General features: G+C 65.3%; 32 protein-coding genes, 20 tRNA genes and 5 pseudogenes (1 of these 57 running past the window's edge). 22 read left to right on the forward strand and 35 right to left on the reverse strand.

The window, feature by feature from the left end; all coding sequences use genetic code 11:
- Positions 1–1,852 precede the first annotated feature (1,852 nt).
- Together KF892_24690 and KF892_24695 are read left to right on the forward strand one after the other, a co-directional pair.
- Positions 1,853–3,130 (forward strand): annotated as a pseudogene (locus KF892_24690) (IS5 family transposase).
- Between the two features lie 118 nt (positions 3,131–3,248).
- Positions 3,249–3,857 (forward strand): annotated as a pseudogene (locus KF892_24695) (integrase).
- A 311-nt stretch (positions 3,858–4,168) separates the two neighbouring features.
- Here KF892_24695 and rtcA read toward each other — a convergent pair.
- The 4 genes from rtcA to KF892_24715 form a co-directional block, all read right to left on the reverse strand.
- Positions 4,169–5,221 (reverse strand): RNA 3'-terminal phosphate cyclase, encoded by a 1,053-nt coding sequence (gene rtcA / locus KF892_24700; GenBank protein ID MBX3628232.1) that lies wholly within the window; start codon positions 5,219–5,221, stop codon positions 4,169–4,171.
- Complete coding sequence (locus KF892_24705; protein ID MBX3628233.1) at positions 5,208–6,035, reverse strand: nucleotidyltransferase domain-containing protein; 828 nt, start codon at positions 6,033–6,035, stop codon at positions 5,208–5,210. The genes rtcA and KF892_24705 overlap by 14 nt, the downstream gene beginning before the upstream one ends.
- A 46-nt stretch (positions 6,036–6,081) precedes the next feature.
- Positions 6,082–7,305: an RtcB family protein gene (locus tag KF892_24710; protein MBX3628234.1), complete on the reverse strand. Its 1,224-nt coding sequence runs from the start codon at positions 7,303–7,305 to the stop codon at positions 6,082–6,084.
- 706 nt (positions 7,306–8,011) lie between these two features.
- Positions 8,012–9,586: an RNA-binding protein gene (locus KF892_24715; GenBank protein ID MBX3628235.1), complete on the reverse strand. Its 1,575-nt coding sequence runs from the start codon at positions 9,584–9,586 to the stop codon at positions 8,012–8,014.
- 202 nt (positions 9,587–9,788) lie between these two features.
- Here KF892_24715 and rtcR point away from each other — a divergent pair, with 202 nt between their 5' ends.
- Positions 9,789–11,399 (forward strand): RNA repair transcriptional activator RtcR, encoded by a 1,611-nt coding sequence (rtcR, locus tag KF892_24720; protein ID MBX3628236.1) that lies wholly within the window; start codon positions 9,789–9,791, stop codon positions 11,397–11,399.
- A gap of 84 nt (positions 11,400–11,483) precedes the next feature.
- Here rtcR and KF892_24725 read toward each other — a convergent pair whose 3' ends face one another.
- A complete protein-coding gene (locus KF892_24725) occupies positions 11,484–12,056 on the reverse strand; it encodes an HNH endonuclease (GenBank protein MBX3628237.1) in 573 nt (190 codons plus the stop codon).
- A gap of 183 nt (positions 12,057–12,239) precedes the next feature.
- On the opposite strand from KF892_24725, the gene KF892_24730 reads away from it, so the two are divergent.
- The 3 genes from KF892_24730 (at position 12,240) to KF892_24740 (ending at position 14,597) form a co-directional block, all read left to right on the forward strand.
- Positions 12,240–12,611 carry a transposase gene (locus KF892_24730; protein ID MBX3628238.1) on the forward strand — a complete coding sequence of 124 codons (372 nt, stop codon included), beginning with the start codon at positions 12,240–12,242 and terminating at the stop codon, positions 12,609–12,611.
- Positions 12,608–12,940, forward strand: a complete 333-nt coding sequence (tnpB, locus tag KF892_24735; GenBank protein ID MBX3628239.1) for an IS66 family insertion sequence element accessory protein TnpB — start codon at positions 12,608–12,610, stop codon at positions 12,938–12,940. Before KF892_24730 ends, tnpB begins: the two co-directional genes overlap by 4 nt.
- A gap of 67 nt (positions 12,941–13,007) precedes the next feature.
- The gene (locus KF892_24740) at positions 13,008–14,597 is read left to right on the forward strand and encodes an IS66 family transposase (GenBank protein MBX3628240.1); all 1,590 of its coding nucleotides are present in this window, start codon (positions 13,008–13,010) and stop codon (positions 14,595–14,597) included.
- An 85-nt stretch (positions 14,598–14,682) separates the two neighbouring features.
- On the opposite strand, the gene KF892_24745 is transcribed toward KF892_24740, so the two are convergent.
- The 22 genes and pseudogenes from KF892_24745 to KF892_24850 form a co-directional block, all read right to left on the reverse strand.
- A tRNA-Val gene (locus KF892_24745) sits at positions 14,683–14,757 on the reverse strand.
- 6 nt (positions 14,758–14,763) lie between these two features.
- Positions 14,764–14,839, reverse strand: a tRNA-Gln gene (locus KF892_24750).
- Between the two features lie 15 nt (positions 14,840–14,854).
- Positions 14,855–14,928: transfer RNA gene (locus tag KF892_24755), tRNA-Lys, on the reverse strand.
- A gap of 9 nt (positions 14,929–14,937) precedes the next feature.
- A tRNA-Ser gene (locus KF892_24760) sits at positions 14,938–15,028 on the reverse strand.
- Between the two features lie 47 nt (positions 15,029–15,075).
- Positions 15,076–15,156 (reverse strand): annotated as a pseudogene (locus KF892_24765) (SEC-C domain-containing protein).
- Positions 15,157–15,329: 173 nt separating this feature from the next.
- Positions 15,330–15,404 (reverse strand) — tRNA-Ile (locus tag KF892_24770).
- A 6-nt stretch (positions 15,405–15,410) separates the two neighbouring features.
- A tRNA-Leu gene (locus tag KF892_24775) sits at positions 15,411–15,496 on the reverse strand.
- A gap of 7 nt (positions 15,497–15,503) precedes the next feature.
- Positions 15,504–15,579: transfer RNA gene (locus tag KF892_24780), tRNA-Lys, on the reverse strand.
- Between the two features lie 22 nt (positions 15,580–15,601).
- Positions 15,602–15,672, reverse strand: a tRNA-His gene (locus KF892_24785).
- Positions 15,673–15,693: 21 nt separating this feature from the next.
- Positions 15,694–15,769 (reverse strand) — tRNA-Pro (locus KF892_24790).
- 93 nt (positions 15,770–15,862) lie between these two features.
- Positions 15,863–15,938, reverse strand: a tRNA-Asn gene (locus tag KF892_24795).
- 7 nt (positions 15,939–15,945) lie between these two features.
- Positions 15,946–16,022, reverse strand: a tRNA-Arg gene (locus tag KF892_24800).
- Between the two features lies 1 nt (position 16,023).
- Positions 16,024–16,109: transfer RNA gene (locus tag KF892_24805), tRNA-Cys, on the reverse strand.
- A 6-nt stretch (positions 16,110–16,115) separates the two neighbouring features.
- Positions 16,116–16,191: transfer RNA gene (locus KF892_24810), tRNA-Trp, on the reverse strand.
- A gap of 5 nt (positions 16,192–16,196) precedes the next feature.
- Positions 16,197–16,282, reverse strand: a tRNA-Tyr gene (locus KF892_24815).
- A gap of 5 nt (positions 16,283–16,287) precedes the next feature.
- Positions 16,288–16,366, reverse strand: a tRNA-Arg gene (locus KF892_24820).
- A gap of 10 nt (positions 16,367–16,376) precedes the next feature.
- Positions 16,377–16,452 (reverse strand) — tRNA-Phe (locus tag KF892_24825).
- Between the two features lie 9 nt (positions 16,453–16,461).
- Positions 16,462–16,537, reverse strand: a tRNA-Asp gene (locus KF892_24830).
- Between the two features lie 92 nt (positions 16,538–16,629).
- A tRNA-Glu gene (locus KF892_24835) sits at positions 16,630–16,706 on the reverse strand.
- Positions 16,707–16,714: 8 nt separating this feature from the next.
- Positions 16,715–16,791 (reverse strand) — tRNA-Thr (locus tag KF892_24840).
- 146 nt (positions 16,792–16,937) lie between these two features.
- Positions 16,938–17,013 (reverse strand) — tRNA-Gly (locus tag KF892_24845).
- Between the two features lie 199 nt (positions 17,014–17,212).
- Entirely contained in the window at positions 17,213–17,419 is a 207-nt protein-coding gene (locus KF892_24850; protein MBX3628241.1) for a hypothetical protein, read from the reverse strand.
- Between the two features lie 122 nt (positions 17,420–17,541).
- On the opposite strand from KF892_24850, the gene KF892_24855 reads away from it, so the two are divergent.
- The 7 genes and pseudogenes from KF892_24855 (at position 17,542) to KF892_24885 (ending at position 30,204) form a co-directional block, all read left to right on the forward strand.
- Positions 17,542–17,916 (forward strand): hypothetical protein, encoded by a 375-nt coding sequence (locus KF892_24855; GenBank protein ID MBX3628242.1) that lies wholly within the window; start codon positions 17,542–17,544, stop codon positions 17,914–17,916.
- A 153-nt stretch (positions 17,917–18,069) separates the two neighbouring features.
- Positions 18,070–21,780, forward strand: a complete 3,711-nt coding sequence (locus KF892_24860; GenBank protein ID MBX3628243.1) for a DUF4132 domain-containing protein — start codon at positions 18,070–18,072, stop codon at positions 21,778–21,780.
- 1 nt (position 21,781) lies between these two features.
- Positions 21,782–22,885: an AAA family ATPase gene (locus KF892_24865; protein ID MBX3628244.1), complete on the forward strand. Its 1,104-nt coding sequence runs from the start codon at positions 21,782–21,784 to the stop codon at positions 22,883–22,885.
- A 13-nt stretch (positions 22,886–22,898) separates the two neighbouring features.
- Positions 22,899–25,340: a hypothetical protein gene (locus KF892_24870; protein ID MBX3628245.1), complete on the forward strand. Its 2,442-nt coding sequence runs from the start codon at positions 22,899–22,901 to the stop codon at positions 25,338–25,340.
- Entirely contained in the window at positions 25,325–26,458 is a 1,134-nt protein-coding gene (locus tag KF892_24875) for a VWA domain-containing protein (protein MBX3628246.1), read from the forward strand. The genes KF892_24870 and KF892_24875 overlap by 16 nt, the downstream gene beginning before the upstream one ends.
- Positions 26,455–28,575, forward strand: coding sequence for a hypothetical protein (locus KF892_24880; GenBank protein MBX3628247.1), 2,121 nt, complete (start codon positions 26,455–26,457; stop codon positions 28,573–28,575). The genes KF892_24875 and KF892_24880 overlap by 4 nt, the downstream gene beginning before the upstream one ends.
- Positions 28,576–28,926: 351 nt before the next feature.
- A pseudogene (locus KF892_24885) lies at positions 28,927–30,204 on the forward strand (IS5 family transposase).
- 122 nt (positions 30,205–30,326) lie between these two features.
- On the opposite strand, the gene KF892_24890 reads toward KF892_24885, so the two are convergent.
- Both KF892_24890 and KF892_24895 read right to left on the reverse strand, forming a co-directional pair.
- Positions 30,327–30,692, reverse strand: a complete 366-nt coding sequence (locus KF892_24890) for a hypothetical protein (protein ID MBX3628248.1) — start codon at positions 30,690–30,692, stop codon at positions 30,327–30,329.
- Positions 30,689–34,903 (reverse strand): RHS repeat protein, encoded by a 4,215-nt coding sequence (locus tag KF892_24895; protein MBX3628249.1) that lies wholly within the window; start codon positions 34,901–34,903, stop codon positions 30,689–30,691. Before KF892_24895 ends, KF892_24890 begins: the two co-directional genes overlap by 4 nt.
- 1,609 nt (positions 34,904–36,512) lie before the next feature.
- On the opposite strand from KF892_24895, the gene KF892_24900 reads away from it, so the two are divergent.
- Together KF892_24900 and KF892_24905 are read left to right on the forward strand one after the other, a co-directional pair.
- Entirely contained in the window at positions 36,513–36,767 is a 255-nt protein-coding gene (locus tag KF892_24900; GenBank protein MBX3628250.1) for a hypothetical protein, read from the forward strand.
- Positions 36,768–36,825: 58 nt separating this feature from the next.
- Positions 36,826–38,103 (forward strand): annotated as a pseudogene (locus KF892_24905) (IS5 family transposase).
- A 178-nt stretch (positions 38,104–38,281) separates the two neighbouring features.
- On the opposite strand, the gene KF892_24910 reads toward KF892_24905, so the two are convergent.
- On the reverse strand, positions 38,282–39,562 hold the full coding sequence (locus KF892_24910) for a sel1 repeat family protein (GenBank protein ID MBX3628251.1): 1,281 nt from the start codon (positions 39,560–39,562) through the stop codon (positions 38,282–38,284).
- 194 nt (positions 39,563–39,756) lie between these two features.
- Here KF892_24910 and KF892_24915 point away from each other — a divergent pair, with 194 nt between their 5' ends.
- Positions 39,757–40,710, forward strand: a complete 954-nt coding sequence (locus KF892_24915; GenBank protein ID MBX3628252.1) for an IS1595 family transposase — start codon at positions 39,757–39,759, stop codon at positions 40,708–40,710.
- Positions 40,711–42,221: 1,511 nt separating this feature from the next.
- On the opposite strand, the gene KF892_24920 is transcribed toward KF892_24915, so the two are convergent.
- Complete coding sequence (locus KF892_24920) at positions 42,222–42,437, reverse strand: helix-turn-helix transcriptional regulator (protein ID MBX3628253.1); 216 nt, start codon at positions 42,435–42,437, stop codon at positions 42,222–42,224.
- Positions 42,438–42,593: 156 nt separating this feature from the next.
- Positions 42,594–42,836 carry a helix-turn-helix transcriptional regulator gene (locus tag KF892_24925; protein ID MBX3628254.1) on the reverse strand — a complete coding sequence of 81 codons (243 nt, stop codon included), beginning with the start codon at positions 42,834–42,836 and terminating at the stop codon, positions 42,594–42,596.
- 879 nt (positions 42,837–43,715) lie between these two features.
- Here KF892_24925 and KF892_24930 point away from each other — a divergent pair.
- The 5 genes from KF892_24930 to KF892_24950 all read left to right on the forward strand — a co-directional run bounded on the left by KF892_24930 (position 43,716) and on the right by KF892_24950 (position 51,650).
- Positions 43,716–44,192 (forward strand): sigma-70 family RNA polymerase sigma factor, encoded by a 477-nt coding sequence (locus KF892_24930; protein MBX3628255.1) that lies wholly within the window; start codon positions 43,716–43,718, stop codon positions 44,190–44,192.
- Between the two features lie 271 nt (positions 44,193–44,463).
- Positions 44,464–44,943 carry a sigma-70 family RNA polymerase sigma factor gene (locus tag KF892_24935; protein ID MBX3628256.1) on the forward strand — a complete coding sequence of 160 codons (480 nt, stop codon included), beginning with the start codon at positions 44,464–44,466 and terminating at the stop codon, positions 44,941–44,943.
- Between the two features lie 56 nt (positions 44,944–44,999).
- Positions 45,000–46,076, forward strand: a complete 1,077-nt coding sequence (locus KF892_24940) for a FecR domain-containing protein (GenBank protein MBX3628257.1) — start codon at positions 45,000–45,002, stop codon at positions 46,074–46,076.
- Positions 46,077–46,250: 174 nt separating this feature from the next.
- On the forward strand, positions 46,251–49,154 hold the full coding sequence (locus KF892_24945; GenBank protein MBX3628258.1) for a TonB-dependent receptor: 2,904 nt from the start codon (positions 46,251–46,253) through the stop codon (positions 49,152–49,154).
- A gap of 90 nt (positions 49,155–49,244) precedes the next feature.
- Complete coding sequence (locus tag KF892_24950; protein MBX3628259.1) at positions 49,245–51,650, forward strand: hypothetical protein; 2,406 nt, start codon at positions 49,245–49,247, stop codon at positions 51,648–51,650.
- Between the two features lie 609 nt (positions 51,651–52,259).
- Here the strand turns inward: KF892_24950 and KF892_24955 are convergent.
- Entirely contained in the window at positions 52,260–52,406 is a 147-nt protein-coding gene (locus KF892_24955) for a hypothetical protein (protein MBX3628260.1), read from the reverse strand.
- Between the two features lie 297 nt (positions 52,407–52,703).
- On the opposite strand from KF892_24955, the gene KF892_24960 reads away from it, so the two are divergent.
- Positions 52,704–53,021 (forward strand): hypothetical protein, encoded by a 318-nt coding sequence (locus KF892_24960; GenBank protein ID MBX3628261.1) that lies wholly within the window; start codon positions 52,704–52,706, stop codon positions 53,019–53,021.
- 1,768 nt (positions 53,022–54,789) lie between these two features.
- Here the strand turns inward: KF892_24960 and KF892_24965 are convergent.
- Both KF892_24965 and KF892_24970 read right to left on the reverse strand, forming a co-directional pair.
- Positions 54,790–56,382: an ABC transporter ATP-binding protein gene (locus tag KF892_24965; GenBank protein MBX3628262.1), complete on the reverse strand. Its 1,593-nt coding sequence runs from the start codon at positions 56,380–56,382 to the stop codon at positions 54,790–54,792.
- A protein-coding gene (locus KF892_24970) for an asparagine synthase (protein MBX3628263.1) crosses the window boundary here: on the reverse strand, positions 56,375–57,671 show its 3' portion. The gene runs 518 nt beyond the window's last position; 1,297 of the gene's 1,815 nt are visible here — the last part of the coding sequence; its start codon lies off the right edge, out of view; it ends in the stop codon at positions 56,375–56,377. The genes KF892_24965 and KF892_24970 overlap by 8 nt, the downstream gene beginning before the upstream one ends.

The raw sequence follows: 57,671 nt of genomic DNA on the forward strand, positions 1-57,671 counted from the left end.
TAAAGTTCATCAACCCCGCGGAGATGTTCCAAACCAGTGGTACGGAAAACAGGGGCAGGTCATCGTGAGTTCCCAGATCTGAAGTTTGTAGTTGACAGGCGTACGGACAACTACAATCAACAGCGCGGCCGCGAGCAAATTCTATATGATGAGAATCCAAGCGCAGCAGCGGAAAACGGTGGATTCAACATGATTCAACCCATAAGTCCAAAGAACAAGAAAAGAAAGAGGTATCTTCGTGCAGGACGAGCAATCACATGAGGAAGCCACGAGTCGACGGCGGGTCGGTCTTCTTGGTGCCATTGCAGCCAGCAGGGTTTGCCATGGGGGTCCTTGTTCATTGGCCGAGAAGTGGAATCGCAGTCGTAGCCTTCTTTGGCCCCAAACTCAAAGACGAATCGGACCTGATAATCTCGCAGCTAAGCTTGAGCTCAGCATTATGGGTTTGCCAGTGCGGGGACTCTAAACTGCGCAGTGGTCGCTGGCCGTTTGTGGGCGCGCTCCCGAACTGGCAGGCGGAGCCGTGGTCAATTACAAAATTTTCACGAATGCATGATGACCCCGGGTTGCGCTTTGTCACTGAGTTTGATGCGTCGTTCCGGACTCTCTCGGAAAGGCTTGTACCGGCCAGTCAAGCTTCAGACCTTCCCGAGGATGCGCTCTACGGCTCTGGCCTAGTTGAGGCCAAACTCTCAGCACTACTCTCATAGGAACGGCTTTTGAGTATCACGGGCCGCCGCTTTCAATCTGGAGTTCAGGTGATGAATCTGCCCTTGGCACATACCAGCCTGATCGCGTAGGTGTGTAAGGTCGTGGTCTTGGGTCAAGTCAAGTCAGTCGATGCAGACATTCCAAATGACGGATGTCCGCGCAGATCGAGCTTTGACCCAGGGCTGGAAGCCGGTTTCCGATGAAGCAGCCTGTGGCCAGTTGTAGCTGCTTGCTCCTTTCGATGGTTCACATGGCCGGTTCGCGCCGCACCTAGACCCCCCTTCGCAAAGCCAGCGTTGCTAGGATGGTCCACCACGCATGCAGCCCAATTACCGCGAACCACCCAATCATTGTCGGCCACTGCCAGTCTATGCTCAGCTCAAGTCCAATGAGGCCGCCTTCTAGGAGGGATAGCAAGATATAGCTGTGTGCGATGTAGAACACAGAATCGGATATGCGCTGAATCTCAAATTTTTGCTTGCTTCGCGGGTAGGTCTTTAAGGCAAAAAGCAGCAACCACGACAGCGGCCAGTAGAGAAAGCCAATTCCGTACGTGAATGCTATCGTCGCCAAGGACCGGGGGAGCCATTGAAGTTGAGAGATATCTGAGTACGCCCAGACCTCCAGAGCTAGCGCGGAGAACACTAGCAGTTCAATGAGGCGTCTCTGGATCCAGTTTATCCAACGAAACTCCTTCTTTGTGTGGATCATTTGCACGAGTTCCTTTTGATGGTAGACCTCACGCAGATAACTCGTCGATCGTTGCGTATTGCCCGAGTTAGTGCGTCGCCAATTGCGATGCGATCGCTCATGTTTGCGAAATCTATGTCGCGACCCAGGCTTCTCCTAACCTGATCGATTATCATTGCGTATGCGCGGTCCGTCAGATTCGCTGCCCCGGAGTTCAAGTTGAAGTTTGCGCTCCCTACAACGCTGCTGTAGAGGGCTTTGTTGTCCCCTCTTAGATTGTCTAGGGCATCCTGTACCAAGTTCTGCTCAAATCGAACCACCTGATTAGTCGGCCCTGAACAACCCCAGAGCCCTTGCCGTTGCTTGCTTTCCGGGCGATTGCCGATGGTGTGAGTTGCAGGATTGAGGCCCAATTGCTCTCGGTTCCGTGCAAACTGCACCGAGGTTGCCGATGGGTCCGAAGCCCCGACAAGACGCCGCCGAGCAGGACTTGTTCCGGATGGAACTGGTCAACCTGATCGATCAACGGCATGAACTGGTCAAGCTCGCCGCACTGATCGACTGGCCGGCCTTCGAGCAGGCCTGGGGCCCCAAGTTCGAATCCACCACCGGCCGGCCTGCGCTGCCCACGCGGCTGATGGCCTCGCTGCTGTACCTGAAGCACACGTTCGCGTTGTCGGATGAGGACGTGGTCGAGCGCTGGATCGAGAACCCGTATTGGCAGCACTTCAGCGGGCAGCGCTACTTCCAGCATGAACTGCCCTGCGACCCGTCGAGCCTGGTGCGCTGGAGGCAGCGCATTGGCGAAGAAGGCTGCGAGTGGCTGCTGGAGCACAGCATCAAGGCGGCGATGTCGGCCGGCGTGATGAAGCGGCAGAGCCTGAGCACCGTCATCGTGGACACCACGGTGCAGCCCAAGGCCATTGCGCACCCCACCGACAGCCGGCTGCTGAACCGGGCCAGAGAGCAGCTGGTGGCTGCGGCGCAGGACGCTGGCATCGAGCTGCGCCAGAGCTACGCGCGGGTGGGCAAGACCGCCGAAGCCCAGGCCGGCCGCTATGCTCACGCCCAGCAGTGGCGCCGCATGCGCCGCGAGGTGAAGAAGCTGCGCACCTGGCTGGGCCGCGTGATCCGCGACGTGCAGCGCAAGACGGGCGAGATCACCGGCGTACTGAAGACCCGCATGGAGACCGCGCAGCGGCTGCACGCCCAGCAGCGGGACTCCAAGAACAAGCTGTACGCGCTACATGCCCCTGAGGTCGAGTGCATCGCCAAGGGCAAGGCCAGGACGCCGTACGAGTTCGGTGTGAAGACCTCCGTGGCCGTGACGGCCAAAGAAGGCGTGGTGGTGGGCATGCGCTCGATGCCCGGCTCACCGTACGACGGCTACACGCTGCACAGTCAGCTGGAGCAGGTGGAGATCCTCACGGGGGTGAAGCCCGCCATGGCGCTGGCCGACCGCGGCTACCGGGGTGTGCAGCCGCCTGACGGAACCAGGCTGCTGCTGAGCCACACGCGGGGGCTGCCCAAGGCGCTGAAGAAGCTGCTCAAGCGCCGTCAGGCCATCGAGCCCACCATCGGCCACATGAAGACCGACGGGTTGCTGGCGCGCAACTGGCTCAAAGGCAGCGACGGCGACGCCTTCCACGCGGTGCTGTGCGGTGCCGGACACAACCTGCGGCTGATCCTGGCGCACCTGCGGGTGCTTGTCTTGGCATTGATCGTTCTGACGCGCTACGCGATGAACGCGCTCCTGGCGGTCTGGCCGGATGCGATCGCTGCTCGCACGCGCCTACTGCGCCCAGCCGCCGTTCTGGCCTCGGCTTGAACGGGTTGTTCAGGGCAGACTAGGTCGTGATACGGCTGGCCGCGACCGAATCGTCATCACCGCCTCGCAAGGGAACCCGTCGCCCATTCCGCCGGAGCGACTCGGTGCCTGGTGGCGCGCCGCAGGTGTCGCGCCGTCCAAGGTCGCCGCCGACTACTACCGCTTCCAGCTGCTGACCGGGTGCCGAGGCGGCGAGATCCACGGCAACAAGCGCCACGGGTACGAGCCCATCAAGGTCGGCGATGTTGACTGCAAAGGCGGCAAGCTCGTGCTTCGAGACACGAAGAATCGCAGCGACCACAAGTTGCTGTTGTCTCGCCAGGCACTCGAGATCGCGCAGCGGTACTGCGCCGGCAGAAAGCCGGAGGATCCCCTGTTCCCTATCGTTGACGCACGCAAGACGCTTTCATGGATCAACGCTCGGGCCGAGACCTCAGTTCAAGGGCATGGTCTGCGAGCTACTTTTGCGAGCATTGCCGAGGAGCTGGTTTCCGGCGGTGCACTCAAGCGCATGCTGAACCATTCTGCAGGTGGGGATGTCACGCTGGGTCACTACGTCGGCAAGAGCGAGGCGCAGCTGCGGGCTGCATGGCAGACCGTGGCTGATTTCATCGAGGCCACCGCCGCTGCTGAGGCGGATCCAAAGCCTTCGCCCTCGGCCCGAAAGGGAGAGCTGCAAGGCCGTCGCCGACGTACGAATGCGTCAACTCCAACTCGAGCTGTCGTCGTCGCGGCCGACTGAGGTAGCGCCAATGGGTCGGCAAACGAGAGGCTGTGTCGGCGCATCGACTGACAACGGTCGCTCGACATGCAAACGCAGCCGGCTGAACTCGACCCCGAGCGGTCCGTCGATGGTTCAGATGGGTCGCCGCTTAGCAGCCCTCCATGAAGCCTCGAATACTCGACCTTGTTGCCCAAAGCTCGTCAAGGCCTCATCGTTCACGCGGTCGCTGCGGAAGTCACACGCACGCGATGGCTCGAGCTCGTCGGCTCCACATCAAACCTTACCGGCAGGAACTGCTCGATCACCCCGATGTTGGTCGTGGCATGTTCAGTCAGCTCGGTGCAGGTGAAAGACGCCGCGCCGCCTCGTTCTACGACGGCGAGTGCCAACGGCAACATCCACTGATCCGCCAGATGCTGGCCCAGCGCGCCTTCGCTCGCTTGGTAGGCCTTGACCTCCTTGACCAAGGCGCCCGCCACCTGCTCTGCGCTCACGCCCTTCTCACCGAAAACGGTGACGACCTCACTCACATGCGCATAGGCAATCGTGGCCAACAGTGCATTGCCAGGGCCCTCGTTCTGCCGCACTGCCGGCGTGCGGAGCTGCTCACCCGACCAACCCAGCACGCGCGCCAGTGCCGCGAGTTCACGGACCGCCACGGAACTCGGCAAGGCCGGCGCGAAGCACTCTGCATACGCCTCCTGCACCGGACCGCGATCCGTCAGGTCGAAGGGCTGAAGACCTCCGGCAGCCGGCTGCACCAATGCTGAAACCTCGCCCCCGCCGGCCGGATAGAAGCCCAGCCGACGCAGTTCCAGATCGAGACCCACACCGAGGCGCCGCAGCAATGGCGCGAAGCTGCGCTCCAGGAAGTGGAACGGCGGTGCCATCGGGTTATGGGTGCCGCCACTGAGTGCCACCCGGCTGGACTCAGTGCACAGCATCAGCGCTGGCAACACCGTCTGTAGGACGAGGGTGCAGCTGCCAGCCGTGCCGACATTGAAGGCATAGTCGCCCGAGCGCACTGGGCCGGGCTCGAAGACCAAAGTCTGCGAGCCGAGTTCCGCACCTTCCACCTTCGCGCCGCAGACGGCCACAGCCGCCTGCACGCAGGTCAGGTGCTGGCGCATCAATCCAGGCTTCGGACGCTTTGCGCGAATGCGTTGGATCGCCATCGGCCGGCCCGTGCACATCGACAGCGCCAGGCTCGTGCGCAGGATCTGGCCGCCGCCTTCGCCGGTCGAGCCATCGAGTTCAATCAGTTCCATTCTTCTCTCGTTCATTCTTCTGGACCGTCTCGTACAGAAACGCGTCAAGCATCGAGGTCTCCGGTCGAGACGCATCTGCGACCATCTGTGCGCCAGCAGCCGCGAGCTCGCTCTCGATAAGGTCGTGGATGCCCACCCATCGCGGACTCGTCGCGGCTTCACCGGCACGCATCTTCACTTCGAGCAGTCGGTTGATCTCGTCGAGCAGCACACGATCGTCGAGCGTGGCCTCCGCCAATGCAGCAAAGCGCATCGGCGGCACACCTCGCCCGTCGCGAATCCACCGAGCCGCCAACAGCGGGCGCAGCACGTAGAGGTACTTCTTGTAGCGAACCTCTTCCCCGCGCAGGTGCTCGCGGAAGTTCTTCTTCGCCATCGACACGTAGTGGTGGTAGCCACGCACGGCCGAGAAGCCGTCTTCCGCCAGCGAACGCAGGCGCGCCACCGTGTCGGCCTCTTCGCGATAGACGATCGGCGAACGCAGCCACTCCAGCAGCGTCGGATTCGACTGACGCAGAAGCAGCAGCGTCTTGCGCAGGTCCCAGCCGTTTACGTCCAGGTCGCCGCTGATCGGCTGCTCGATCACGTCGCGGCCCGACTCCACTGTCAGGTACCACGACAGGCGGTTCACGTAGATGAAGCGCACGTCGTAGTCGCTGTCCGGGGAGGCAAATCCCCAACCGCGACTTCCGGATTCGCAGGCGAACAGAACCTTCACGTCGTGGTCGACCTCGAGTCGCTGCAGGCACTCGAGGATCTGCACCCGCATCACCGGGTCGATCGGGTGCGCGCTGATCAGTGCTTCGTTGTTCATGACTCCCTCCCATTCATCTTGAAACGGGGAGAGAGCCACCGAGCTCTCACCCCTTCACACACACCACCTGCTTCAAGGTGTGGACGACTTCCACCAAGTCCTTCTGCGCTTCCATCACCGCATCGATGTCCTTGTAGGCCATCGGGATCTCGTCGATGACGTCCTTGTCCTTGCGGCACTCGACGCCTTCGGTCGCCTTGATCTGGTCGTCGACCGTGAACAGCTTCTTCGCCTTCGTACGGCTCATCACGCGACCGGCACCGTGGCTGCAGCTCTCGAAGCTCTCGGCGTTGCCCAGGCCGCGCACGATGTAGCTGCGCGCGCCCATGCTGCCGGGAATGATGCCCAGCTGACCGCGCTTCGCACTCACCGCACCCTTGCGGGTCACGAACACATCCTCGCCGAAGTGGCGCTCCTGCTGCACGTAGTTGTGGTGGCAGTTGACCGCCTCGACATGCGACTCGAACGGCTTGCTGATGACCTTGCGAACCGTCGCGATCAGGTTGGTCATCATCACCTCGCGGTTGCGCGCCGCGAACTTCTGCGCCCAGCCCACGCCGCGCACGTAGTCGCCGAAGTACTGCGCGCCTTCCTCGAAGTACGCCAGGTCCTGGTCCGGCAGGTTGCGCTGGTGCAGTTCGGCATCCTTCTTCGCCAGTTCGATGAAGTGGGTGCCGATCGCGTTGCCCACGCCACGCGAACCCGAGTGCAGCATGAACCACACGAAGCCGTCCTCGTCGAGGCAGACCTCGATGAAGTGGTTGCCGGTGCCCAGCGTACCCAGGTGCTTGCGGTTGTTCGTGTTCTTGAGACGCGGGTGCAATTCGCACAGCGAATCGAACTCGTCCACCAGCGTCGCCCAGACCTGGTCCACCGCATCGGGCGGGTTCTCCCAGCTGCCTTGGTCGCGACCACGGTTGCGCGGCGACGAGCCGTGCGGCACGGCACGCTCGATCGCGGCACGCAGCGGCGCCAGGTTGTCGGGCAGGTCGTTCGCATGCAGCGTCGTCTTGCAGGCCATCATGCCGCAGCCGATGTCAACACCGACGGCGGCCGGGATGATCGCGCGCAAGGTCGGGATCACTGAACCGACAGTCGCACCGATGCCCAGGTGGACATCAGGCATCGCGGCGATGTGCTTGAACACGATGGGCAGGCGCGCCGCATTGGCGAGCTGCTGCTTCGCTTCGTCTTCCACAGGCACGCCGCGCGTCCACATCTTGATGGGCACGCCGCCATCGGGCTGCTCGGTGTTGTAGTTCTGTTCCATGTTCATCTCACTTCATCTCACACCAGAAAACGGTGACCAGGGTCGATGAAACCTTGCTCCGCCATCCATTGCTGGACCGGGATTCGGACCCGGGCGCCCCACGCATCTCTGCGAAGGGCACGCGCCGGCTCTTTAGGAGCCAGCGCGTGCGTCTACCTGTAGTTCCATCTGCATTCACCGAAAAATGGTGCCTCGTTGCGACAAGGGTTGGTGAAACGATCGTGCTCTACCGGACTGAGCTACGGTCCCCCTGATGCGGGACCGGCGGGATTCGAACCCGCGACCACGAGCTTAGTAGGCTGTAGTTCCACCTGCATTCGCAACGCGACATCAAAACAAACGCGACAAGGGACGGCAAGACGATTTGCCAGTGCCGGTTGCCCGGCATCGGGGGGTCGAACCCCATGGCTCCCGATGTAGTCCTACCTGCATTCGCGTCAAAACTCTCTTCCTTCGAATGTTCTCGGGTGGCGACTAGAAATCCGGTGAAACCTTGGCGATCAGAACGATGTAGTTCCACCAGGCATTCGCCACTCGACAACACTCACGGCTAGGTTGGTGCCGCACGCGACCAGATTCGCAGGAGGTGCCGGCCACCGTCTTGATCACAAGAGCGCTGGCTGCGGGCCTGCCGGCCCGCGTGGCAGTGTGGTGCTGTACTCCTGCGCGCATTCGAATGCGGCACCTTCCTTACTTCACTTCGTTTCTACTGCGCGGCCAGCGAGACCTTCTCGATCTCGCCCACCCAGTGCTCCGGCTCCGTCTTGCCCTCGGCGAACGAGGCCATCGCCGCGAACACCGCATCCGAGAAGCCGCCAACATTCATGATGTCGTGCCGCTCCGCCGCCTGCGTCGTGCCGTGCGGCTGGATGTCGATGCACACCAGGCGAGCCTGCGGGTTGAGCTTCTTCAGCACTTCCCACTCGCGCAGCGTCTGCGTCGCACCACGGCGGGTCGCATCGACCCACGACTCGTTGTCCGAGACGAGGATCACCAGATCCACCTTCGCGCGCTCCTTGTTCAGCAAGGCGAGCGGCGCGCTGCAGTTGGTACCACCACCGCCGATGGCGGCCAAGGCTTGCGCATTGGTCATCACCGAGTCGCGGGCATTCAATGACAGCTTCACCACCTCTTGCTCGAACGGCAGAACACGTGCCGCCGGGTTCTTGCGCAACACCGCTGCCGCGACCAGGGCCGCGACATCGATGCAACGCACGCTCGACGTGGCCGAACCGCGGTGACCCGTCACCGCCGAGCTCATCGAGCCCGACACGTCGGGGCACACCACTACCCGGCCATCAAACGCCGACACATTGGCCAGTGCCGCTTCCATCGCGTCCTGCAGCGCGTCCCGGACCACCGCCGGCACACCTTCTCCCGTCGCCTTGAAGGCCGACAGCAACTGGTATGGCAGCACACGCGCCTGGGCAACAGCCTTCGGGTCACGCAGCTTGGCTGCGATCGCTTCGGCCATGCCGTCAAGCTCGAACACGCCGTGACGCACGAAGGTGTTCAGGTTCTGACGCACCATCTGCCACGAACCCGCCCGCGCGACCTGTGCCCACTGCGCCGCGCTCAGCTCAAGCGCGGTCAGCATCTGGAACGGCACGTCGGGCACGTCGCACGTCACGCCCCCGGCCGCGCTCCGCTTGAAGCGCTCGAAGGCCTGCGTGATGGGCGGCAGCGCCGCCTCATCGACGGCCTTGCCGATCAGCCGCGCGAACCACGCGGCGCGCCAGGCCTCCGCCGGCCTCGGGTGAACCATTTTCACCACGTCGGCCAGCGACGGCGTGTTGCCCACCGAGGCGTTCAGCAGCTGCTTCTCGCTGGCGGTCAGCAGCCAGTGTTGAACCAGCTTCTTCGGCCGCGAACCCAGCGACTTGCGACCCATCGAGCCACTGCGCACGATCTGCACGAAGTTGCGCAGCATCTTGCCGTTGTCGACCACGCGGCCGAACACCTGGCTGAGCAGCGCCACATCGCGCACCGCGAGGGTGGCGGCCAACAGGGCCGGCATGTCCTTCATGTGGCCAGCCTGGCGTGCGTAGACCGCCGTCTTGGCCACGAACTCGGCGTCCACGGTTTGCGCCAGAGCACGCACCGTGTCCAGCTGCGACTCCGCGCTCGCGTAGAACGTCTGGTTCAGGCAACCGGTCGCAGCGAGCTGTGCCAGTTGGTAGCGAGCGCTCAGGGCATAGGCCGGTGCCTGCTCGTGGTTGCGGGCGGTGGCATCGGGCAGCAGCGCGCCCTTCAGCGACTGAAAGAGTTGGGTGTTGACCATGAGTGTTCTCCTCTGTGCATTCAACTTGTGTGGTTCTTCTATCGCAAGCGATGTGCCAGGTGCTGCCACGCCCAGGGGCACAGCCGCTAAGTGGCTGATATCAAAAGGCTTTCTGCGTTTTGTCCCTCAATCAAGGTGCTCATAAGGCGTGCCAAGATCGCAATTCATATAGACTGTTGGCTAGTAATGTATCTGCAGAGCTATGGCCAAGAAGACTGTCGTGATCGGCTTCCTCGGCACCCAGCTCGATTCCGGCCAGGGCGCGGGACGCTGGGAGAAGTGGCGCCCGACCGTTTCGCTGGTCCAACACGAAGACACGGTCGTTCACCGGCTCGAGTTGATCTACACGCCTCGGCACGAGGCGCTTGCGCAGGGCGTCAAGCACGACATCGCCTCGGTGTCGCCAGAGACCGAGGTCCGCCTTGTGGCGATGGACATCGCCGACCCTTGGGACTTTGGCGAGATGTATGGCGCGCTCTACGACTGGGTGCGCAGCTACACCTTCAAGCCCGACACGGAGCAGTACTGGACGCACATCACCACCGGTACGCACGTGGCTCAGATCTGCATGTTCCTGATGGTGGAGTCGCGCTTCATTCCGGGCGTGCTGCTGCAGACGGCCCCACCGAAGAAGCAGACCCGCGCGCAGCCAGGCACCTTCGCCCTCATCGACCTGGACCTGTCTCGCTACGACGTGCTGGCCCAGCGCTTCGAGCAGGAGCAGCGCGACGCGCTGGACTTCCTGAAGAGCGGGATCGCCACGCGCAACAAGGGCTTCAACGCCCTGATCGAAGAGATCGAGAGGGTGGCCGTGCGCTCGAAGGCGCCCATCCTGTTGACGGGGCCCACGGGCGCCGGCAAGTCGCACCTGGCGCGCCGGATGTTCGAGCTGAAGAAATCCCGGCACCAGGTGAAAGGCGAGTTCGTGGAGGTCAACTGCGCGACCCTCCACGGTGACGGGGCCGCGTCCACCCTGTTCGGCCACAAGAAGGGTGCGTTCACGGGCGCCGCTGCCGATCGCGCCGGGCTGTTGCGCACGGCGCATGAGGGCGTGCTGTTCCTCGACGAGATCGGGGAGCTCGGCGCCGACGAGCAGGCCATGCTGCTCAAGGCCGTCGAAGAGAAGCGGTTCTTTCCAATGGGCAGCGACCGAGAGGTGTCGAGCGACTTCCAGTTGATCGCAGGGACCAACCGGGACCTGCGGGTGGACGTAGCGCAGGGCCGTTTCCGCGAGGACCTCTACGCTCGCATCAACCTGTGGGCGTACACCCTGCCCGGACTGGCGCAACGGCCCGAGGATCTGGAGCCCAACATCGAGCATCTGCTGGCCCGTGCCGCGGCAGAGATCGGCCGCGCGGTGCGATTCAACGCCGAGGCCAAGGCCCAGTACCTAAGCTTCGCGCAGTCGGCCGAGGCGCTCTGGAGCGGCAACTTCCGCGACCTTTCGGCCAGCGTCACCCGACTGGCAACGCTCGCCGACGGTGGGCGGATTTCGGCCGCGCAGGTCGATGCCGAAGTGCAACGGCTGCGTTGGCTGTGGCAGCACACCGCCACCGGGGAGGCGGTCACCGATGGGGCCTCCCTCGACGGCCTGCTCCCTGCCGAATCGCTGGCGGAACTGGACCTCTTCGATCGCGTTCAGCTCGAAGCGGTCGTGAGTGTCTGCCGGCAAGCTCGAACCTTGTCCGAGGCCGGTCGCAAGCTGTTCGATCGGTCACGCATGCAACGCACGGTGGTCAACGATGCCGACCGCCTTAGAAAGTACCTGCAGAAGCACGGCTTGAGCTGGGAAGCCGTCAGCGCGCGACCGTAGCCAGCGTGGGTGGCACCCCTCGCGGTGTTGCCGTCCCAAAATGCAAATGGGCGACCCGAAGGTCGCCCATGCATGGCGCGCGGCTCAGTTCAGGCGCGAGCCCTTCGGCAGCCTCGCCGCGAGCCACTCGTGCACGTCTGCCCGGATGTGCCGGCCTTCGAGCAGGAAGTCCTCGAATCGGCTCGGCACGTACGGGAGGTACACCAGCGGCATGCCTGCTTCGTCCGGCGTCCGGTCGGCCTTGCGTCCATTGCATCCACCGCAGGCCGTGACCAGGTTCATCCAGGTCCAGCCGCCACCGCGCGACTCCGGCACGATGTGTTCGCACTGCAGGTCACGCTCGTTGAAGCGCTGGCCACAGTACGCGCAGGTCAGCCGGTCACGCCGGAACAGCTTGCCCTTGCTGAACGCCGGAACCACGTCGAACAGATTGACCTTGGACGCGCCGCGCAGCGCGATGATCGGGTGCACATCGATGATCGACTGCCGGCCACGCTGGACATTGAAGCCACCACGCAGGGTCGCCAGCGGGCCATCGCCATCGACCCACGCCACAGATCCCGTGGCCACGTGCAGAGCCGCGTGCTCGAGCGAGATCCACGCCTGCGGCGTGCCCTGGATGTCGAGTTGCAGCACATGGCTGTGGTGAGGGTGCATGGTTGGCCTCCTTTCTTGGCCGTTTCGTGGGTGACTTCGCTATGGCACGTCCGGGTGGGTTCGAACCACCGGCCTCGACCTTCGGAGGGTCGCGCTCTTCCAGCGTATCCGTCCGGCAAAGTCATCTTGAATCTCGGTAGGCGACCCTGAAGGATCGTGTCCACGTAGGGATAGGTGGACACGATGACAAGCGAGAGCGGCAAGACCCGGCGTCGCTACGGCACGCAGTTCAAGGCGATGGTGCTGGCGCAATGTGAGGAGCCTGGGGCCTCCGTAGCGCAGGTGGCGATGGCGCACGGTATCAACGACAACGTGGTGCACCGCTGGCGGCAGTTGGCTCGGCAACGCCAGGGAGCGCCGCTGGTCGCTGTAGCTGCGGCCGACCGTCCCGCTCCTGCCGAGTTCGTACCGCTTGCGTTGCCAGCGCCTGCCGCATCTGAGGTGAAGACCGAAGTCCGCCTGGAGATCCGACGCGCAGCCGTGACGGTGAGCGTAGCCTGGCCCGAGCACGCGCTGGGTGACCTGGCCGGCTTCGTTCGCGAGCTGCTGAAGTGATCCGTGTCGACGCCGTGTGGCTGGCGGTGCAACCCATGGACATGCGGCTGGGAACGGAGGCCGCGTTGTCGCGCGTGGTCGGTGCCTTCGGCGCGGCGCATCCTCACCACGCCTACCTCTTCGCCAACCGCCGCGCCAACCGCATGAAGGTCCTCGTGCACGACGGCATCGGCGTGTGGCTGGCCGCCAGAAGGCTCAACGCCGGCAAGTTCGTGTGGCCGGTTGACGGCGCGAGCACCCTGAACCTGACCCGCGCGCAGTTCGACGCACTGGTGCTCGGCCTGCCCTGGCAGCGCCTGGGCGAGGCTGGCATCATCCGCGTGATCTGAGGCGGCGGCGTGCAATTGCCGAATGTGCCAATGCGCGGCGACGGCCGACGCGGCACGATGGCTGTCCATGATCAGCGCAGAGCAGCTGGACGCCCTGGATCCGCAGACGCGGCAGGCGATGCTGACGCTGCTGGCCGAGATCCGAGCCAAGGACGAGCTGATCGCGCAGCGTGACCGCGACGCCGCCTTCAAGCAGGCGCTGATCGACAAGCTCACGCACGAGAACGCGATCCTCAAGCGGCTGAAGTTCGCCGCCACCAGCGAGCGCTTCGCCAGCACGCTGTCACCCGAGCAGAAGAGCCTGCTCGAAGAGACGCTGGACAGCGACCTGGCTGAACTGGACCAAGAACTCAAGCGCGAGCGCGGCCAGGCAGGCGACAAGGACAAGACCGAGAAGAAGACGCCCAAGCGCGCGCCGCTGCCGCCGCACCTGCCGCGCCGCGACGTCGCCCACGAACCGGCGGACACGACCTGCGGCTGCGGGCAGCCGATGCAGCGCATTGGCGAGGACGTGGCCGAGAAGCTGGACTACCAGCCCGGCGTCTTCACCGTCGAGCGCCACGTGCGCGGCAAGTGGGCGTGCCGGTGCTGCGAGAAGATCGTGCAGGCGCCGGTGCCAGCGCACGTCATCGACAAGGGCATCCCGACCGCTGGCCTGCTGGCCCACCTGCTGGTGGCCAAGTTCCTCGATCACCTGCCGCTGTACCGTCAGGAACACATCTTCGAGCGGGCCGGTCACCTGATAGCCCGATCAAGCCTGGCGCAGTGGGTCGGCGAGTGCGGAGCGCAGCTACAGCCGCTGGTGCAGGCGCTGGCCAACGAGCTGCGGCGCCACGTCGTGCTGCACGCCGACGAGACGCCGGTGGCGATGCTCAAGCCGCAGCACCTGCGCGACGGCAAGACGCACCGGGCCTACATCTGGTCGTACTGCACCCCGAGCACGAACCCGGTCAAGGCGGTCGTGTTCGAGTTCAGCGAAAGCCGCAGTGGGGAGAACGTGCGCGAGTTCCTGCGCCTGGACACGCCCTCCGCCTGGCAAGGCACGCTGGTCACCGACGGGTTCAGCGGCTACAGCGCCTGCTTCGAGAAGGGTGTGACCTCGGCCCAGTGCATGGCGCACGCCCGCAGGAAGTTCAACGACCTGTGGGCCAACCACCGCAGCGAGGTTGGCCACCAGGCGCTGCGGTACCACCAGAGCTTGTTCCGCATCGAACGCGAGATCGAGACACTGCCCAGCAACGAGCGAAGACGGATCCGGCAGCGCAAGTCACGACGAGTGCTCGCCGTCTTCCATCGCTGGTTGCTAGCCCAGCGGCAACTGGTGCCGACCGGGTCGGCCACGATGAAAGCCATCGACTACAGCCTCAAGCGCTGGAAGGAGCTCACTCGCTTCGTCGACGACGGCGACGTGCCGATCTCGAACAACTGGGTCGAGAACCACATCAGGCCGATTGCCCTCGGGAGGGCGAACTGGCTGTTCGCCGGCAGCCTGCGCGCTGGCAAACGGGCCGCGGCGATCATGAGCTTGCTGCACTCGGCCCGCATCAACGGGCACGACCCCTACGCGTACCTCAAGGATGTGCTCGAGCGGTTGCCGACGCATCCAGCCAGCCGCATCGAAGAGCTGCTGCCGCATCGCTGGTCGGCCGCTTCTTGAGCAACGACGCGAGTTCCGCGCTCGGCGTCAAGGTGACTTGGCCGGACGCATACCTTCCAGCTGAGCTACGGACGTAGAGTTGGTTTGGTAGCCCCTGACGATTTCGAAACGTCGGCCTTCGCTTTGTAGGAGCGCTGCTCTGCCTCTGAGCTAAGGGGCTGGTGGATGGCAGGGGTGACAGGATTCGAACCTGTGTGCACCGGTTCAAAGCCGGCTGTCTGAGGCCACTCGACTACACCCCGTCAGATCCAGGACCATGGTGCGGGCGCAGGGAGTCGAACCCTGGCCTGCCGGTTAAAAGCCGGCTGCTCTGCCTCTGAGCTACACCCACGCGGCCTGGTGGCGGAGAGCGAGCGAATCGAACGCCCGCGGCGACGGCGTCGCCGGCCTTGGCTTAGCAAGCCAGCCCCTTCCCACTCGGGCAGCTCTCCTCGTTGGTCATCGGCATCGTTGGTTCAACGCCGATAGTGATCGCGGTTCACGCCGTCAAAAGCAGCCACTGCGCAGGCAGCAGCGCTTGAAACGACCTCGCTGAGCCGCAGGGGCACGGATCGTTGCGGCCGAGCTTCTCGACAAGCTCCTTCGCGCCGCCGACAACGCGGTCCCCGCGCTTGACTCCCGTCTCAGAGGGGAAGCCTCTGCGCCGCTTGCTCGTGACCGTGAAAGCTCACGTCGTCTTGGTCGATCGGCTTCATGGCACACCTCCTTCGGTGGTTGATGGTCTCGTGTGGCTGGTGGTCCGGGGTGGGCATGATCCACCGGCCTTCGCCTTATGAGGGCGCTGCTCTGCCGCTGAGCTACCGGACTGCTGGCTGGTCCCCTCGGTCCGAGTCGAACGGACATGCCCTGCGGGCTCCGGTTTCTGAGACCGGTGCGTCTGCCTATTCCGCCACGAGGGGGTGATGCTGGTGCGTCGCCAGGGGCTCGAACCCTGACATGCCGGCTTAAGAGGCCGGTACTCTGCCGCTCGAGTTCGCGACGCATGGAGTTCGCATGTGCTTGGGGGTGACCGGCCGGAGTCGAACCGGCACCAGCGGGTTCACGGCCCACGGCTCTGCCATTGAGCTACGGCCACACCCAAGCACACGCCTGATGCTGGTCTCGGTGGCAGGTCTCGAACCTGCGGCCTCGTGATCCCAAATCACGCGCGCTGCCATCTGCGCCACACCGAGATGAAGCTGGTACCCGCGGGTGGGAACGATCCACCGACCCCCGCCTTATCAAGACGGTGCTCTGCCACTGAGCTACGCGAGATCAAACTGAAATGGCTCCCCGACGTGGCTTCGAACCACGGACCTCCTGGTTAACAGCCAGGCGCTCTGCCATCTGCGCTATCGGGGAAGTGAACTGGTGCCTCGTGACCGATTCGAACGGCCGACCCGCCGGGTAGAAGCCGGCCGCTCTAGTCCGCTGAGCTAACGAGGCCTGGACTCGACGATCCGATTCGAACGGATGCGGGCTTGCGCCTGCGGCTTTGCAGGCCGCCGCCTTCAACCACTTGGCTACGTCGAGATGCACTGGCACCGGACCACGGAATCGAACCGCGAACCTTCGGCTTTGGAGGCCGCCGCTCTGCCAGCTGAGCTAGCCCGGTGTGGCTGGTGGGTGCGGATGGATTCGAACCACCGTGTCCCGTGGGAGACTGCTTTACAGGCAGCCGCAATCAACCTCTCTGCCACGCACCCGTTGTTGGCACCTCGTGCACGATTCGAACGTGCGACCTCCGGCTTCGTAGACCGGCGCTCTTGATCCAACTGAGCTAACGAGGTTCTGACTGCCTGGTGCCGAGAGAGGGAATCGAACCCCCGACGCGCGCGCCTTCAACGCGCCGCTCTACCTGCTGAGCTATCTCGGCAAACCGATCTGGCGCCCCGTGCGGGAGTCGAACCCGCGGCTTCCGGCTAGACAGGCCGGCACTCTGGCCACTGAGTTAACGAGGCAATGCATCCATCCGGTCACGGGTTCCGGCGCCGCCCAATCGTTGCGGCCGATTTCCACCCCGAAGCGTGAGCTCGACGAGGGTTCCTTGTGCTGGCGTCGCGTGCGGGATTCGAACCCGCGTATCCACCTTGAAAGAGTGGTGTCCTCGGCCGTCTAGACGAACGCGACTTGACTGGTGGTGCCCTCGGCGACGGTTCGAACGCGCGGCCTGCCGCTTACAAGGCGGCTGCTCTGCCTGCTGAGCTACGAGGGCGATGGAGATCCACTTCGGCTGTGCCCAAACGCGAGCATCCCGTCGGATGTGGTGTCTCGCTGCACGTGGCCTGGCCAAGGGTCGCGCACATCCCGTGCCGTCAACACCATGTCACGCGGCAACGGAGTGAAGGGACACACCCGAAGTGGAGCGGATGACGAGTCTCGAACTCGTGGCCTCGACCATGGCGTGGTCGCGCTCTGCCTGCTGAGCTACATCCGCAAAAGTTGCGAGGCAATCCATCGACCAGTACCGAGGTCGCCTCGCAGCAAGTTGTTAAAGAGCGTCCACCGTCGCCGGTGGTGCGATCCAACGATCGCGGGTCTGTGCCGATGCGCAGGCCGGTTGAAGTCAGAAATGAAAAAGGCCCGGATCCTTTCGGAATCCGGGCCTCTGCGTACAGAGCGTGGAGGGTGCGCGTCTACGCGCTGCCCTCTCCCGGATGCATTCGGTCCTCGTTCTGATCAAGCTGCCAGCCGCCAATGGATGGCGCGAATCGGCAGCTCATCGGATAGACCTGATGCAAGGCGACGTCGCATGCGCCCAGCGACCCCATCGCCGCGGCGCGCACGAACGCGACCAGACCCTTGATGGGTCGGTTGGTTCTTGTGACGGGCCTGGTTTTCACGATGGATCTCTTTGAAGAAAGTTGTGCTCGATGAGCAGAGGAGGCGGACTGTAAATAGTCTTTACCCTGTCGTCAACCCCCTGCGACAATGTTGTCTGAACTCGTTGCATTGCGCACAACAAGTGGCCAACACGACCATCACCAGAAGACAGAACGCACTGGCGCTCTTCCAGGCCTACGCCGAGAGGGCGCTCGCATCAGGGGCCTCTCCGAAGGGGCTGGAGCAGACCTTCGCTGCAACCTTGCAGATCTCGCCCAGCATGTGGAGCCAGATCAAGTCGTCCCGGCCGATCGGCGACAAGTTGGCCCGGCAGATCGAACAGCACCACGGCAAGCCGGCTGGCTGGCTCGATGAAGTTCGCGAGAGCGACTCAGTCGCGCCAGCCGAGCAAGCATTTCTGGACCTTGCCCTGAAAGCTTGGCGTGCGACCAACAGCGCGGGCCGCAAGGCGCTCCGTGAACATCTGAAGCTGGTGGCAGCTCGCATCAGCGAGTAGGCGCGTTGAACACGCGGGCGCTCGGGCACGGCGGAGGTAGGTCCGGAGGAGCCACACAGGCGAGTGCCATTGGTGAGCGGACGTCGCCGATATAGTCAAAGTCTCTCGCTCGTGAACAGAGATACCTGGGGAGGAGGAGCGATGCTGAAATGGATGGCCAAGCTGCTCGGCGACAGCGCATTCGAGCTGCCGCCCGGCGTACCGGAGGTCTGGGCCCAACGACTGGAGAAACTGCTCGAGCCGCTGGACCAGGTCGATGGGGGCAAGGGCCGCAAGGGACTGGCGCGTGACATCCTCGGCTTCGTGCTTCAGGGCGAGCCGATGGCCGTCCTCAACGAGGTGGGGCAGCGGCCTGAGGTCGGCGAGCGCTTCCGGCTCACCGGCTACCACTACGGCCACGGCAGCCGCGATCTACCTGATGTCTTCGAACACTTCGGTGAGCTTCCGCCCGCCATCGCCCTGCGTTGGGCTCGGGTGCTGGAGGCGAGCGTGAAGGGTCAAGCATCGTCGTGTCGGATGCAGTTGCCGCGCGGCATTCACTGGCCCGAGGTCCTGCTGATGGCCAGCGCCGAGACCAGTGTCACGGGATGGTCCAGCCAGCGCCCCAAGGCCCATGGGCTCACCTACGGGCAGATCGAGGCGATGCTGCAGGAGGATGGGCTGGAGCCCGCCTCGCTGCTTGCCGCCTGCTTTGCCACACCGGTCGATTCGGGCTATGGCGTCGAGCAGCGCCTGCTGATGCTGACCGATCTGCCGGACTATCCGCAGGCACTGGAGCGCCACCTCGAGGTCGTGCGGCCGCTGCTTCTGGCCGCTGCCGTGGGGCAGCGCGTCCATGTGCTGGCCATGCTGGCGCGAGCCACCGCTTCCACGCTCGAGCAGATCGCGCCGCAGCTGTGCGAACTGGCTGTTGCCAGCAGCAAGCAGGTGCGCATCCCGGCGGAGGGCGCCCTGCGCCGCTGCGGCGCCTCCGCGTCGGCCCCGCTGCGCGAACTGGCCGTGCACGGCAAGCCCGAGCAGCGACTGCATGCGCTGCGTCTGCTGCACCAGCTTGGCACGGAACGGGTTGATGGCGCCGATGTGACCTTCGCTCGCGAAACCGCAGCGGCGGACAAGGCGCCGTCGGTGCAGGCGCTGATCGCAGAGTGGGATGCCGGCCGGCAAGCGGCCGAGCAGGAAGATGAAGCGTATGAGGTGGTGCTGCCGAGCATCGACTGGTCGGCTGCCAATTGTCGTGTGCCACCAGAGGCGCTGGCACGTCTGTGGAAGGGCATCGACGAGTCGATCACCCGCTCGAACGCGAGCATGCGTGAGCACCATGCACGCATGCAGGCCCAGGGGCACAAGTTCCCGCTGCGCCAGGATGAGTCGTTCACAGTCGCCGACGCACTCGCTCTGCGGGCTTACCTTGACTCGGGGCAGCCCCGGCCGCCGGGGCGTACCCCGCAACGCGGGCGCGGCTGGAACCATGTGGCCCAGCCCACGCTGAAGTTGGCCGAGACCGATGGCGTGAGCCCGGTCGCGATGCTCAAGGTACTGCTGTTCTTCGACATCGCAAACTCGCACGACGGCATGCTGATGCATCCCGCCATTCAGGCCTTCAACGCGATGCACCGGCGCCTCGGCAAGCCGAGCCTGATTGAGCTGTCGTGCATGCTCGACCAGGCCGGGCAGTCGGGCCAGGCGCTGCTGCGCAACTACTGTCACGCTTGGGGCTCACCGTTCGCCGGCGACTGGCCGAACGAAGACGTGTGGCCCTTCTTCGCGCACCACCTCGAGGCGGTGCTGCAGGCTCTGCTTCACGACACCATCAAGGACTACTCGTTCGGCCGTGCCGGGCTGTTCCGCGCCATCGCCACGCTGCCCAAGCCGCCGGCAGCGGCCATCAATGCGCTGTTCACGCTGGCGCTGGGCCCGGGCAAGACCGACCGCGGGCCGGCCCAGGAGGCCTTGCAGAACCACCCAGGCAAGGAGGAGCGCATCGTCGCGGCCCTGGCCGACGGCAAGGCCGAGACGCGCGCCGTCGCGGCGACCTGGCTGGCCCGGCTTCGCCATGCGCCGGCCGTGCCGGCGCTGGAGAAGGCGGTTGCCAAGGAGAAGCACGACGTCGCCAAGGGCGCGATGCTCGATGCGTTGCAGGCGCTGGGCCAGCCGGTCGAGAAGTACCTGGACCGCAAGGCGCTGGCGGCCGAGGCGGCCAAGTCGCTCGCCAAGGGCGTGCCCAAGGACCTGGACTTCTTTCCGTGGAGCGCGCTGCCCGACGTCCGATGGGCCGACAGCGGCGCGGCCGTGCCGTCCGACGTGCTGCGCTGGATGATCGTCCAGGCGGTCAAGCAGAAGACGCCCGAGCCAAACGCGGTGCTACGCAAGTACTGCGAGATGTTCGATGCGCGTGACCGTGAGGCGTTCGGCCAGTTCGTGCTGGAGACCTGGCTGCGCGAGGACGTGCGGCCGATCCCGCCGGACGAGGCGATGCGCCGCGCGCAAAGCCTTGCGCAGGGAACCTTCTCGTCCATGGCGAACTACCCGCAGTACTACCAGGACAGCCCGAACCTCGGCAAGTCCGTGGAGGAGCTGACCACCGCCTACCTGCCCGGCCAGCTGCGCCAGCCGGCCGGCTCGGCCATCGGCGCCAAGGGCCTGCTCGCCGTGGCGGCCGCCTGCGCACGCGAGCGCGCGGCCGGGCCGACGCAGCGCTACCTCAAGGACTGGTACGGCTCGCGCGCCTCGCAGGGCAAGGCGCTGATCGCCATGCTGGCCTGGATCGACCACCCGAGCGCCACGCAGCTGATGCTGGCCATCGGCAGCCGCTTCCGAACCAAGAGCTTCCAGGAAGAGGCCACGCGCCAAGCCGAGGCGCTGGCCGAACGCAAGGGCTGGACGCTTGCCGAGCTGGCCGACCGCACCGTGCCGTCGGCCGGTTTCGACGAGACCGGCACGCTCGAGCTGAGCTTCGGGCCGCGCAGCTTCACCGCGCGCCTGCTGCCGGACTTCAAGGTCGAGTTGTTCAATCCGGACGGCAAGAAGATCGCGGCATTGCCGGAGCCGCGGCAGGACGACGACGCCGAGCAGGCCAAGGAAGCCAAGAAGGCCTTCGGCGCAGCGAAGAAGGAACTCAAGAGCATCGTTGACCTGCAGACCGACCGCCTCTACGAGGCGCTGTGCACCGAGCGCGAGTGGCCGGCCGCCGACTGGGCTGCCTACCTGCAGCAGCACCCCGTGCTGCGCCACCTCGTGCAGCGCCTGGTCTGGGTGGAGATCGTCGACGGCAAGGTGGCACGGACTTTCCGGCCACTCGACGACGGCACGCTCACCGACCACGAAGACAACGCGGTCGAGCTGGCCGAGGGGACGCGCGTGCGCCTGGCGCACGACTCGCTGCTCGGCGCCGATGCCGTGTCGGCCTGGCAGCAGCACCTGGTGGATTACGAGGTCAAGCCGCTTTTCCAGCAACTCGGCAAGGGCCACTACGCGCTACCGGAAGCGAAGGCCGGCAACGACGCGCTCAAGGATTTCGAGGGCCACCTGATCGAGGCGTTTGCGTTGCGGGGCCGAGCGCTGAAGCTGGGCTACACGCGTGGGCCGGCGGAAGACGGCGGCTGGTTCCACGTCTACGAGAAGCGCTTCCCGACGCTCGGGCTGCAGGCGGTGCTCGAGTTCACCGGCAATCCGCTGCCCGAGGAGAACCGCACTGTGGCCCTGCTGAACCTGTCGTTTGCCAGCAGTGCCGACAACTCGCGCGGCAAGCTGACGTTATCCAAAGTGCCGAAAGTGCTGCTGTCGGAGTGTTACAACGATCTGCGCCTGATAGCCGCCGAGGGCACAGGCTACGACGCTGACTGGCAGAAGAAGAGCGAGTACTGAAATGCCACAAACCGAATCCGCCGCCGTGCTGCGCGCGCCTGCCGAGCAGGTGCACTCAGAGGAACTGGCCCGCCTGCGCGAGAAGGACGCCGGCCCGCGACCGCAGGGCTGGCGGCTGTCGCCACGCGCCGTGCGCAGCTTCATCCTGGGCGAAGACAAGCTCGGCGTGCGGCGCAAGTTCTACGGCGACGACGCGCTGATCGACCGCTGCATCGTCACGCTGATGAGCGACCGCGGGCTGCTGCTGGTGGGCGAGCCCGGCACGGCGAAGTCCATGCTCTCCGAGCTGCTGGCCGCGGCGATCAGCGGCAACTCGATCTGCATCATCCAGGGCACCGCCGGCACCACCGAAGACCAGATCAAATACTCGTGGAACTACGCGCTGCTGCTGGCCGAAGGGCCCACGCCGCGCGCTCTGGTCGGTGGGCCGATTCACGAGGCCATGCGTCAAGGCATCCTGTGCCGCTTCGAGGAGGTGACGCGGGTGCAGCCCGAGATCCAGGACAGCCTGATCAGCCTGCTGTCGGAGAAGGTTCTGCACGTGCCCGAGCTCGACGGCGAGGACGCCACCGTTTTCGCGCAGCGCGGCTTCAACGTGCTGGCCACCGCCAACATCCGCGACCGCGGCGTGCACGAGATGTCCAGCGCGCTCAAGCGCCGCTTCAACTTCGAGACCGTGCGGCCGATCGCCGACCGCAAGCTCGAGACCCAGCTCGTGCGTGAGCAGACCGAGGCGCTGCTGGCGCGCGCCCAGGTCGACGTCGACTTCGACGCCGACGTGGTGGAGCTGCTCGTTACCGCGTTCAACGACCTGCGCCAGGGCGTGACCGGCGAAGGCGTGGTCATCGAGAAGCCCACGGCGGTGATGTCGTCCGCCGAGGCCGTGTCGGTGGGCTATGCAGCCTGCCTGGATGCGCACTACTTCGGCAACGGCGCGGTCGGCGGCGACCACGTGGCGCGCCAGCTGATCGGCACCGTGCTCAAGGACAACCCGGAAGACGGCAAGAAGCTGCGCCACTACTTCGACGTGGTGGTCAAGCAGCGTGCCCAGCGCCACGCCCAATGGAAGCGCGTGCTTGATGCGCGCCGCGAACTCGATCGCTGAGGCATCCAGCACGATGCTGCCCACCTCGGAAGCGGTGCGCGCGCTGGGCGTCCGGCTGATCGGGCCCGAGCTGGTGCTGTTTCCGGTGCGGCACCACAGCCCCGCCTGTGCCTGGCAGCTGCGCCGCTGGCTGGCCACGGTGCGGCCCAGCGCCGTGCTCGTCGAAGGGCCGCGCTGTTTCGACCCGCTCATCCCGATGTTCGTGCATCCCGAGGCGCGCATGCCGCTGGCGGTCTACACCTACGCGGTGTTCAAGCCGCAGGGCGAGCAGCCGGCACGGCGGCGCGCCGCCTACTACCCGTTCTGCGATCACTCGCCTGAACTCGTGGCGCTGCGCGCCGCGCAGGAGCAAGGCATAACTGCCCGCTTCATCGACCTCGACCACGCCGAGCAGTGCCAGATCGAGCCCGACGAGGACGATGGCGAAGCGCAGTCGCTGCTCGACGAGCGCCACTTCCGCCGCAGCCGCTACCTGGGCGCGCTGGCGTCCCGGCTGGGCTGCCGCGACCACGAGGAGCTGTGGGAGCACCTGTTCGAGGCGCCGGCGACGGCACGCACGCTGCAAGAGCATGTGCTGGACATGGCCGCCTATTGCCACCTGGCCCGCGTGGAGTGCAGCGACGAGGAACTGCGCGCCGACGGCACGCTGGCGCGCGAGGATGAGATGGCCTGGCACATCCGCCAGGCACTGGCTCGCCGCGAGCCCGGCGACGGCCCGGTGCTCGCCGTGGTTGGCGGTTTCCATGCCGTCGCACTGCCTGGCCTGCTGGAGGGCACGGGCGCCCAACGCCCCGCGATCTCGCGAAGCACGGTCAGCGACGAAGCGGCCGCGCTCATCCGCTACGGCCAGGACCGGCTCGACCGCCTCAACGGCTACTCGGCTGGCATGACCTCTCCGGCCTGGCAGCAGCAGCTGTGGGAGCGCATGCTGCGCCACGACAAGGCCGGCCTGCAGGCGGGTGCGCGGGTGCGGCAGGAGCTGGCGCTGACCATTCTGTTCGACATCGCCATGGAGCTGCGCACTCGCCATGGCCTGCCTCTACCGATGCCAGCCCTGGGTGCTGCCTACGAGCAAGCCCTCCGGCTCGCTGCCTTGCGCCAGCGCTCCGCCCCCGTGCGCGACGACGTGCTCGACGCAGTGACCAGCTGCTTCGTCAAGGGCGACGCCGATGCCGACGGTGCGCTGGTGCTCGCGGTGGCGCGGCGCATGCTCAGCGGGCAGGCAATGGGCAAGGTGCCGCCTGGAGCGAGCACACCGCCCCTGGTACGCGACTTCGAGTACCGCGCACGCCGCCAGCGGCTGAAGATCGATGACTCGGAGCCGCGCCGCGCCGTGCTCGACATCTACCGTCGACCCGAGCACCGCATCACCAGCCGCCTGTTCCACGGCCTCGGGCTGCTTGGTGTGCCGTTGGCGCACCGCAGCGCCGGCCCCGATTTCGTCAACGGCCTCGGGCTCGAGCGGCTGCAGGAGCATTGGGACTACACCCACTCGGCTGCCACCGAGGCGGCCCTGGTCGAGGCCTCGGTGTACGGCACCACCGTACCCCTGGCGGTGGCGGCACGCTTCGGCGAGCGGCTTGAGCGCTTTGAGTCCGGCGCCGAGCCGCGCCATGCCAAAGGCGCGGCGGCGCTGCTGGCGCAAGCCTGCGTGCTCGGGCTGCACGACCATGTGCCCAAGGTGTGCGGCACGCTGGCCGCCGTCGTGGCCGCCGATGCGCAGTTCGAGACCGTGGCCGCCGCGGCCGGGTCGCTCGGCCTGCTGTGGGAGTCGCGCGAACCGCTGGAGGCGCGCGGCATCGACCAACTGCCGCTGTTGCTCAAGGCCGCCTATGAACGGGCCATCTATCTCGGGCGTGGGCTGCGCGGGGCACCCGGCGACGGGCGCGAGGTGGTGGCGGGCCTGTCACGCCTGCGCGAACTGCTGGCCAGCGAGTCCGGGAGCCACCTCGATGGAGCGCTCTTCTGGGCGCTCATCGACGAGCTGTCCACCAGCAACGAATCGGCGTTCGTGCGCGGTGCGGCGGCCGGCCTGGCCTACGGCGCCGGCCGCCTGTCCGAATCAGCGCTCGGCACGGCGGTCGACGGCCACCTCAACGGACTGATCGCGCCGCGCGATGCCGTGTCCTTCCTGCGCGGGCTGCTGCAGACCGCGCGCGAGGCTGCCTGGCAGCAGCCTGCCCTGCTGTCGGTGCTCGATCGCCTGCTCGGCAGCTGGAATGACGCCGACTTCGTGGCCAACCTGCCCGAACTGCGCCTGGCCTTTGCCGAGATGACGCCGAAGGAGACGGATCGCATCGCCCAGGCCGTGGCCGACCTGCACGGTGAAGCCAGCCTCGGCCGGCTGGTGCGGTACGACGTGTCGGCCGAGCAGGTACAAGCGAACCTCGCCACGACGCAGCAGCTGCTGGACGTGCTGTGCGCCGACGGGCTCGGCGCATGGGTGGGCGCGTGAAGGACCTGGCCCGCTGGCGCCTGGTGCTCGGCAAATACGCCGAGCAGGGTTTGCCGGGCCAGGCGGGCGGCCTGCACGGCGCCAACGGCCGCATGGACCGGGCGCTCGAATACCTCTACGGCCGCGCGTACAAGGGTCGCGGCCTGCGTGACGGTACCGCCCCCGGCTCGCTCGATCCGTCCCAACTCACGCTTGTGACGTGGTTGGGCGAGGTGCGAGAGTTGTTCCCGCAGGAGACTGTCGAGGTCATCGAGAAACATGCACTCGACCGCTACGGGCTCACGGAGCTGGTGACCGACCCTCAGACGCTCGAGCGCCTCGAACCCAACCAGCAACTGCTGCGTACGCTGCTCTCGCTGCGCGGACACCTGAAGGGCGACGTGCTGCATCTCGCACGACGCATCATGCGCCAGGTGGTCGAGGAGATCCGCCGCCAGCTCGAGCCCGAGGTGCGGCAGGCCCTGTCGGGTCGGCTCAACCGCTTCCGCCATTCGCCGATGGCGATCGCGCAGAACTTCGACGCCAAAGGGACCATCCGCAAGAACCTGAAGCACTTCGACCGCGAGCGCGGGCAGCTCGTCATCGAGCAGTTGCGCTTCTTCGAGCGCAATACGCGCCGCCTGCCGTGGGACATCATCCTGTGCGTGGACCAGAGCGGCAGCATGGCCGACTCGGTGATCCACAGCGCGGTCATGGCGGGCATCCTCGCTGCGCTGCCCGCCTTCCGGGTGCGCATCGTCGTGTTCGACACCAGCGTCGTCGATCTCTCCGACCACGCCGACGATCCGGTGGAGACGCTGATGCGTGTGCAACTCGGCGGCGGCACCGACATCGCGCAGGCAGTGCGCTACTGCACCCAACTGGTCGAGAACCCGCATCGCACCGTGCTAGTGCTGGTGACCGACTTCTGCGAGGGCGCACCGCCCAGCGAGCTGGAGCGTGCGGTGAAGAAGCTGGCCGAGTCACGCGTGAAGCTGCTCGGTCTGGCCTCGCTCGACAGCCAGGCGCACCCTGTCTACGACCGCCAGATGGCCGATCGGCTGGCCGCCTGCGGCATGGAGATCGCCGCCCTCACGCCGCAAAAGCTGGCGCACTGGCTGGTGAAGGTGATCTCGTGAGCAGCGTGCTCGACCAGCTCGGCGCACTGCTCGCGCGCTTCGACGACGACTCCTACGTGGCGCTGGCCAATCGGGGCCTGGTGCGCCGCGCCCGCAAGGACCTGGAGCAGCAGAGGGTAGACATCGTCGAGCAGGGCGCGGCGCAGGTGGTGGTGAGCTTCGGAGCGCAGCGCATCCGCTTCGACCACCGCGGCCCGGCGCATGCGCAATGCGATTGCCCGGCGAGCGGCATTTGCCAGCACATCCTCGCCGCAGCGATGGGCCTGCAGCAGACGCTGCAAGCCTCGGCGACTCAGGCAGGCCAAGCCGACGAGCCCGCAGTCGATCCGCTCGCGCCGCTGCAGGCCGCGCTGCTGGTCATCTCCGCGGCCGAGCTTGCTCGCCATGCCGGCAAGGCCGGTTATCGCTGGGCCTGGCAATACGTGCAGGACCTCGAGCCTGAGCATGCGCTGGTGATCTCTGGCAGCCAGCATCTGGTGCTCGCCTTGCAGCGCCCGCGGCTCACGTTGCGCTACCTGGGCGGCGGACTCGATGCCCTGATCGCCGATGCCGAGCTGCCACAGATCGAGAAGTACCGCGTGGCCGCCGTGCTTGCCTTCCAGCGCGCTCACGGACGCGAACTCACGCCGCCCGAGCCCACGTCGCGGCAGCGCACCCAGGCGCTGGACCTGGGCATGGATCACGCTCTGGCGGACTCACGGGATGCAAGTCTCGACGAGTCGCGCGCTAGGCTACGTGCGTCGCTGCGAAAGATCCTGGCCGAGTCCGTGGAACTCGGCCTCGCTCACCTTTCGCAAGGGATTCAAGAGCGGTATTCGACGCTGGCGGTCTGGGCACAAGGCGCGGAGTACCACCGCCTGGCCCTGCTGACGCGCCGCATTGCCGACCACGTGGAACTGCTGCTCGAACGCGCCGGGGGCGCCGACGAGTTGCGATTGCTCGACGAGATCAGCATCGCGCTGGCGCTGGTGTGCGCCTTGGACGTCGCGGCAACCCAGGGCGCCGCGCCGCGGCCACTGGTGGGTCGCGCCCGATCACGCTACGAGGCCTCTGCCTCTCTCGAACTGTTCGGGCTGGGTGCACAGGCCTGGCGCTCGCCCGCCGGATACGTGGGGCTGACGATGATCTTCTGGTCCCCGGCAGAGCAGGCGTTCATGTCCTGCACCGATGCGCGCCCGCAAGCGCAGCGTGGATTCAACCCTATCGCCCGCTACAAGGCGGCCGGCCCTTGGGCCGGGCTGGGTGCGCCGGCGCAGACCACGGGCTATCGCGTCGTTCTGCAGGGGGCTCAAGTCAACGACGCAGGGCGTCTTTCGGCCGCGGACAGCGCCAGCGCTACCGTGTTGCCGTTGGACACCGCAACGCTCGTTCATCAGTTGAAGCCTTGGGACTCCTGGGTCGATATGCTCACTGCTCGTGGCGAGCAACGTGCCAGCCTGCTGGCCGAACCCGATCCCATGAAGGACTGGGTGACGCTGCGGCCGGCGCAGTTCGGCAAGGCCCGATTCGACGATGCCCGGCAAACCCTGATCTGGCCGCTGCTGGACGGAGAGGGGCACATGCTGGCCGCCGAGATGCCCTTTGACGAGTACAGCAGGCATGCCATCGGGCGTGTCGAACGCCTCGGCCCATCAGAACTGGCGCCGGGAACGCTAGTGATCGCGCGGCTGCGCGCGTCCGCCCAGGGTGGCGTGGTGGCGGAGCCGTTGAGCCTGGTGCGCGCGAGCGCCAGGGATAGTTGCGTTGACGCGCTCCACTTCGACGATGCGCCGCCACAGGGCATGGCTTCTGCACTCCTGGAGCGCGTGAAGCGCTTGGTTCCTTTGCAAGATGTGCCGATGCAGGAGGCTGCGCACGTTTCAACCGCACCAAGTGCCTTGCGAGAGCTGCGGCATGAACTGCAGCGACAGGCGGAGCGAGGCACGGGGTCAGAGAACGCCGAAATGGCGCTCGCCGAATTGATGCATCACGCAGATCGCTTGGCCGACGCGGGGCTTACGGCCTTCCGGGCCGCACTGGACCGCGGCGGTAGCACAGGAGAGCGGCTGCTGCGCGCGAACTACTTATGCTTGCAGTGCGAGCGACTGATGCGGGGAGAGGCTTCCGGCTCGGTATGAGCCCGTCGATTGTGGACGGACGATTCGCCTCTCTGTGTGCGGAATGACGTTCTTGCCAATTGACTGCGGGCCAGCCCAATCGAGGATCACCGCAACCACGTTTAGGTCGCCTGGGAGCCGCCTTCCGCGACCGACTCCTACTGGCCGGTTGCGTGAATCCTCTGATCGGTCGGCGACCGACTGCGGTGGCTATGTAGCAGCCATTGACGGGCAGCCAAGGCTCATTAGTCGGCCCTGAACAACCCCAGAGCCCTTGCCGTTGCTTGCTTTCCGGGCGATTGCCGATGGTGTGAGTTGCAGGATTGAGGCCCAATTGCTCTCGGTTCCGTGCAAACTGCACCGAGGTTGCCGATGGGTCCGAAGCCCCGACAAGACGCCGCCGAGCAGGACTTGTTCCGGATGGAACTGGTCAACCTGATCGATCAACGGCATGAACTGGTCAAGCTCGCCGCACTGATCGACTGGCCGGCCTTCGAGCAGGCCTGGGGCCCCAAGTTCGAATCCACCACCGGCCGGCCTGCGCTGCCCACGCGGCTGATGGCCTCGCTGCTGTACCTGAAGCACACGTTCGCGTTGTCGGATGAGGACGTGGTCGAGCGCTGGATCGAGAACCCGTATTGGCAGCACTTCAGCGGGCAGCGCTACTTCCAGCATGAACTGCCCTGCGACCCGTCGAGCCTGGTGCGCTGGAGGCAGCGCATTGGCGAAGAAGGCTGCGAGTGGCTGCTGGAGCACAGCATCAAGGCGGCGATGTCGGCCGGCGTGATGAAGCGGCAGAGCCTGAGCACCGTCATCGTGGACACCACGGTGCAGCCCAAGGCCATTGCGCACCCCACCGACAGCCGGCTGCTGAACCGGGCCAGAGAGCAGCTGGTGGCTGCGGCGCAGGACGCTGGCATCGAGCTGCGCCAGAGCTACGCGCGGGTGGGCAAGACCGCCGAAGCCCAGGCCGGCCGCTATGCTCACGCCCAGCAGTGGCGCCGCATGCGCCGCGAGGTGAAGAAGCTGCGCACCTGGCTGGGCCGCGTGATCCGCGACGTGCAGCGCAAGACGGGCGAGATCACCGGCGTACTGAAGACCCGCATGGAGACCGCGCAGCGGCTGCACGCCCAGCAGCGGGACTCCAAGAACAAGCTGTACGCGCTACATGCCCCTGAGGTCGAGTGCATCGCCAAGGGCAAGGCCAGGACGCCGTACGAGTTCGGTGTGAAGACCTCCGTGGCCGTGACGGCCAAAGAAGGCGTGGTGGTGGGCATGCGCTCGATGCCCGGCTCACCGTACGACGGCTACACGCTGCACAGTCAGCTGGAGCAGGTGGAGATCCTCACGGGGGTGAAGCCCGCCATGGCGCTGGCCGACCGCGGCTACCGGGGTGTGCAGCCGCCTGACGGAACCAGGCTGCTGCTGAGCCACACGCGGGGGCTGCCCAAGGCGCTGAAGAAGCTGCTCAAGCGCCGTCAGGCCATCGAGCCCACCATCGGCCACATGAAGACCGACGGGTTGCTGGCGCGCAACTGGCTCAAAGGCAGCGACGGCGACGCCTTCCACGCGGTGCTGTGCGGTGCCGGACACAACCTGCGGCTGATCCTGGCGCACCTGCGGGTGCTTGTCTTGGCATTGATCGTTCTGACGCGCTACGCGATGAACGCGCTCCTGGCGGTCTGGCCGGATGCGATCGCTGCTCGCACGCGCCTACTGCGCCCAGCCGCCGTTCTGGCCTCGGCTTGAACGGGTTGTTCAGGGCAGACTCCTTAAGCGCCGGCGTACCAACGCAGTAAGGCGTACCAGCCGACAAGCACCGCAGCGGCCAGCACTGCCAGCATGAATCGCTGGCGATTCAATCCGAACCAGATCAACCACCCCACAACGCCGTACAGCAAGGCATTAACGGCAATTGCAGCCGCGGGAATAGCAAAACTTCGCTCCTCGGGATCGGCGATCAAAAACAACCAACTCGGCCATATCGCCACAAGTATCCGATCGAAGTGACCAGTCGACATGATCGAGTGGATGAGTGCCGGATTTCCTCGTAGGAAGGTCCAGTAAACGGCCAGCCAAACGAGAGGAATTGCGCCGCCGATGGTCGCAGCCAAGGCAACGAAACGATACTGGCTCATGGCCTACCTGGTAAGCCTTCGAAGTACGGTCGCGGGCCAGGCGAGCCGGGTGTCGATACGCCCGCCTGCTGCAATACTGAGCGTACGAAGTTCGTACAGTTGTTGCCAGCCAGACGGTACGTTCCAGGGTTCGCCGTCGTTCGTGCAATGAAGTCGGTCATCTTCTTGTCTTGCTCGGCCGTCGTGCTGATGGTCTTGCACTGCTCAGCCTGCTTGGAATCGGACTTCACTGCGCCGGGCGTACCCGTGATCGCAGCCAATCCCGGTGACTCGCTGCGCGGGTAATAGCCAACCGTTGAAGAACTGTTAACGCCGATGCCGACATGTCCGGCTGTCACAGCACCTGGATACAAACACACTGTGGCATCCAGACCCTCCGGATCGACGAACGAGACCGGGTTCCCTTCCGCATATGCGTAAGTATTAATTCCTCCCGCCAGCCCGATAGGATCGGACTGGGTATACCGCCCCGTCTCCCCATCGTAGACCCGGTGCCAGTTGTACCAAAGCCCCGTCGCTTGGTCGCGGTACTGTCCCGGCAATCCGATGTTGAAGCCGCCAACGGTGTCTGTCGGGGTCGCCTGCCGGTCGAAGGCATCGTTGCGGGCTCGCCAAGACACCACACCACTGCCGTTGGTCAGCACCTCCGGCCGCCCGAGGTGGTCGTTGTGGCTGGCGTGGAACATCCCGCCCCGCACGATGCCCAGCAGTTCTTCGCCCAGCCAAACGTAGGCGGTGTTCTGCACCACCCCCCCGCTGCGCTGCTCGTAGAGCAGCCGGCCGTCAGGCGCATACACAAACCGGGTGTCGTGGTTCACGCCTCCAATCACGTCGCGCTTCCACACCCGGAGATGGTGCGGGTCATGCCGCGACTGATGGGCCATCACGCCGCCCTGGTTCATCTGTACCATGCGGCCAAAAGCGTCGTAGGCGTAGGTCCTGGTGCCTCGATAGCCGGTCTCGGAGGTCTGATCCCCATTGGCGTTGTAGCCCAGGGTCAGTGCTCGCGCGCCGCTCACGGTGTGCAATCGCTGTGTGCCCGGATGGTAGGTGTAGCCGGCAACGTCGCTGCCTCGCGTGCGGCTCGTCCGGTTGCCAACGCCGTCGTAGGGGATGGTCAGAGAGGCGGACGGGTCCGCGCTGCGACTGGCGGAGCTGAGCCTCTCGGCGTTGTCGTAGCCGTAGACCGTGCTCTGGGTCGCCAGGATGCCGTCCGTCACCCCGGTCATCAGATTGCTGCTGTCGTAGCCGTAACCCAGGCTGTGCACACCCGGACTCCAGTTGGCTGCCACACGTCCGTCGGTGTCCAGGCTCCAAAGCCGCGGTCGGCCGTTGCCGAAGCGCCATGAATACGGCACAACGCCCACAGGCTGGTACTGCATCGAGTCGGCCACCGTGACCCAGGAGCCTCCGCTGGCGCGCCGCACGGCCGAAATCCGGCCGGCGCCGCCGTACTGCACATCCAGCGCCGTACCGTCAGGGTAGCTCATGCCCGTGACGCGGCCGGCGAGGTCGTAGCTCCAACTCGTGTTGTGCGTCACCCCGTAGGTGACGACGCTCATCGAGGCCAGTTGCCCGTCGGCGGCATAGCCGTAGCTCGTGCTGCCCGCTTCGTAGCTGGTGGAGGTCAAGCGGCCGATGCCGTTCGTGCCCAGGTCGTAGGTCCATGTCTCCGAGAGGGCTCCGCCGCTGCGCGAAGTCGTCCGCCCGAGCAGGTCGTAGCCGAGGCTCAGCACGGTGCCATCGGCCCGGGTTATCTGCGTCAGCCGCCCGCCGACGTCGTAGACGTAGGCCGTGGTGCCACGGTTTGGGCTGACCTCTTGTGTGACCTCGCCGAAGGCGTTGCGGGTGTAGGTGGTGACCAGCCCGTTCGAGTCGGTCACCGTCCGCAGGAAACCTCTGTTGTCGTAGCCGTAGGTGGTCGTAGCGGCTTGGCCAGTATCGGCGGCAACAGTGGTTGTTTTCAGCCGGTTCAGTTGGTCATAGGTTTGAGTCGTCTTGCGACCGAGGGCGTCGACTGTCTGCAGCAGGTTGCCGTTGTTGTCGTAGCTGTGGCTCCACTGCTGACCATCGTTGCCCAATGACTTCCAGGGCCTGCCAAGACTGTCCGAGTGTTCTTTGCTGGAGATGCCGCCGCTGGGGCTGCTGGTGAGCACGCCGCCGCTCCAGTCGGGCAGGTGCCTGGTGTGGCTGGTCACCCGCTCCTCTGGCGTTGCGGGCAGAGACCGCGCCAAGCTGAAGTTGACCTCTTCCCCCAGAGAGTTGGCCACCTTGGTCAGTCGGCCTGAGGCGGCGTAGGTGAAGTAGCGGGCCTGGCCGTCAGCAGGCACCATGCTCAGTAGTTGGTTGCGGCCGTTCCACGTCCAAGTGGTGGTCCGAGCACCGCCGGGCAGTTGTACGGCCGTTGTCAGCACGTTGCCACGCAGGTCGTAGGTGTAGTCGATGACCAAGCCGTTGGCATCGGTCATCCGACCCGGGAGACCGAGCCCGTTGTAGTTGCTGAAGCTGAGTTGATGGCCCAAGGCATTCACGACCGACGAGAGGTTCCCGAGCGTGTCGTAGTTCCGGGTGGTCACGCTTGTCTGCCCACCCGGAAGCAGTCGAGTAGACGTCAGTGTGGCCATCGACTTGTTCGGGTGGAACGTGTAGGCGTACGTCACCTGCCGCGAGCCGCCTCCGATGAGATCCGTCCAGGTTTCGCTGGCGACGCGGCCGCTCGCATACCCTGCCGTGTGGTAGGTGAACGACTGCTTTGCGTACGCAACGCCCGCGGTGTTCTTCAGCGTGCGTTCCAGAAGGTTTTCGGGGCTGGCCCACACGTAGGTTTCAGCAAGAGCAACCGCAGTCCCTGAAGCCCTGGTCTTGGACTGCAGGACGCCCTTCGCATCAAACTGGTAGTCAGTGACGATGCCGTTCCAGTCCACCGTGTAGTCGATGTACCCATTGCTGTCGTAGGCCGTCTGAGCAGCGGCAGCCGCACAGTTTTGTCCAGCGGCGCGTGAAATCGAAGTCAACTTCTTGTTGGTTGCGTTCTGGACGCTGGTGGCCGTCGTGTAGGTGGTGGACAGGCCCTTCTCAGTGCTCACTGTCGTCGAGTTGACACCGTAGGTGAAGGTGTCGCGCTCCTCTCCGCCCGCTAGGCCGCTCTCTTGGACGCGCTTGTCCGGGTAATACGCGTACGTGCTGTAGCGCACGCCGTTGTAACTGATGCCGGTGAGCAGCGTGGAATCGGTGGCTTCGTAGTGGTAGGTGCGAATCGAGGGGCTGGCACCTGGCGAAGTCACTGTGGCTAGCATGCCACTACCGTTGTAGCCGTAAGTCCAAGTGTTGCCGGCTGGATCAGTCACGGCGCTGACGCGGTTTCCACTCCAGGTGATGTTGATGGTCTGACCCACACCGTTGGTCAGCTTGTGGATCTTTTCAGCACCGGCAGGACCATCCCATTGAAAGGCCACGATCAGCTCACCCGTGAAGCGCTGAATCCGGCTCGCCGGGCCGCCGTAGGGGTTGAAGCTGAACACCTTCTGGTCCTTGTACAGCGCCCACTCGCCGTAGTCGTAGTACAGCTCTCCAAGCTTCTCGTTGCCGCCAGCGACACGATAGACATAGCTGTAAGGGGCACCTGACTGGTCATAAAGCCAATAGGTGTATTGCTCGCCCCCCGGAAAGGTCACCGTTGCGCTGAGGGGGTAGGTGAAGCCCTCTTCGTTGGTGAACAGCGTGGAAGAGCGGACCAACCTCGGCGCATCCACCGACGAGGCCCACTTAGGCCCGAAGAGGAGTCCGCCCACATTGCCACGGCTGCGGTATGTGCGGTCTAGACGAAGGCCGTGCAGCCCGCCAGCGGAAAAGTCCAATTCACTCTGGTACTTTTCTCCTGTTGCAATAACGACCGGCTTTTCGGTTGTCTCTTCGCAATCGGATTTGTCGGTGTTCTGGTTCGAGTCCCCCGTTGCGTTCTGCACGCCACCGCTCCAGCCAGAAATCACTCCATGGGCGAGCATAGTGGGGCTGAGTCCACCCAGATACAAACCTATCGGGTCCAGGACGCCGTCAAACACAACGCCATTGCTGAGCGGCGTAGACCGGACCGTTACGGACTGCTTAGATGCAGAACTCCCGACCTCGCTCAGATTTTGATCTAGCGGATCCGGGGGACGGCCAGCCTCCGCGAGACCAATTACAAAAGGCAGCGTCATCGCGAGCAGCATGTTTCGCTGAGACGCGGCTCCAATTGCTGCTCTAGGAAGCGACAAAAGAGTTCGTTTTGCCGCCATTGACTGAACAAGACTGTTTGTCACTTGCATATCTCTGTTACAAATTCCGAGTTAGTGCAGTGCCGATCAATACGTCTCGAGCGAGCCTCGCTGTCCTCTGACGCATCCGCTAGCGAGCACCGTCATTGCGACGAGATCAAAAGCAATCTGCGCGACGAAAGGCTTGGGACGTTCTCGTCCCCTGGGTACACGGCCCCACTTGTGCTTGCAGGCAAGTCAAGGGGGAAATGCTGCGACCCTTTGCGTCACAGCGCCGAGCCAAAGCTCTGCCGAGCGGTCATCCAGAGATCTGCCGCCGGCTCTTGGTCCGAGCCGCGGGGCTGAGCGCCATAGCAGATGCCTTGCCAGTGGCGCCGGCGCAGGATCCGCCCAACACACGGATGTCGAGAGGAGCCGTATGGGCAGTGCGACTACCGGAGGATCCCCCACCAACGATCGCCACCTTGTCCCCACGGCGAATCTGGCAGGCGGCGCTACCCGGGTTTGGCGAGAAGACCTGAACGCCCGCTGGCTCGACGATGCGCCGCACGGCCTCCGCGGCACTTGGACTCTGGCCGCCAGAACCCGATGCCTGAGCGAGCGCAGAAGAAACGGGAATCACCCCGAGCACCGCAACCAGCCATGAACATGGCCAGCCGCGTACGCGCACCGCGCGCGGCAACAACTCATTCATATCAGCTCCCTGACAATTCTGATCAACCAAACCTGAAGGCTGGAGTCATCTTCCGTGACTTGAGCCAAGGTCGCAGCCGCTCCCGCCTGCCTCCGCTACAGGAGCGACTGTTCGTTCCTGAGCGGTAGCGATGGGACTGCTCAATAATCGACAATGTCCGAGACATAGGACATCGTCAATATAGGGTTAGCTCCGATTCCCGTCCGGCACAAGCCCGCCACCAAGACTCACAGAGGCCGCTGCGCCGCTCCGTATTGCCCAGTCGATCTCGCCCAGGAACCGCCGCCGAGTTCTCACTCACGGGGACCCCTCCGGCTTGAGCGACCGGGTTCACTCACGTGGCAGCGGTTGGCGCGGTAGCACTCAGCCGCGGCAACTGCCATTGGCACGGCGATGACGGCAAAGGCCCACACCTAAGGCTCGATCCCGTTCTGCTCGCCTTTGGTGGACCAGATGCAGTGGTTCACCTATCAAGCCATGGCCTGTGACCCCTTACGGCAGACCGCCGTCCTCGCAGCCCTCCTCAAAACTGAGATCTCCGGGGCGCACTGGGCCGGCCAATCCAGTGCAGCGCTCAGCCTGATGGCTCTCCAGTAAGGCCTTCAACGACGCAGATCGCACCGGGCCGGCTGGGCGCACTTAACCCCGTCTCTTGCCACCAATGAGTACCTGACCAAGCCGCGCCCTCGACGGTCGACGCTGCAGCGGGCTCGCGGGGTCCAAGGCGAATGGTCGGGTGAGCAGCCTCAGAGCGTCAACCTCTTTGGTCGAGCCAACGACACCCTTGTGGCCGAAGATGCACGGTTGTTGCACGGCCACCACCGAGTGTGAGACCCTGAGCTGCCGAAGCGCCCAAGGAAAGGCATGGCAATGAACTATCTGATCCCGAGCGCCGCCGCGGTCCTGTTTGCACTTTTCGCAGCTTCCGCAAATGCGCGTACACCATATCAAGCGTGTCTCAAGGACCACCGCTCGATGAAGGTGGACGCGGAAGTCGGTATGACTATGCCGATCGCGAAATTCATTGTCTCCGGCAAGCTCGACGTGCGCTCCCTGGTAGTCGGCCCTGAACAACCCCAGAGCCCTTGCCGTTGCTTGCTTTCCGGGCGATTGCCGATGGTGTGAGTTGCAGGATTGAGGCCCAATTGCTCTCGGTTCCGTGCAAACTGCACCGAGGTTGCCGATGGGTCCGAAGCCCCGACAAGACGCCGCCGAGCAGGACTTGTTCCGGATGGAACTGGTCAACCTGATCGATCAACGGCATGAACTGGTCAAGCTCGCCGCACTGATCGACTGGCCGGCCTTCGAGCAGGCCTGGGGCCCCAAGTTCGAATCCACCACCGGCCGGCCTGCGCTGCCCACGCGGCTGATGGCCTCGCTGCTGTACCTGAAGCACACGTTCGCGTTGTCGGATGAGGACGTGGTCGAGCGCTGGATCGAGAACCCGTATTGGCAGCACTTCAGCGGGCAGCGCTACTTCCAGCATGAACTGCCCTGCGACCCGTCGAGCCTGGTGCGCTGGAGGCAGCGCATTGGCGAGGAAGGCTGCGAGTGGCTGCTGGAGCACAGCATCAAGGCGGCGATGTCGGCCGGTGTGATGAAGCGGCAGAGCCTGAGCACCGTCATCGTGGACACCACGGTGCAGCCCAAGGCCATTGCGCACCCCACCGACAGCCGGCTGCTGAACCGGGCCAGAGAGCAGCTGGTGGCTGCGGCGCAGGACGCTGGCATCGAGCTGCGCCAGAGCTACGCGCGGGTGGGCAAGACCGCCGAAGCCCAGGCCGGCCGCTATGCTCACGCCCAGCAGTGGCGCCGCATGCGCCGCGAGGTGAAGAAGCTGCGCACCTGGCTGGGCCGCGTGATCCGCGACGTGCAGCGCAAGACGGGCGAGATCACCGGCGTACTGAAGACCCGCATGGAGACCGCGCAGCGGCTGCACGCCCAGCAGCGGGACTCCAAGAACAAGCTGTACGCGCTACATGCCCCTGAGGTCGAGTGCATCGCCAAGGGCAAGGCCAGGACGCCGTACGAGTTCGGTGTGAAGACCTCCGTGGCCGTGACGGCCAAAGAAGGCGTGGTGGTGGGCATGCGCTCGATGCCCGGCTCACCGTACGACGGCTACACGCTGCACAGTCAGCTGGAGCAGGTGGAGATCCTCACGGGGGTGAAGCCCGCCATGGCGCTGGCCGACCGCGGCTACCGGGGTGTGCAGCCGCCTGACGGAACCAGGCTGCTGCTGAGCCACACGCGGGGGCTGCCCAAGGCGCTGAAGAAGCTGCTCAAGCGCCGTCAGGCCATCGAGCCCACCATCGGCCACATGAAGACCGACGGGTTGCTGGCGCGCAACTGGCTCAAAGGCAGCGACGGCGACGCCTTCCACGCGGTGCTGTGCGGTGCCGGACACAACCTGCGGCTGATCCTGGCGCACCTGCGGGTGCTTGTCTTGGCATTGATCGTTCTGACGCGCTACGCGATGAACGCGCTCCTGGCGGTCTGGCCGGATGCGATCGCTGCTCGCACGCGCCTACTGCGCCCAGCCGCCGTTCTGGCCTCGGCTTGAACGGGTTGTTCAGGGCAGACTACCAAGTCCAGTAGCGCTAACGGTTTGGTCGCGTGGCGTCGTGACCGAACGCGCACAGCTAGAAGTCACAGTACTGGCTGAAATTGCGCGCTCCTTGGAAAGACGTCCCGATCACCTGGCCGATGAAGTCTGATTGTGGAGTCCGGGTGTTCGCTCCAATGACCGCCAGCCCTCGACCGTTCCGACAGTTCACGATTACCTTGACTTCTCTCGGGCATCGGTTGGTCAAAGTGATAGGCCCGGGCACGTCATAGGTTTCAAACCGGTGGCCGGAGACGAACGCCCCTTGACGGGTGTACTCCACGTTCTCAACTTTCACGCTCATGGTCGTACCCTCTTCCCGGCGCACGTCCAGGCATGCCAGGTCCTCTGGCGTATTGGCCCTGCCCATCAGGGATCCGGAGAGCGCGCGTCGCTCTGCGGCACGCCCCTCGGCTTGTGCCTTCGCATGGCCCAGCCCAGCCGCCCGCTTACGCCACTGCTCAGCCAAGGCATGGTCCCTCAGCCAAGCAGGCCCAGTGCTATAGAGGCCGAAGAGGTTGTACATGGCTGTCGTGTTCTGCCGGCTTGCTGCGAGGGTGTACCAAGCGATCGCTTGTCGGTAGTCCCGCACCGTTGGGTGGCTCGCCGTTGACAGCTGAAAGCCGGCCCACACCATTGCCTCCACGTTGCCCTTGCTCGCTTCGGCTTCGAGCGCTTCGCGGATCCTCGGCAATGCGTCGTCATCGGAACGTCGGGAGTAGTGCGCCTCTTCTAAGGCATCGGCATAGCTCATAGGCCTAGTGGCTTGCCTTTGGGTCCCGCCGACGGAACCGGCAGGCAATTGGTCGGCGAACGCCAACAAGTGATCAAAGCCACTCACCTCCTGGAACACGCCAGCTCTCCCCCCTTTACCATTGCCGGCGGCATCGAGCCAATTGAAGTCGTAATGGGTGAAGTCTCCCTTCAGAAAGATCATGGCGCCCGAGTTGCCTTGACACTGGCTTGGTTCGTTGGTCAACCGAAGCCAGATGTGTGAGGTGGTTGAGGCGTGGTGGCTGTGAACGACGCCACGGCAGGTCCAGGTTCGCCCTCGCGCCAGGAGATCCCCCTCCAGCGAAGTGGTGCCATCCGCTCGTCTCAGCAGTCTCAAGTTCATCCAGGTCTCTCCGTCCGGATCCGCCAGTCGAATCAACCCGTCAGAAGGTGACCCGGGCGAGCGTGACGAGGCAGCCGCCGACTCGGTGGTCGGTGTGGCGGCGGCCCGGCTGGCCGGCCCCGACTGCGCCGTTGCCGAGGCGCAGCAGGTGACAATGATCACGAGCCAGAAATGGCGGGCGAGATCTTGGGTAAGCGACATGGGGGTGACTCCCTAGAGTGAGCGTTGCGAGCGTCTTGGACTAGAAGCCGGCAGTGACGGGTTGCAGTCGGATGCGGGGGATAGAGGTCGAGCGCCTGGCACACATGGGTTCTCCTGATTAGCAACGACCATCAGTAGCTCGCCCCATGAGCCAGTGGCCGTCGACGATGTGCCTTCCCGCAACGGAGGCCATCATGCCAATCAACAGCATCCAGTTCCAGCCCGGTCTGTCGATGTTTGCTTTCATCGAACGCTACGGCACCGAGGAGAAGTGCGAGGCCGCGATCGCAGCAGCGCGCTGGCCCGACGGCTACATCTGTCCGCGCTGCCAGGGTACCGCAGCCCTGTCCTTCCGCCGCGGGCGGCAGTCGTTCCGGGAGTGTCGCGGCTGCCGCTACCAATGCAGCCTGATCGTCGGCACCATGTTCGAAGGCACCAAGGTCGCCCTGACGCGCTGGTTCCTGGCGATGCAGTTGCTCAGTCAAGCCAAGAACAATGTCGCCGCCTTGGAACTGCGGCGCCAGCTGGGCGTGTCGTATCCCACAGCCTGGCTCATGAAGCACAAGATCATGGAAGCGATGCGGCAGGCCGAGGAGGACCGGCAGCTCTCCGGACGCGTTGAGATCGACGACGCCTACCTCGGTGGAGAGCGCAGCGGCGGCAAGACCGGTCGCGGATCGGAGAACAAGGTCCCTTTTGTGCTGGCGGTGCAGACGATCGGCTTGAACGCCAAGCCTGATGTCGTCTGCATCGCCCAACTGCCGTTTCGTCGCGAAGCCATCGCCGAGTTCTGCGCCCAGCACTTGGTGCGTCCGCTGACTGTCGTGTCCGACGGGCTGGACTGCTTCGCCGTGGCCTCCGGCGCCGGCGTGCACGAGCGCATCGTCACCGGCGGCGGCAAGGCCGCGGCCCGGCATCCAGAGTTTCAGGCGGTCAACATCATGCTGAGCAACCTGAAGACCGCGCTGACCGGGACGTACCACGCCTTCAAGTTCAGCAAGTACGCCCAGCGCTACCTGGCTGAGTTCCAGTACCGGTTCAACCGACGCCGCGACATGGCCGCCATGCTTGGCGAGATGGTCGTCGGGATGCTTCATGCCAAACCGGCTCACATGGCTCTCATCAGGCGGCCTGAGGCTTGTTGCTAATCAGGTGGGTTCTTGCGTTGCAGTCATCAGGTGAAGGGACACGGTTCTTCGCCCAGACTGCGCCAGATCGAGTAACGCTAACAGGTCGTGGATTCTGTTCCCTCAGCGCAGTTAGGCTGAGCATGGCTTGCCACAATGGCGGACGGCCTTCCGTGAGTGAACTTGCGTGTGAGACGCTGCTGCGCCAGCGGCTTTCCTGCAGAAGCGGTTTGGAGCCAACCAGCGACCTGTTCTGTGTTCCACGTGGTTGTTCAGGCAGCCCGTTGGCGATAAATACCAAGACGGTTGACAACGGAAAGCCTACCCAGTAGCGGAGCACTCGATCAGCATCCGATCGTCGTCAGGCCACCTGGTTTCTCCTCCGCGAACCGGAGCGGCCGCAACACCGCCGATGCTGCACCAAGGTGCGCAAGGTGTTGGCTCGCTACCTGCACACTCGCCGCTTGGTGGCTGTGGCCGACTGAGGGGTGCTCTCCATCGATATGGCCACGATCCGGCAAGGTCCGCGTCGCTTTGGCGGGGCGCAGTTCCCCGTCTCTCGGCAAGTTGGGTTGAGAAGCTTGCAGAGAAGTTGCCGAGATTGGCTTGGTTACTGCGCTGCTGACGTCGGCCGCTAAACAATGGACGGTCAACGAGCGAGAATGATCGGCGTGTTCGAATGACCGCAAAGCTAGAGAGATTGGCCGTCGAGGTCATCGCGACGAAGGTACTAAGCGCTTGAACCTCCTCTGGCGACGTCAAGTGACGTTGCTCGGCGGCGGCGATGCGCTCACGTTGGCAAGGCGAGCTCAAAGGTCGGCTACCGCTGAGCAGCACATTAGACAAGTTAGGTTGGTGCCGTCCGCGCTAGGCGAGTTCGGGTTGCTGATCGCTGCGGCCACACTCAACGGCAAAAGAGTGATCGTTGGCGCAGCATGCCCGAGCAGCCTCCCACTGTACGTCAAGCATGCCTGCGCCGGGCGGCCTGCGGAGTACGACAACTGCGACCTTGCAGAAGGGCAAGTCCGCCAGGAGGCCTCCTGCCATGTACAGGTCCCAGGCGTCAAGCTGATGGGCGGGCGGCTTTGGGGTCTGTGCCTCTGGCAATGGCGGTGGCTCGATCAACGGTTCGCCTGTCAAACGCAGGTTGAACCTAGCGGCGAACGCCTCAAGGACTGTGCTTCGCCACAGCGACAAGACCGCATAGCGCCAACGCGAATCTTTCGCGCAGAGGCTGCCTCCAGCCCACTCAGCGGGCGACATGCAGTTGTCTAGGGCGCTGGCGAGCAGTTGCCCGAAAGGCGCGGCCGGCTGAATCCAGGCAGCGCCCATGTCGAGTTCTGCGCCGGCACAGTCGGACAGTACCAAGTCCAGTAGGGCTAACGGTCTGGTCGCGTGGCGTCGAGAGCGAGCGCGCACAGCCAGTGCCGCACGATGTGAGATCGGACGTATGGTCATATGTGCGAAACGGTGTATGCCGCAGTCAGTTGGAGCTTCTGCCAACTCAATCCTCAGCGGCAGCCTCGATGAGCTTAGTCGACGGCTCGGACGAGATCTGAGGCGGGACGCTCAAGCGCTCGAGCCAATCTCACTATGACGCCGAGAGTTGGTGACTTCACTCCACGCTCAAGTTGGCTGACATAGGAACTGTGAACCTCGGCGCGATGGGCCAGTTCTTCCTGGGAGATGCTCAGTTCTTCGCGTCGGCGACGAACCTCTCGACCAAATCGAACCTCTGCCGTTCCCACGAGGGGATCGTGGTTCTCTGCGTACTATCGTGCCAGAGACGATAGTGTCAGTCTGGGTGCTCAGGAGGCGGTGCTCAGCTTGGCGGTGTACGCCATCGCGCCGCACGAGAACTCTCCAGTGCACCGGCGCGCGCTTCGCCTAGGACGCACTGTCCATCAGCGTGAATGGCCCCTCATCTCCACCGCTCGGATGATCTCCGAGGCGGGCCTATCAAGTGCTCGGGCAAGCCTCACGATGACCTTCAGCGTGGGCGACTTAAGGCCACGTTCGAGTTGGCTGATGTAGGTGCTGTGTACCTCCGCCCGATCTGCAAGTTCCTCTTGCGAGAGGCCCTTCGCGTCGCGGCAGCGACGTACCTCTTTCCCGAACCGGATCTCCACTGTTCCCACTTGGAGAATCGTGGGTTGGCAGGTACTATCGTGCCAGAGACAATAGTGTCAGTTTTGCGGGCCAGGGCAACTGTCAACCCTCTCACCGCGATCTCACCAGGTAGTCGCAGTGAGCATGATCGGAGTGGCCAAGGTCCCGCCAGTCGCGTGGCATCCGTTGTGCGTTTCGTACGCCGCCGTGATGTTCAACCCACTCTACGTCCAGGTGGCAGAGCAAGGCGTTGAGTTTGAGATCCGGCTAGTCTGGGCGCTCGGACTCACGTTCGAGTTCGAGCAAGAGATCGTTGGGGTCTGGCCACAGCTGGGGACTGAGCTCGCAACCTCGAAGCTGATCACACGTGATCTCAACCTTCGAGGCGTCCAACGCATTGCCGTGCTCGTCGATGGAGCCGATAGGTCGACTGGCTCCACAGCGGTGCGCAGCGATGAAGGCACGGCGGCGGTTGAGGCGTCCACCCAGCATCAGTCCATCTACTTCGCCGGGATCACGCGTCGCGCCAAGTCCAACACTGCCAGTGCGCTGTCGTTGATGCATGCGGCACCCCCGCACCAAACCGCGACTTCCAGCGAAGGCACTTTCGGGGGCGGAGGAATCTCCAAAGGCCTGGGGAGCCGTCGCCGAAGGCATGAACGGTCTCGTCAGTGCGTGACGCGGCCTCAACGTGCTTCGTTGGCCGCAGTGCGTGCAGTAGAGGTGGCCGGTCGCCTCCAGGACTGCCTGTCTGCCGCTTTGCGCCGGCGCCGCTTTGCGAGTGCGGAGTCTGCGGCTGCGTTCGTCGGGGCCTGGCTGGTGGCGGCGGAGCGTCGGCTTCGGGTCGACAGGGTGTCTGGGGTCAGGCTTTGGGGTGGTGGTGCTCGGGTGGCTGCTGTTCGGCAGGGGGTGCGTCCATGATCAACATCGGGGCGGTGTTCGCCCGGGTCAAGCGGGCACTGATGCGGCGCGGTCGCACGGTGCACGAGGCGGAAGACCTGGTGCAGGAGGCCTGGCTGCGGGTGGCGAGCGTCGGCGGGTTGGACAAGGCGGCCAATCCGGCTGGGTTTCTGATGCGGACGGCGCTCAACCTGTCGATCGATGCGCACCGGGCCCAGAGTGCGCGGGGCGAGGAGGTGGCCATCGAGGACGTGGTGCTGACGGATGCCGCGCCCGGCGCTGAAGACCAGGTGCTGGGCCGGGAGCGCATGGCGCGGATGTACGTGTGCCTGGGGCGGCTGCCGGCACGGTCGCGCGCGATCTTCGTGGCCCACAGGGTCGAAGGGCTGACGTACAGCGAGGTGGCCCGGGAGATGGGTATCAGCGTCACCGCGGTGGAGAAGCATGTGACGAAGGCGACGCTGCTGATCACCCACTGCATGGAGGGCTGGTAGCTGCATCGGGATCCGGGGCTTGGGCTGTTCGTCGGTGGTTCTTCGGTAGTTTGGAGGGTCTCTCGGGGCGCCGGACCGAACGTTTCGGTGGCTGCTGCCGGTTCGGCGCGATGCTGGATTGGGGCTGATCCTGCTTTGGTGGCAAGGGGTTTGGGCGTTGCTGGGCGGGTTGCCTGTCAAAGCATATCGTCGGGTAGGTTCCCTGTGTGTGGGCTCGGGTCTACATTGCGCCCCTGGATCTTCGACATCGGCAGGCTGGGAGGCATCCCCGATGGTCAGGAACTGGGGAGCCTTGTTGAAGCGGGTTCGGTCGATGCTGCTGCGCCGTGGCCGTTCGTCCGAAGATGCCGATGATCTGGTGCAGGAGGCCTGGTTGCGGCTGGCGATGTACACGCGCGAGACACCGGTGGACAAGCCGGGTGCGTTCCTGGCGCGGACGGCGCTGAACCTGGCGGTGTCGGCAGACAGGGCCAGGGCTGTGCGCGGTGAGGAGGTGGAAGTGGAACAGGTGGCATTGGCGGATTCGTCCCCGGGCACGGAAGCCGCGGTGCTGGCGCGCGAGCGCCTGGCCCGGCTGGATGTGTGCGTGTCGCGCCTGGGTGGGCGCACGCGGGCCATCTTCCTGGACGTGCGCTTCGGCGACATGAGCTACCCGGAGGCGGCGCGCCGCTACGGCATCTCGGTGAGCGCGGTCGAAAAGCAGATGGCCAAGGCCACGATGCTGGTCACGCGCTGGATGGAGGGCTGGTAGGCATGGGCCGGCAGAGTGGCCCGCCGCCCGGTGGCGAGCCTGCGGAAACCCCCCACGTGACGCCGGAGATCGCGGCCGAGGCCGCGGCCTGGGTGGCGCGCCTGCACGGGCCCAGCCGTTCGCGTGCGATGGAGCTGGAGTGCCTGAAGTGGCAGGCCCGCTCTGCGGCGCACGGCCATGCCTTCGAGCGCTGCACGGCGACCTGGGAGGAGGTGCCCTACGCGGCGCGTGTCTTCGGGTTCTCCGGAAGCCTGGATGGTCTGCGCCGAGGCGTGGTCGACGAAGACGACGAGGACGATGAAGGCGGGAGTGGCCCGAAAGGGGGGGGGGGACTCGGCCGCGGGCTGTTCATGCTGCTGGGGCTTGGCGCGGTGGCGCTGGTCGGCGCAGTGGGCTGGGGCCTGCTGGGTGACGTCGCGGACTACCGTACTGCGGTGGGGGAGGCCCAGACCGTGGTGCTGGATGACGGCACGCGGATGTCGCTGAACACCGATACCCGTGTCCAGGTCGACTACGGTGCGCAGCGGCGCACCGTGAATGTGGTGGGCGGCGAGGCCGTCTTCGAGGTGGCCAGGGACGTGGGGCGGCCTTTTGTGGTGCGCGCGGCCGGCAGCGAGGTGGTGGCGCTGGGCACGGTCTTCTCGGTGCGCCTGCGGCCCAAGGGGCCCGGCGCTGCAGCGTCACTTGCAGTCACGCTGGTGGAGGGCAAGGTCGAGTTGCGTGCTGCCGAGGGTGCGCCCTCCGATGCGGTGGCGCCGGAGCGGCCGGTGGTGATGCAGCCGGGTGAGCGGGTGCTGTTGTCTGGTGCGGTGGCCGAGGCTGGGGCGGGGGCCGCTGCGCCGGTGCAGCGGCTCGACCATCCGCGGCTGGAGCAGGTGCTGGCCTGGCAGCGCAACGAGGCGGTGTTCGAGCGGGCCACGCTGGCCGAGGCGGTGGCGGAGATGAACCGCTACAGCCGTACGCCTGTGGTGTTGGCGGGTGATCTCGCGAAGGCTGACGGGCAGGTGAGTGGGCAGTTCCGCACCGGTGACAACCTGGCCTTTGCGCGGGCCATGGCGATGCTGCACGGGCTGAGCCTGCAGGAGAAGGAAGGACGCCTGGAGCTGTCGCGGGGCGAGATGCCGGGACGCTAGGGGGAACCCTGGTTGGAAAAAAAGCTGGTCGTTTCGTCATCCCGTTGTCGAACATGGATGACGGAGTGACAAGGGATGGGCAAGTCGATCTTGCGATGTTTCCGGGCAGCACGCATGTACGTGCTGATCAGCCTGGGGGCGTCGCTGTTCTTCGCGGGCGGCTTCTGGGGCGGGATGGCACTGGCGTCCAGTGCCGATCCACTGTCTCGTTATGCGATTCACCAGCCGGCGCAGCCGCTGGCCGATTCGCTGAGGGCGGTGGCGCGCCTGACGGGCGCTTCTCTGCTCTTCGACCCCAGGGCCGTTGAAGGCCTGGTGTCCCGGGCGATCTCCGGGCAGTTCTCGGCCGCGGAGGCCGTGGACAGGCTGCTGCAAGGCACCGGGCTGGAGCTGATGGTGCAGCCCGACGGGGCCCTGGTGGTGAGGGCGCCGCGATCCGGTGGGATGGCGGGTGATCCCGGCAGGGCTGCCGCGGCTGCGGATGGCGCAGGCGCTGCGCCGAACCATCCCGACGATCGTTCTGGGGTTGTTGTTGCTGCTGGCGCCGCGGCCGTGACCACGCCCCAGGTTGCGGAGAAGATCGAGATCACCGGCTCGAGGCTGCGGCGCATCGATGGCGACACGGCTTTGCCGGTCAACGTCTACAGCGCCGCCGACGTCGAGAAAAGCGGGCAGCCGTCGCTGGGCCGCTTCCTGGCCAGCCTCAACGAGGTCTCGATGGGGCAGGGCGAGGGGGCGTTCAGCTCGAACACGCAGGGGCAGGGGAACGTGCAGCTGCGCGGCCTGCCGCTGGGCTCGACGCTGGTGCTCGTGAACGGCCGGCGCATGCAGGCCGTCGGTTCTTCCGCCGGCAACTTCTTCAACCTCAACCTCATCCCGCTGGCGGCGGTGGAGCGTGTGGAGGTCGTGCCGGTGGGCTCGTCGGCGGTCTACGGCGGCGATGCGCTGGCCGGCGTCGTCAACGTGATCCTCAAGCGCTGGATCGACGGGTACAGCCTGGATGTCCGGCTGGGCACCGGCCGTGGGCTGGGCGATGGTGCGGTGTCCCTGGGCACGGGTGGGCGCAGCGCCAACGGGTCGTGGATGCTCATCGGCTCGGCCAGCAAGGCCACGCCGCTGATGATGGACGAGAGGGCGTTCTTCCGCGATGCGGACTACCGGCGCTACGGCGGGCCGGACGCGCGGGCGCGGAACTGCTCGCCCGGGACGGTCACGAGTGCCTCGGGTGCCAACCTGCCGGGGCTGGGGTCGACGTTTGCGGGCATCCCGGTCTCAGAGGCGGGCGTGCCGTTGACCATTGCGAGTTTTGAGGCGAGCGCGGGTCAGGCCAATCTGTGCCCGAACCTGTCGCAGAACGCGACCACGGCCCTGGTGCACGGCAACGAGACGCTGGCCGTGCATGCCTCCGGCCAGTACGGATGGGCGGGCGGCGCGGAGGCCTTCGGCGAGCTGAGCCTCGTGCAGGAGCGGGTGCGGGCCGAGGGCCTGGGCCTGAACCTCAACAACCTGCTGGTGCCGGCCAGCAATCCGAACAACCCTTTCGGGGTGGACGTGCGGGTCACGGCACGGCTGGGGGCGGAGAACGGCCGCGATGCGTACACGCGGGAGACGAACTTCACGCGGGCGCTGGCGGGCCTGCGCGGGCCGCTTGGCAGCTGGGACTACGAGCTCTCGGCCTCGGTGGCGCTGGACAAGGGCGACCGGGTGCTGGAGAACAACACGGTCAACGCGGCAGCCCGCACGGCGGCGCTGGCCACCAGCGATCCTGCCGCTTCGCTCAACCCGTTTGCGACGGGAAGTGCGGCTTCCGAGGCGGTGCTGAGGTCCATCTGGTCCGACAACCTGAGGGAGACGCTGGGCCGCAAGGACCTGGTCGGTGCCTTCGCGCGCGGGCCGCTGTTCACGCTGCCGGCTGGCCCCGTCGACGCCATCGTCGGCATCGAGGCGGCGCGGGACCGCTACGAGACGGTGCAGGGCGCCGCGGTCTACGACACCAGCAGGAACACCCAGGCCGCCTACGCTGAGGTTCGCCTGCCGCTGCTGCGTGGCAAGGCCGAGGGGCAGCGCGACTGGACCATGGCTGCGCTCACGCTGGCGGGCCGTGGCGACCGCTACAGCGACTTCGGCTCCGCGACGACCTACCAGGCGGGCCTGGAGCTGCGGCCCAGCCAGGCGCTGCTGGTCCGGGGCTCGGCGGCGACTTCGTTCAAGCCGCCCACGCTGCTGCAGAGCAACGTCAACGAGACGGTCTTCCCGATCGAGACGGCGCGCCTCTTCGACCCGCGCCGCGGCAATGCCCCGGTCACCGGCGGTGAATGGGTGCGCACGGTCAACCCCGAGCTGCAGCCGGAGACGGGCAAGGCCTATGCGCTGGGCGCGGTGTGGGAGCCGGCTGCCGGCGGCACACGGCTTGCCGCGACGGCCTGGCGCGTGAGGATCGACGACATGATCGGCATCCTGCTGCCGCAGGTCGTGGTGGACAACGAGGCGCTGTTCCCGTCGTTCGTCGTGCGGGGCCCGTCGAGCGATGGCGGGCCTGGGCCGATCACGCGGGTGATCTGGGCGGAGTCCAACTTTGGCTACGTGCAGACGGGTGGCTTCGACCTGGAGCTGACGCAGTCGCTGATGACCTCGGTGGGGCGCTGGACCCTGGGCGCCAGCGCGACGAGGACGACGGACTATTCGGTGGCGATCTCGCCCGACGTGGCTGCCACGGGCCGGGTGGGGCAGCGCTTCGCGGACTACTGGGCGCCGGACTGGAAGGGCCGGCTGTCGCTGGGCTGGGCGCGCGGCGCCTGGAGCGCGGGCGTCGCAAGCCGCTACGTCTCTGCGTACCAGGACATCGGCGAGCCGGCGCGGACGCTGGGCGACAGCTGGGTGCACGACCTGTCGGCGCGCGTCGACCTGAAGCGGTTGGGGCTGGATCTGGGGATGGCGAAGTCGGCGACCTTGTCGCTCTCGATCGTCAACCTCGCCGACAAGGCGCCGCAGTACGTCAACGACTCGCCGTACTACGACATCACGCAGGCGGACTGGCGCGGCCGCTACGCCAGCGTCCGTTTCACGCTGGACTGGTAGGCCAGTCACACCCGAGCCGGGTGTGTGGGCCGATTCCCGGCCCCAGCCCGATCCAGCACGGCCGCTTGCGGCCCTTCAGGACCTTTTCTCATGCTCTCAGCCATGCCTGGGCGCCGCATCGTGGCGGCGCTCGAGAACTTCGTTCGCCTCTCGTTTTGTGCTGCCCTGGCCGGTTGTGCCGTGACCACGGTCGGTGCTTCTGGGTCTGCTGCCAGGCCCGCTGATCCGGTTGCTGGGCCCAGTGTCCGGGATGTCGTGGAGTTCACGCGCATCGTGCAGCCGACGGCCGGCGACCTCGATCGCGGCCTGAGCACGGTCTCGCCCGACGGCAGCACGGCCTTTGTCGTGACCCGTCGCGCGAACACGCGCATCGACCGGAACCGGTACCAGATCCTGTTGCTGGACTTGCGGCCCGAGACGCTTGTGGCGGGCCGGGCAGCCCAGCCGAAAGTGCTGGCCACGCTGGACCCGGAACTCGACCACAACGCGGCCTATCCCGCGCTGCAGGACGTGCAGTGGGCCGGGAACCGGACCCTGGTGTTCCGAGCGCGCATCAAAGGCCGCGTCTTCCAGGTCTTCAGGGTGGAGGCCGCCAGCGGGCGACTCACGCAGCTGACGCACTCGCCGACCGACGTGGTGTCCTTCGACGTTTCCGAGGACCTGAAGCGGGTGCTCTACACGGCCCAGTTGGACAACCCGCCGCTGGCGCCGGGCGAGCGCAGCGTCGTCGTCGGCAACCGGTCGTTCTGGAGCGTCAAGTTCGGGCAGACCGACATGCGCGCGCAAATGCGGCAGTACCAGCACTTCGTGGTCGACGCCGGCAGCCGGGGCAAGGCTCGGGCGCTGGGTGACCCGTTCGTGGACGGGACCACCGCCAAGCCGCCTGTCAACCTGTCTCCGGACGGGCGGTGGGCGCTGCTGCCGCGTTACGAGCCGCAGCGGCAGCGGGCCTGGAACGAGGCCTATCCGCTGATTGCGGAGGCGACCGCCACGTTGGGGCCGGCCGTGGCCATGGATCCGCTGAGCTACTTCTCCCGACCCTCGCGCTACGTGCCCCGGCGCCTGGTGGCTTTCAGGGTGGCTGATGGGGTGCCCCACATGATCGTGGACGCCCCGGACGACATGGCGGGCATGCCTCGGCCCGACCTGCTCTGGCAGCGTGGTGGCCGTTCCGTCATCGTGGCGGGCACGCACCTGCCGGTCGATCACCCGGGATCGCCGGAAGTGCGCAAGGCGTCCCACGTCATCGAGTACTGGCCGGACACCGGGCGCTGGGCGGTCGTGGCCCAGCTGAAGGGGCGGCTGGTTGGGGTGCAGGCCGTGTCGGCGATGCCGGATGGTTTTGCGGTGACGGATGGGGGTGGCAGGCGCTTGTTCCAGCGACAGCAGGGCGGAGAGTGGCAGGAGTTGCCAGCGTCGGGTGCCGCGGCGGCGCCGACGGGATGGTCGCTTCGTCTGCAGGAAAGTCTCGATCAGCCGCCGGACGCGGTCGCGCAAGGGCCTGCAGGCCAGACCGTGCGGCTGACCGAACTCAATCCGCAGGTCTCGGCGGAGTGGGGCCGCATGCGGCCTTACGCCTGGAGAGACGCCAAGGGCCGTGAGTGGAACGGCGGGCTCATGTTGCCGGCCGGCCACGATGGCCGCAGCCGCCTGCCGCTGGTGATCCAGACCTATGGGTTTGCGGCGAACCGCTTCTACCTGGATGGCGCGAACACGGCGATCGGATTCACCAGCGGCTTCGCGGGCAGGGCGTTCCTGCGCGAGGGCATCGCGGTGCTGGCGTTTCCCGTCCGGCCGAGCACGGATGCGCCGCGCACCGAGGCGGCGGCGAACCTCACCTTCATGGATGGCGTGCAGGGCGTGATCGAGGCTCTCGTCGCCGAGGGTGTGATCGACCGCGACCGTGTCGGGATCATGGGCTGGAGCATGACCGGCGAGCGGGTACTCAACCAGGTGACTTTCGGGCCGGCACCGATCCGAGCTGCGACGATCCTGGACGGTGACGCGAACACGGTGTTTTCGTTGGCGGTGACCTATGGCCGCAGCGACGACATCGTCGCCAGAAAGTCCAAGACCAACGAAGGCATGCCTTTCGGTGAGGGCTACGCGAACTGGATGCGCAACGACCCGGCTCTGCACACCGAGTGTGTCAAGGCGGCTCTACGCATCGAGACCTACGGACCCTGGGTGCTCAACAACTGGGACATCTATGCCTTGCTGCGCCAGCAGTACAAGCCGGTGGAGATGGTCGTGATCCCGGGCGGCAGCCATGGGCTGATGACGCCCAGCGAGCGCATGATCTCGCTGCAGGGCAACGTGGACTGGTTCCGGTTCTGGTTGCGGGGCGAGGTCCGAAAGGAGTCCGTACTGCAAGGCGAAGACGCCGCGGCGCTCGAACTGCAGTACCGAAGCTGGCAGCAGATGGCCGAGCTCAAGACCGTCGATGACGCACGTCCTGAGTGCGTCCGCAAGACCGGCCAGCCGGCTCGGCCCTGACCGCCTCAGGGCGGCGGCCGCTGACTGCACAGCTTGTGAGCGTTTGTCGACCCCAACAACCGGTGCGCCCGAATCTTCTGCCGAACGGTCGGTGTGTGCGATCGGCGTGGGGCCGAGTTGACCGAGCACGATCCGCACAATCTTGGCGTTCGCGCGACGTCTGGCGTTCGGACTGCAACCTGATCGAGTGGAGCCGCTCTTCTAAGACAACTTCGGTGCGCCGCGGGCCGGCGCTTGTGGGTCGCGAGCCTGGTGAGCCTTGCATCCAAGTGGTGTTCTGGTTCACAGAGGCCTGATGGGCTGGTCAGGAGGCTCATACACTGATGCCGTCTGGCTTGATCCGCCAAACCTAAGCGCTGTTCGACCGGAGTCCGTCTGTCGACGCCAGAGTTCACGATGCATTGAGTGCCGCACCTCCTCGGTCGTTGCTAGTCCAACCTGGCTCGGACGCGCGACCTGGGGTACTCCAAAGGCTAGGTTTGCTCGGGCCAAAAGGTGTCGAAAGACTCAGCTCCCGCACCCGCAAGACTGCCGACTGCCGACTGCCGACTGCCTGCGGCAATCTTGAGACGGGTTCGGATCGACTACATGTTTGTGAGCCAGTGCCGCTTAACACAACCGCAGTTCATCGGCGATGAGCGCGAAGCTGATGAGGGCAATGAGCGTGATGTCGAGCGTCACGAATCGCGAGAAGGTGTGGCGACAGCCCACCAGCCGGTGGAATAGGGGCTCGCCCACGTTGCAGCGGTTGCGCATTTCGCGGCCGTTCTCCCAGGGCTCGATGCACGTGTGTTGCGGCCGGCTCGACGGCCTTAGCCGCTTGAGCCGTGCGCGACCCGCTGGGACGCCGGATGTCTGGCTCGGCGGCAGGAAAAGTGTCGGGGCCGTGCAGATGTCCGCCGAGAAGAGGTGGATCTTTGTTTTTCAGCCGCCTCGGGACTTGCCGGTTGCGGACCGCACTCTCTGGGCGCGCCGTACCGTAGGAATGCACGTTTGCGCCGGTACCGTCCAGCGAGTCGGCCTCAATCTAGTCCAGGTCTGCACGACCTGGGCATGCTGCATCTACTCGAAGGCCCGGTCGAGGACGCCGACTTCGCCCAGCGGCTCAAGTGCGTGATGATCCTGTGCCGGCTGCCGAGAAGCTTTGATCGGCCACACCACTTGCTCAAAGAGCAAACGTTGGCGCGCTGCCGGCAAAGACTAGCACTCGATCTGGGCAAACTGCGCTTCGTGACTTCCATCGAAGTAGTGCCAAGAAAAACCGCGTCCATCGCTACAGGCCTTAGCCGGGTCGAGGCGCCGACCTTGATGACCGGCGTTTCGCGGGTGCCCTCGTCTATGACGTTCGGCCCTAGCGATCGCAAAAAGTAATCGACGGAGGTAGCCGCGAGGCGCAGCGCATCGAGTGCGGCAGTCAATCGCGTCGAGTTGCTGGGGAGCGTGGTGTGAAGCTGCCTGTCACCCAACCCCGGGGAAACCCAACCATGACACCGACGTCGAGCGCGTTAGCCGGAGCACCTGCTCGAGCGTGTTCGATGCCTAGCTGTTCAATGTGGTCGGCGGCGTGCAGCGCGCAGCCGACGACAGGCTGACTGATCACAAAGGGCTCCGGTCACCCGAGTCACTGGGCGACCTGCCGTCGGCAGTGTTCAAGTGCAGAGCGTTCAACTGGGATGCCTCAGCTTCTGAGTTGTTCACTCGAAAGTTGGACTCACGGTGAGTCGACAATGATAACATCCAAAGTGTTGGCAAACTATCCATCGATGAGGTCCGTGAATGAGAATCGCTGCGCTTGTGGTCTTGCTAGTTGGAGCCTGCCATGGGGTTGCGCATGGGCAATTCACTGAGAAGCTCGATCCGCAGATAGCCAGGGCGGGCTTGTACAGTGCGTTAGTCGTGGCCGCGACGAGGAAGATTGATGAGATTGCGGCGGACGGGCTGTCTTCTGTTCTTGCGAATGGCGCCTTTCAAGCGAAGATGTCGCCGCTCGCAATCCGACAGATCAAGGATCTCAAGAACGGCGTATTTCGGTACACCTCCGAAGAGCGAGCCTTGCAACTGATCTCCTGGGTAAACACTGATGCGCAGGAGTTTGTCTCCTCCACTTCTGCTTCGCCAGTCAGTGCCTCTGTTGCGTTTTCACCTAGCTACAACGTGGCGCGAATCTCATGGGCGAATGTCGATAGAGACTATACGTGCCAGTTGACGACCTATCATGGAGCCCCCTCGTATGCAGTAACAAACTCGTCCTTTCAGGTGAGGGAGGCGGCTGCATACAGGATCTACAGGAATAACAGACTGATAGCGACGATTGGGGGGGAGCGCGTCACTGCGGGGCCGAATGCGGCGCTGAATTTGGAACCCCCAAACTTTGGCTCCATTTCCTCTAGGCTTAGGGGGATTATTCCTGGAAATCCAGAGCTCTCCTCTCAGAATTCTGATCCGATACTCTACGACTTTGATCCGTACCAAGGGATGGTTGGTGACTCCGTTAAGTATCGGGTTGAGGCGGTGTTGCTCGGCTGTTTCAATCTGGCGCAACCGCCGAATGCCACGGGAGGTGTCCCGCCGTCGACTCTCCATTCTGAGGCATGGCTTGATTCGGACGGGGACTCTGTCCCTGACTTCTATCCCGCGGCAACCGTTGGGCAACGGAGGGCGCTCCCTGCTTCGCAGGTGTTGGCGTTAACGGTAACGCCCTCATCGATTGTTTCGATTGTCAACGACATGAATGTGGCTGCCATTCCAGCCTCCGCAACAGTCTCCGGAGGAACTCCGCCGTACCAGTACAAGTGGACCGTTTCCCCTGAGAGCAGTGCGACGATTGCCATCTATGGAGATCAGTCTCGAACGCCCACACTTGCGCTGCAGCCTAGCGCTCAGTGCGAGCTCAGCATGTTTGAAGTTCAGTTGATCGTCCATGACAGTATCGGTCGGGCGCGGGCTGCGAACATTGATGGTCGAGTCAGGTCTAGGCCTTGGACTTACGGGTGCCCTTAGGATGGTGCAATCGTTGGTGAATGGCCACCTCTAGGAGTTTGACGCTGGAGACTCCAGAAGAACGTCGGAGGCGCCTGCTTGCGCGGCATTTGACGCCAGGACCCGTACTGATCGAGGAGCCCCTTTTTAGGATGTAGACCTAGGGCCGCACGAGGATGGCGCGGGCAATCGCGATGCGCTGTCGCTCTCCTCCAGAGAGTCTCAGGCCACGTTCGCCGACCTGGGTGTCGTAGCCGTCGGGCAGCGAGGCGATGAAGGCATGGATCTGCGCTTGACGTGCGGCCCCTTCGATCTCCTCGCGAGAGGCGTCCAGCCTGCCGATGCCGATGTTTGCGGCGATGGAGTCGCTGAAGAGGGTGGTGTCCTGCGCGACGACCGCGACGCTTTGGCGCAGGCGGTCGAGTGCCATACGTTGAATGGGCCACCCGTTCCAGAGGATCGTGCCGGACGTGGCCTCGTGGAGTCTCGGCAGCAGGCGGGCGAGCGACGACTTGCCGGCTCCGCTGTGGCCGACGATGGCCATCGTGCTGCCAGCTGGCACGTGGAGGTCAAGTCCCCGGAGAGCCGGCTCTCCTCGGCCGAGGTCGAGGTGCACGGCCCTGAACAGCAGGTCGGGTGGACCGTCGTTGGTCAGGTGAGGCGGTGGGGCGTCTGCCGTTGCGGATCCGGTTGCGGGCGGCTGCACGGCCGTCTCCGGCTGCATGCGCATGACCTCGAGCAGGGGACCGGTGAACTCCAGGCTCTGGGCCAGGTCCCGTATGGCCGAGCCCAGCAGTTCCAGTGGTCGGACCATCTGGAGCATGCAGACGGTCACGAGCACGAATCCGCCCATCGTGAGCGAGCCCGAGGCTGTAGCCTGGCCGGCGATGAAAAGGGACGATCCCACCGAGGTGGTGAAGGCCGCGGCGACTAACAGACCCGTTCTGGCGCGCTGCGCGTGCAGCCTGGCCCATCGGCCCTCGAGCAGGCGGGAGGCTTCATCGAAGCGCGTGCGCGCCCTCGGCGCAGCACCGAAGCACTTGATCGTCTCGATGTTGAGGAGCTTGTCCGCCAGCTCGCCGTGAAGCTGCAGGCCGGCCTGTGAGACCGACTTGCCGTGGATCCGCGCCCGTCGGGCGCCGCGCGCGAAGATGAGGCCGTAGGCCAAGGCACTGAGCGCAAAGATCCCGACGAGGGCGGGTTGCCCGAGCTGCGCGAGGACGAGCAGCACGGTCAGCAGCTCGACCAGCACCGGGAGGCACTGCAGGAGGCTGTTGAGCCCCATTTGGCACCCGGCCGCCGCTTGCACCAGGCCGTTGGCGAGCGCGCCGGTGGACCGCCCGGTGTGGAAGGCGAGCGGCAGTTCCAGGAGATGGGCGAGGTATCGCCGGCTGAGTCGGGCATGCAGACGCTGCTCGGTCAACCCGGCGAGGAACAGCCGGAGTTCGGCCAGCACGCGGCCGACAGCCAGGGCCAGCAGGTAGGCCGCGCCGAGCCAGAGCATGGGGCTGGGGTCGGAGGAATGCGCGGTGCTGGCGGCACTGCCATCGTCGACCTGCGAAAGTCTCAGGGCGTCGACGAGGTGCTGAAGTGCAAGCGGCGCGAGTCCGGCGAGCACGCTGCCGGAGGCTGCCAGCACCAGGATTGCGGCAAGCTGGCAACGGAGCCGCGGGTCCGCCGAGTCGGCCAGCAGCTCCAGAAGAGACCGGAGTGTCGCCAGTGCCGTGGGTGGACGATTCAGGGCATCAGCCACGCTGGCTCCGCAGTGCGGTCCACCTGCGGTGCCAGGCCTCGATGGCGAGCAGCATGTGAATCTCGCCCGGGCGAACGGAACCTGCGCCGGCCTGGGCTGAGAGTGCCTGCTCGGCGCGCTGCCTGTCGACCAGTCCTTGCCGGACCAGCACGCCGTCGAGCAGGAGTTCCCGGGTGAAACCGAGGTTGCGGTCCAGGATGGTCTGCAGCACTTCCTGTAGACCGCCTTTGGATCGGCGACGGGCGATCTCAGGGGGAAGGTCTCCCCAGAACGCCTCTCGGACCAGTCCTCGTGCCTGCCCCTTGTGGGCAAGAAGGTAGCTGGGGATGCGGAGGCAGAGCTCAATCAGCGGTTGTGACAGCAGCGGGTGCACCAGCTCTGGCGCCGCCTCGCGGTGCCAGGGGTCGTAGTAGCTGCCGACCTGGACGAGCTGAAGCACCTGCTCGAGCTTGCCGATGGGCAGCTCGGCGACTTCACTTCTCACCGGGTGTGCGAATCGCTCCGCGTCGGCCGTGGACGACCAGACGGCTTCGGAGACCAAGGTCCAGGGCCGGTGGATCAACGGTGGCGGCAGGCCCTTTCGCAGGCGGTCGGCGATGGCCTGACGCAGCACCTCCTTGAGGGACACCTTGCCCAGTCGTGCCGCGTCCATGAGCGCAGCGGGCAGCCCGCGATCGATGCCGCGAATGCGGAGGTAGTCGGCGGCGGGCCACCAGCGCTGGAACTCGAAGAAGAGCTGGTCGCCGCCTGCCCCGGTGAACATCACGGTCGAGCCGATCCGCCTTGCCAGCTCGGCGTCCGTTCGTCCGGCGATGCGGCCCGCGTAGGGTGCAGGGCGGGGCATCAGCGCGAGGTCCAGGATCCGTTCCAGCACAAAGTCCTCGTCGCGTCGCAGCTCGACGAGCTCGAGGCCGGCGCGGCTTGCCGCCAGTCGGGCGAAGTGCCGCTCGTCGCTGTCGGCGCCGGGCGAGTGGTAGTTCAGGCAGGTGACGGCTGTGTGGGTCTGGTCGGCCGAGAGGCAGGCGGCGAGGATCGATGAGTCCAGGCCGCCGGACAGGCGCAGCACGAGGGAAGGGTAGACCTCGGCCCAGGCTCGCACGCACTGGCGGACGGTGCGGCGCAGCGTGTCGCGGGCCAAGGAGACGTCGTCCAGCGGCGCGGCCAGGGCGTGGTCCGAGAGCTTCCACAGAAGCCGGGACCTTCTTGCACCTGGACCGAGGATCACGCACTCTCCCGCCAGCACCTGCGTCACGCCTTCGAGGGCCGTGGGCCGGCCGCCGAGGTCACCA

This window comes from Rhizobacter sp., from assembly GCA_019635355.1.
Lineage (GTDB): Bacteria > Pseudomonadota > Gammaproteobacteria > Burkholderiales > Burkholderiaceae_C > Rhizobacter.

What these genes read in the sequence shown, in the direction of transcription:
- KF892_24890 (MBX3628248.1), bottom strand. Translation starts at nt 30,692, where the DNA reads ATGAGCCAGTATCGTTTCGTTGCCTTGGCTGCGACCATCGGCGGCGCA.
- KF892_24945 (MBX3628258.1), top strand. Translation starts at nt 46,251, where the DNA reads ATGGCACTGGCGTCCAGTGCCGATCCACTGTCTCGTTATGCGATTCAC.
- KF892_24875 (MBX3628246.1), top strand. Translation starts at nt 25,325, where the DNA reads ATGGGTGGGCGCGTGAAGGACCTGGCCCGCTGGCGCCTGGTGCTCGGC.
- KF892_24915 (MBX3628252.1), top strand. Translation starts at nt 39,757, where the DNA reads ATGCCAATCAACAGCATCCAGTTCCAGCCCGGTCTGTCGATGTTTGCT.
- KF892_24910 (MBX3628251.1), bottom strand. Translation starts at nt 39,562, where the DNA reads ATGTCGCTTACCCAAGATCTCGCCCGCCATTTCTGGCTCGTGATCATT.
- KF892_24725 (MBX3628237.1), bottom strand. Translation starts at nt 12,056, where the DNA reads ATGCACCCTCACCACAGCCATGTGCTGCAACTCGACATCCAGGGCACG.
- KF892_24870 (MBX3628245.1), top strand. Translation starts at nt 22,899, where the DNA reads ATGCTGCCCACCTCGGAAGCGGTGCGCGCGCTGGGCGTCCGGCTGATC.
- KF892_24730 (MBX3628238.1), top strand. Translation starts at nt 12,240, where the DNA reads ATGACAAGCGAGAGCGGCAAGACCCGGCGTCGCTACGGCACGCAGTTC.
- rtcA (MBX3628232.1), bottom strand. Translation starts at nt 5,221, where the DNA reads ATGGAACTGATTGAACTCGATGGCTCGACCGGCGAAGGCGGCGGCCAG.
- KF892_24935 (MBX3628256.1), top strand. Translation starts at nt 44,464, where the DNA reads ATGGTCAGGAACTGGGGAGCCTTGTTGAAGCGGGTTCGGTCGATGCTG.
- KF892_24900 (MBX3628250.1), top strand. Translation starts at nt 36,513, where the DNA reads ATGAACTATCTGATCCCGAGCGCCGCCGCGGTCCTGTTTGCACTTTTC.
- KF892_24740 (MBX3628240.1), top strand. Translation starts at nt 13,008, where the DNA reads ATGATCAGCGCAGAGCAGCTGGACGCCCTGGATCCGCAGACGCGGCAG.
- KF892_24860 (MBX3628243.1), top strand. Translation starts at nt 18,070, where the DNA reads ATGGCCAAGCTGCTCGGCGACAGCGCATTCGAGCTGCCGCCCGGCGTA.
- KF892_24930 (MBX3628255.1), top strand. Translation starts at nt 43,716, where the DNA reads ATGATCAACATCGGGGCGGTGTTCGCCCGGGTCAAGCGGGCACTGATG.
- KF892_24705 (MBX3628233.1), bottom strand. Translation starts at nt 6,035, where the DNA reads ATGAACAACGAAGCACTGATCAGCGCGCACCCGATCGACCCGGTGATG.
- KF892_24865 (MBX3628244.1), top strand. Translation starts at nt 21,782, where the DNA reads ATGCCACAAACCGAATCCGCCGCCGTGCTGCGCGCGCCTGCCGAGCAG.
- KF892_24955 (MBX3628260.1), bottom strand. Translation starts at nt 52,406, where the DNA reads ATGCGCAACCGCTGCAACGTGGGCGAGCCCCTATTCCACCGGCTGGTG.
- KF892_24950 (MBX3628259.1), top strand. Translation starts at nt 49,245, where the DNA reads ATGCTCTCAGCCATGCCTGGGCGCCGCATCGTGGCGGCGCTCGAGAAC.
- KF892_24710 (MBX3628234.1), bottom strand. Translation starts at nt 7,305, where the DNA reads ATGGAACAGAACTACAACACCGAGCAGCCCGATGGCGGCGTGCCCATC.
- KF892_24895 (MBX3628249.1), bottom strand. Translation starts at nt 34,903, where the DNA reads ATGCTGCTCGCGATGACGCTGCCTTTTGTAATTGGTCTCGCGGAGGCT.
- KF892_24715 (MBX3628235.1), bottom strand. Translation starts at nt 9,586, where the DNA reads ATGGTCAACACCCAACTCTTTCAGTCGCTGAAGGGCGCGCTGCTGCCC.
- rtcR (MBX3628236.1), top strand. Translation starts at nt 9,789, where the DNA reads ATGGCCAAGAAGACTGTCGTGATCGGCTTCCTCGGCACCCAGCTCGAT.
- KF892_24960 (MBX3628261.1), top strand. Translation starts at nt 52,704, where the DNA reads ATGCTGCATCTACTCGAAGGCCCGGTCGAGGACGCCGACTTCGCCCAG.